35 protein-coding genes are annotated in these 56744 nt (G+C 66.1%); 10 read left to right on the top strand and 25 right to left on the bottom strand.

The window, feature by feature from the left end; genetic code table 11:
- Window positions 1–110: 110 nt before the first annotated feature.
- Window positions 111–2738, top strand: coding sequence for an ATP-binding protein (locus tag LQK81_RS25235; protein ID WP_230809176.1), 2628 nt, complete (start codon window positions 111–113; stop codon window positions 2736–2738).
- A 111-nt stretch (window positions 2739–2849) separates the two neighbouring features.
- On the opposite strand, the gene LQK81_RS25240 is transcribed toward LQK81_RS25235, so the two are convergent.
- Window positions 2850–4052: an MFS transporter gene (locus LQK81_RS25240; protein ID WP_230809177.1), complete on the bottom strand. Its 1203-nt coding sequence runs from the start codon at window positions 4050–4052 to the stop codon at window positions 2850–2852.
- A 152-nt stretch (window positions 4053–4204) separates the two neighbouring features.
- Here LQK81_RS25240 and LQK81_RS25245 point away from each other — a divergent pair, with 152 nt between their 5' ends.
- The 6 genes from LQK81_RS25245 to LQK81_RS25270 all read left to right on the top strand — a co-directional run bounded on the left by LQK81_RS25245 (window position 4205) and on the right by LQK81_RS25270 (window position 9836).
- Window positions 4205–5056 (top strand): VOC family protein, encoded by an 852-nt coding sequence (locus LQK81_RS25245; protein ID WP_230809178.1) that lies wholly within the window; start codon window positions 4205–4207, stop codon window positions 5054–5056.
- Window positions 5057–5170: 114 nt separating this feature from the next.
- Complete coding sequence (locus LQK81_RS25250; RefSeq protein WP_442967188.1) at window positions 5171–5602, top strand: putative quinol monooxygenase; 432 nt, start codon at window positions 5171–5173, stop codon at window positions 5600–5602.
- Window positions 5603–5661: 59 nt separating this feature from the next.
- Complete coding sequence (locus LQK81_RS25255) at window positions 5662–6381, top strand: SDR family NAD(P)-dependent oxidoreductase (RefSeq protein ID WP_230809180.1); 720 nt, start codon at window positions 5662–5664, stop codon at window positions 6379–6381.
- Between the two features lie 193 nt (window positions 6382–6574).
- Window positions 6575–7033 carry a (2Fe-2S)-binding protein gene (locus LQK81_RS25260; RefSeq protein WP_230809181.1) on the top strand — a complete coding sequence of 153 codons (459 nt, stop codon included), beginning with the start codon at window positions 6575–6577 and terminating at the stop codon, window positions 7031–7033.
- A 5-nt stretch (window positions 7034–7038) separates the two neighbouring features.
- Entirely contained in the window at window positions 7039–9192 is a 2154-nt protein-coding gene (locus tag LQK81_RS25265) for a xanthine dehydrogenase family protein molybdopterin-binding subunit (protein WP_230809182.1), read from the top strand.
- 2 nt (window positions 9193–9194) lie between these two features.
- Window positions 9195–9836 (top strand): Isoquinoline 1-oxidoreductase subunit, encoded by a 642-nt coding sequence (locus LQK81_RS25270; RefSeq protein WP_230809183.1) that lies wholly within the window; start codon window positions 9195–9197, stop codon window positions 9834–9836.
- Between the two features lie 117 nt (window positions 9837–9953).
- Here LQK81_RS25270 and LQK81_RS25275 read toward each other — a convergent pair whose 3' ends face one another.
- The 10 genes from LQK81_RS25275 to cyoA form a co-directional block, all read right to left on the bottom strand.
- Window positions 9954–11579: an HlyD family type I secretion periplasmic adaptor subunit gene (locus LQK81_RS25275; protein ID WP_230809184.1), complete on the bottom strand. Its 1626-nt coding sequence runs from the start codon at window positions 11577–11579 to the stop codon at window positions 9954–9956.
- Window positions 11576–13720, bottom strand: coding sequence for a peptidase domain-containing ABC transporter (locus tag LQK81_RS25280; RefSeq protein WP_230809185.1), 2145 nt, complete (start codon window positions 13718–13720; stop codon window positions 11576–11578). The genes LQK81_RS25275 and LQK81_RS25280 overlap by 4 nt, the downstream gene beginning before the upstream one ends.
- Window positions 13721–13742: 22 nt before the next feature.
- Entirely contained in the window at window positions 13743–14042 is a 300-nt protein-coding gene (locus LQK81_RS25285; protein ID WP_230809186.1) for a hypothetical protein, read from the bottom strand.
- 31 nt (window positions 14043–14073) lie between these two features.
- Window positions 14074–15297: a GTP-binding protein gene (locus LQK81_RS25290; RefSeq protein WP_230809187.1), complete on the bottom strand. Its 1224-nt coding sequence runs from the start codon at window positions 15295–15297 to the stop codon at window positions 14074–14076.
- Window positions 15298–15305: 8 nt separating this feature from the next.
- Window positions 15306–20807, bottom strand: a complete 5502-nt coding sequence (locus tag LQK81_RS25295) for a DUF4082 domain-containing protein (protein WP_230809188.1) — start codon at window positions 20805–20807, stop codon at window positions 15306–15308.
- A 221-nt stretch (window positions 20808–21028) separates the two neighbouring features.
- Window positions 21029–21706, bottom strand: a complete 678-nt coding sequence (locus tag LQK81_RS25300) for an SURF1 family protein (RefSeq protein ID WP_230809207.1) — start codon at window positions 21704–21706, stop codon at window positions 21029–21031.
- Between the two features lie 107 nt (window positions 21707–21813).
- The gene (gene cyoD / locus LQK81_RS25305) at window positions 21814–22221 is read right to left on the bottom strand and encodes a cytochrome o ubiquinol oxidase subunit IV (protein ID WP_230809189.1); all 408 of its coding nucleotides are present in this window, start codon (window positions 22219–22221) and stop codon (window positions 21814–21816) included.
- Window positions 22218–22838 (bottom strand): cytochrome o ubiquinol oxidase subunit III, encoded by a 621-nt coding sequence (gene cyoC / locus LQK81_RS25310; RefSeq protein ID WP_230809190.1) that lies wholly within the window; start codon window positions 22836–22838, stop codon window positions 22218–22220. Before cyoC ends, cyoD begins: the two co-directional genes overlap by 4 nt.
- Window position 22839: 1 nt before the next feature.
- A complete protein-coding gene (cyoB, locus tag LQK81_RS25315; protein ID WP_230809191.1) occupies window positions 22840–24843 on the bottom strand; it encodes a cytochrome o ubiquinol oxidase subunit I in 2004 nt (667 codons plus the stop codon).
- 31 nt (window positions 24844–24874) lie between these two features.
- Window positions 24875–26062 carry a ubiquinol oxidase subunit II gene (cyoA, locus tag LQK81_RS25320; RefSeq protein WP_230809192.1) on the bottom strand — a complete coding sequence of 396 codons (1188 nt, stop codon included), beginning with the start codon at window positions 26060–26062 and terminating at the stop codon, window positions 24875–24877.
- Between the two features lie 267 nt (window positions 26063–26329).
- Between cyoA and LQK81_RS25325 the strand changes: the two genes are divergently transcribed.
- A complete protein-coding gene (locus tag LQK81_RS25325) occupies window positions 26330–27679 on the top strand; it encodes an MFS transporter (RefSeq protein WP_230809193.1) in 1350 nt (449 codons plus the stop codon).
- Window positions 27680–27756: 77 nt separating this feature from the next.
- Here the strand turns inward: LQK81_RS25325 and aguB are convergent, their stop codons facing one another.
- The 14 genes from aguB to LQK81_RS25395 all read right to left on the bottom strand — a co-directional run bounded on the left by aguB (window position 27757) and on the right by LQK81_RS25395 (window position 50877).
- Window positions 27757–28629: an N-carbamoylputrescine amidase gene (aguB, locus tag LQK81_RS25330; RefSeq protein ID WP_230809194.1), complete on the bottom strand. Its 873-nt coding sequence runs from the start codon at window positions 28627–28629 to the stop codon at window positions 27757–27759.
- A 75-nt stretch (window positions 28630–28704) separates the two neighbouring features.
- Entirely contained in the window at window positions 28705–30375 is a 1671-nt protein-coding gene (locus LQK81_RS25335) for an amidohydrolase (protein ID WP_230809195.1), read from the bottom strand.
- Between the two features lie 16 nt (window positions 30376–30391).
- Window positions 30392–31573 (bottom strand): serine hydrolase domain-containing protein, encoded by a 1182-nt coding sequence (locus LQK81_RS25340; protein ID WP_230809196.1) that lies wholly within the window; start codon window positions 31571–31573, stop codon window positions 30392–30394.
- A gap of 73 nt (window positions 31574–31646) precedes the next feature.
- Window positions 31647–32681: an extracellular solute-binding protein gene (locus tag LQK81_RS25345; protein ID WP_230809197.1), complete on the bottom strand. Its 1035-nt coding sequence runs from the start codon at window positions 32679–32681 to the stop codon at window positions 31647–31649.
- A gap of 19 nt (window positions 32682–32700) precedes the next feature.
- On the bottom strand, window positions 32701–33525 hold the full coding sequence (locus tag LQK81_RS25350; protein ID WP_230809198.1) for an ABC transporter permease: 825 nt from the start codon (window positions 33523–33525) through the stop codon (window positions 32701–32703).
- The gene (locus tag LQK81_RS25355) at window positions 33518–34444 is read right to left on the bottom strand and encodes an ABC transporter permease (RefSeq protein WP_230809199.1); all 927 of its coding nucleotides are present in this window, start codon (window positions 34442–34444) and stop codon (window positions 33518–33520) included. Before LQK81_RS25355 ends, LQK81_RS25350 begins: the two co-directional genes overlap by 8 nt.
- A gap of 1 nt (window position 34445) precedes the next feature.
- Window positions 34446–35558, bottom strand: coding sequence for an ABC transporter ATP-binding protein (locus LQK81_RS25360; RefSeq protein WP_442967187.1), 1113 nt, complete (start codon window positions 35556–35558; stop codon window positions 34446–34448).
- A gap of 518 nt (window positions 35559–36076) precedes the next feature.
- A complete protein-coding gene (locus tag LQK81_RS25365; RefSeq protein ID WP_230809200.1) occupies window positions 36077–37519 on the bottom strand; it encodes an NAD-dependent succinate-semialdehyde dehydrogenase in 1443 nt (480 codons plus the stop codon).
- A gap of 249 nt (window positions 37520–37768) precedes the next feature.
- The gene (locus LQK81_RS25370; RefSeq protein ID WP_230809201.1) at window positions 37769–39634 is read right to left on the bottom strand and encodes a monovalent cation:proton antiporter-2 (CPA2) family protein; all 1866 of its coding nucleotides are present in this window, start codon (window positions 39632–39634) and stop codon (window positions 37769–37771) included.
- 183 nt (window positions 39635–39817) lie between these two features.
- Complete coding sequence (locus LQK81_RS25375) at window positions 39818–40303, bottom strand: (R)-mandelonitrile lyase (RefSeq protein ID WP_230809202.1); 486 nt, start codon at window positions 40301–40303, stop codon at window positions 39818–39820.
- A gap of 184 nt (window positions 40304–40487) precedes the next feature.
- Window positions 40488–43679 (bottom strand): efflux RND transporter permease subunit, encoded by a 3192-nt coding sequence (locus LQK81_RS25380; RefSeq protein ID WP_230809203.1) that lies wholly within the window; start codon window positions 43677–43679, stop codon window positions 40488–40490.
- Window positions 43676–44821, bottom strand: a complete 1146-nt coding sequence (locus LQK81_RS25385; protein ID WP_230809209.1) for an efflux RND transporter periplasmic adaptor subunit — start codon at window positions 44819–44821, stop codon at window positions 43676–43678. Before LQK81_RS25385 ends, LQK81_RS25380 begins: the two co-directional genes overlap by 4 nt.
- A gap of 518 nt (window positions 44822–45339) precedes the next feature.
- Window positions 45340–50055 (bottom strand): cadherin-like domain-containing protein, encoded by a 4716-nt coding sequence (locus LQK81_RS25390; RefSeq protein WP_230809204.1) that lies wholly within the window; start codon window positions 50053–50055, stop codon window positions 45340–45342.
- Between the two features lie 60 nt (window positions 50056–50115).
- Window positions 50116–50877, bottom strand: coding sequence for an outer membrane protein (locus LQK81_RS25395; RefSeq protein ID WP_230809205.1), 762 nt, complete (start codon window positions 50875–50877; stop codon window positions 50116–50118).
- A 634-nt stretch (window positions 50878–51511) separates the two neighbouring features.
- On the opposite strand from LQK81_RS25395, the gene LQK81_RS25400 reads away from it, so the two are divergent.
- On the top strand, window positions 51512–52435 hold the full coding sequence (locus tag LQK81_RS25400; RefSeq protein ID WP_230809206.1) for a calcium-binding protein: 924 nt from the start codon (window positions 51512–51514) through the stop codon (window positions 52433–52435).
- A 112-nt stretch (window positions 52436–52547) separates the two neighbouring features.
- Window positions 52548–56744 (top strand): cadherin domain-containing protein (locus tag LQK81_RS26405; protein ID WP_330166579.1); only part of this gene is annotated, 4197 nt, incomplete at its 3' end.

Below are 56744 nucleotides of genomic sequence, written 5' to 3' on the forward strand. Positions count from 1 at the left end.
ACAAGCATCCAAATAAAAAGCCTCCGATGAAACCGGAGGCTGTTGTAACCCCATCGCAGATGGGGGTCCCGTTTGGACGCCGATCACCCCATGTGCGGGGTCCTTATTCCATGCCGAAACACACCCACAACCTGCCGGTCTCGACAGGTCGCCTCGTCGGACGGGACGACGCGGTGGCGGCGGTCCTGCGCGCCCTTGAGGCATCGCGGCTGCTGACGATCGTCGGTCCCGGGGGGATCGGCAAGACCCGGCTGGCGCTTGCCGTCGCCGAGCGGCTGGCGGCAGGAGGCGGCACGGACGGTGTCGGCACGGAGGAGGCCGGTACTGAGGTTTCCAGTACCGAGGGCACCGCAGCCTATGAGCATGGTGTCTGGTTCGTCGATCTCGCGACCGTGAACGATGCGGCACTGGTACCGGCCTCGATTGCGGCTGCGATCGGGCTGCGGGTGCATTCGGCGAATATCGGCGCTGCGCTCGCAGCCTTTGCGGCCGACCGGGCGTTCCTGCTCGTGCTCGACAATTGCGAACATCTGGTCGAGGCGGTCGCGGCCTGCGCCGGCACGTTGCTTGCCGCGGCGGCCGGGGTGCGCATTCTCGCCACGAGCCGCGAGCCGACCGGGACCCCCGGAGAACAGGTCTATCGCCTGCCGCCGCTGGACACGCCGCCCGAGGCCTCCGGCCATTCGGCGGCCCGGGCACTGGCGTTCCCGGCGGTCGAGCTTTTCGTCGAGCGCGCCGGCGGCAGCTTCGGCGCGTTCGCGCTCGACGACGGCAATGCGCCGGACGTGGCGGAGATCTGCCGCAGGCTGGACGGCCTGGCGCTTGCGATCGAGCTCGCCGCACCGCGGCTGGATGCGTTCAGTCCCCGCGAACTCGTGGGGCTCCTTTCCGATCAGTCCCATGTGCTGGGCGGCAGGCGATCCGGCCACAGCCGCCATCATACCCTGGCTGCGACGCTGGACTGGAGCTACGGCCTTCTTGCCGAGCCCGAGCGCATGCTCCTGCGACGCCTTTCGGTCTTTGCCGGTGCCTTCAGCCTGGAATCGGCCTGCACGGTCGTGCTCGACAAGGGCCGCGCCCGCGCCGAATGCATTCACGGCGTCGCCAGCCTCGTTGCGAAATCGCTGGTTTCGACGGAGCGTGGAGAGTTCGGCACGCAGTACCGGCTGCTCGACACCACCCGGCGCTATGCGCTGCAGAAACTGGCCGAGAGCGGCGAGCTCGATTGGCTCCGCCAGCGCCATGCCGAGCATCTGCTGGCTCTTGGGGAGCGCGCCGGGGCGGAATGGAGGATCCGGCCGACCGCCCAGTGGCTTGCCGAATACGGGCGCAAGGTCGACGACATTCGCAGCGCCCTGAGCTGGGCGTTTTCCGGAAACCGCAGCATCGCCACCGGCATCGCGCTCACGGTCGCCGCGATCCCGTTCTGGGAGAACCTGTCGCTGGTGGAGGAGGGCCGCGCCGGCGTCGAGCGCGCGCTCGACCCTGCCTTTGCCAGGTTCCGCAGCGTCCGCGACGACATGAAACTGCACCTGGCGCTCGGCACCACGCTGCTTCATACGAGCGGCCCGCTTCCCGAGGTCAAGGTGGCCTGGACGACGGCGCTCGCCTGTGCCGAGACGCTGGGCGACGCCGAATGCGCGCTCGGCTGCCTCTGGGGACTGTGCGACTACCACACCTGGACGGGCGATCACCACGCGGCGCTGGCGATGGCCGAAAGGATCAGGAAGCTGGCGAGCGATCGCGGCGACCTCACCGCCTGCACGAACGTCGACAGGCAGGCGGGAACGGCCCTGCGCTACCTGGGAGAACTCGCCGGGGCGCGGCGTCACCTCGAACGCATGATCGCCCTCTACATACCCCCGGTCGCCCGTTCGGACATTGCGCGCTTCCAGCTCGATCCGCGGTCGGCGGCGCGGGGAACACTTGCGAACATCCTCTGGCTGCAGGGGCAGCCCGACAAGGCGGTCGCCATGGCGCAGTGCCAGCTGGAGGAGGCGCGGGCGGCAGAGCATGCGCTGGCGCTCTGCAACGCCCTCGTCCACACGACCTGCCCGATCGCGCTTCTGACGGGGGACCTTGCCGGTGCGGAGCGGATGCTCGCCGCCATCGAGGCGCATGTGGCCAGGCACGCCATGACGATCTGGAGCGCCATGGCGCGTTGCCTGCGCGCCGACTGGCTCCTTCAGGGGGGCGATGCTGCCGGGTTGGCCCTTCTGAGAGGCGCGCTCGACGAGCTTTTCGCGGTCGGTTTCCGCATGCGCGGTCCCTTCTACATCGGCGTCTACGCGGCGGGGCTGGGGGATCACGGAGAGATTGCGGCGGCGCAGGCGGCGATCGACGAGGCGATTGCGCTTTCGGCATCGACGGGCGAGATCTGGTGCATGCCGGAACTGCTGCGGATCAAGGCGGAACTGTCGCTCAAGGAAGGCTCCGGCCGGTCGGCGGAGGCCGGGGAGGCGCTCTTCGTGCAGGCCCTCGGCCTGGCGCGCGGGCAGGGTGCGCTGTCGTGGGAATTGCGCACGGCCACGGGGCTTGCCGGACATTGGCTTGCCGCGGACCGGGGCGAAAGGGCGGCCGGCCTTCTGGCGCCGATCCATCGGCGCTTCACGGAAGGATTTGCCACCCGTGACCTGCTTGCGGCGTGCGCGCTTCTCGATGCCGTCGGGGAGAGGCGCGGGAGAGGTTCGGGCGTCTCCGGGACCCGCCGCGGCCGGCATACGCATGCCCGTCCTTGAGCGCTGGATCCAAAGCGTGCCGCGATCTTTCGGGTTCGCTCCCGCGCTTTGCTCCGTTGTTTGACGCATGTCGCCGTCGCAAAGCCGCTGCGTACATTTGCGCGACATCCTCTATCGGGTCAGCGATCGCGTGCGCCTGTCCAGCATCAGCAGGATCGGGGCGATCGCGGCGATGGCGGCAAAGGTGGTGAAGGTCTCGACGTAGCGCGTGCCTTCGGCGGCCATGACGTGCAGCGAGGCCGGGCCGAGGCCGGCGCCGATGGTCAGGGCCATGTAGTTGATGCCGTAGAGCTTGCCGAAGCTTCGCATCCTGAAGCGTCTCGCCAGAAGAAAGCCGATCGCGTCGCCTTCCGCTCCCGTGGCCAGCCCGAAGATGACGGCGCTGACATAGACCGGGACCTGGCTGTCGGAGTTCGCCAGGATCAGGTGGCCGGCAAGCGGCGACAGAAAGGCGAGGCTCGTCAACGGAACCGGAGGGAACCGGTCGAGCAGGGCCCCGAAGCCGAGGCGCATGGCGATGAAGGCCAGGCCCACGAGGCTCATGACCAGGGCCGCCTCTGCCGGATCGGCGCCGCGGTCGGCCAGCACGACGGGCAGCGAAATGGATCCGGCGGCGGCGGCGAAGTAGTTGAGAAAGAACGCACCCAGCATCAGCCAGAAGCTTGCCGTCCCCACCGCTTGGCGAACGGTGTCGCCCTCGACCCCGGCACGGTCGGGCGACCTCGGCACGGGCGGGTCGCGAATGACGAAGAGCGCCACCGGAAGGGTGATCGCCATCGATACGAGGCCGGCCACTATAAAGGCGGAGCGCCAGCCCCATTGCGCGATCAGGAGCGCAAGGGCCGGCGGAACGGTGGCGATCCCGAGCCCGACGAAGGAGAGCATGACGCCCAGCGCGAGGCCCCGCCGGGCGCTGATCCAGCCGACGATCACATAGGTGTAGGGCACGCCGGTCTGTGCCGCGCCCAGCAGGCTCGCTGCGACGACCGCGGCGGTGAAGGCCGGCAGGCTGTGCGAGACGATCCCGATCGAGATCAGGCCGACCGCCATCGACACGGAGGAGAAGGTGAGCACCCGGCGCGGGCCGAAGCGATCCGTCAGCGCGCCCACAACCGGCGACATCAGGCCGTTGACGATGGCGATCGGCGCGACGACGGCAGCCACCAGCGTCCGGTCCCAGCCGGTGTCGTTCGCGATCGGCACGATGAAGACGCTGAAGCCGTAGATCAGCACGATGCCGATGCTGAGATACATCCCGGCGCCGGAACCCAGCACGATTGCAATCCGTCGGCCCCGCCCTGCGTCCGTATCCATGTCCCGACTGCCCTTGCCGTGTCGTTCGCAGAGGCCTTGGTCGTGCCGACCGGACCGCAGGCAGTTCACCAAATTTCACCGTTCTTAACAACCCTTGCGACAGCGGCTGCGCTAGCATCCGGACAGTTCCCCAAGACCGACAGGAGGCGACGATGTCTCAGCAGCCAGCAGCCGTCCAACCGGATGATCCGGAGCGCCGCGCCATCCTGTGCGCCGCCGGAGGTGCCGCGATCGGCGGAATTGCCGCCGCGCTTGCGGCCGGCACGACGGCGTCGGCCCAGGAAACGCCGGCCGCAACCCGCGATCCGAATTCGCTGGGCGGGAGGCTCCAGGGCGTGCAGCATTTCGGCCTGACCGTGCAGAACATGGAGCGCGCCTACGAGTTCTACACGGCGGTTCTCGGCGGGACGGAAGTCTTCCGCCACGGCGACTTCCAGGGCGACGCCGTCCAGAACACGCTGCTGGCCGACCAGGAGATCCTGGCGAACGAGCTCGGCGTCAACCCGCGGACGATCGGCGTGCCCGACCTGAGGGGCGGGGCCCAGCGGCTCGATGTCCGCTTCATCCAGTTCGACAACGTCGTGATCGAGCTTCTGCAGTATCGCGACGCCGACCAGCCGATGGGCGGACCCAAGGCTTTCGCCGAGCCGGTGGAACACATGAGCCCGGCATTCCCGCGGATGATGCACATCTGCTTCCACGTCGGCGACGATGTCGACTTCAACCAGTTCATCGCCGATCTCGAGGCGGAATCCGCACGGCGCGGCATGACGCAGGTGCGGGCCAATCGCATCATCCGCGTTTCCACCGAAGACGAGCGAAGGGCGGCACCCATGAGCGCCAACACCAACAAGGTGACGGTCGCGCCCTCTGACGGCTGGGAACTGATCTACTGCAAGGGCCCGGAGGGCGAGCAGCTCGAATTCGTCAAGGCGATCGGACCGGTGAAGAAGCGGTTCGCCGATGCGCTTCAGGCCCATCTGGGCCTCTCGGGCGCGCAATAGGCGTATCGGGCCTGTGGCGGTCCGGTCCGGATCGCCCTGCTGCCCTCGACGAGACACCAGACACGGGACACTGGACACGGAACAGGGAGAAACGAGATGACCACGACGCTGCGGCTGCACACTCCGGCCCGCCTGCTCGCGGGCGCCGTCCTGCTCGCCGGCCTGTTTTTCGCTGCGGGTGCGGCGACGGCACAGGACGGTTCCGGCCAGGGGCCCGGCGACGGCTATGCAAATGTCGCCGGCGGGGCCTATTCGATCGTTGCCGAGGTCCGGGCCAAGCCGGGCAAGGAGGCCGAATTGCGCGCGATCACGCTCCCGCTGATCGATCTCGTCCGCGGCGATCCGGCAAACCTCGTCTATTTCCTGCAGGAGAACCGCGAGAGCCCCGGGCACTTCATCTTCTACGAGATCTTCGCCAACGAGGCCGACTTCGAGGCGCACAACGCCATGCCCTATGTGCAGGACTGGTTTGCCCGGCTGCCCGAACTGGCCGATGGCGGCGTGAAGGTGATGCGCATGGAGGTCCTCGTGCCGGACGGCAACTAGGGTCAGGGCACCCGGCCCACAGTCGGCGCAGGGCGCGCCAAACCGAAGGGAGCTTCGAGATGAGACTCAAGGGCAAGGTTGCATTGGTCACGGGCTCTGCGGGCGGCATCGGCCACGCCGTCGCGGAACTGTTCGAAAGCGAAGGCGCCATCGTGGTTGCGGGCGATATCAAGCAGCCGGAAAAGCCCTACCCCAAGGCGACCGAGGCGATGAAGCTCGACGTCACCAGCGAGGAGCAGTGGGCTACGGTCGTTGCCGCGATCGTGCGGAAGCACGGACGGCTGGACGTGCTGATCAACAATGCCGGCATCATCGCCTACGAACCGCTGGACAAGCTGGAGATGAAGGACTGGCTGAAGATGATCGCGGTCGACCAGACCGGCGTGTTCCTCGGCATGCGGGAGGCGGTGCGCGTCATGCGCAAGCAGCAGTCCGGCTCGATCGTCAACGTCTCCTCGATCTGGGGCAGTGCTGCGGTCGCCGGCGCGCATTCCTACCATGCCGCCAAGGGGGCCGTCCGCAACATGTCGAAGAACGCGGCAATGACCTATGTTTCCGACGGGATCCGGGTCAACTCGGTGCATCCGGGCTTCATCCATACGCCGCTGACGGACGCGCAGGCGCAGGACCTCAACGATGCGGTCATCGCCGCGACGCCGATGAAGCGCGGCGGCACGCCGATGGAGATCGCCTATGGCTGCCTGTTCCTCGCCTCCGACGAGGCAAGCTACGTCACCGGCACCGAACTGGTGATCGACGGCGGCTACCTGGCGCAATAGCCGCCCGGCCGGCTTCAGGCGTCGCGGCGGCGGGCAAATTCCGGGCTGTCCGAAATATGGCCAAACGGTGACTTGCAAGCGCCAACGGGCATCCGGATTTCACAATATTGTTAGCGCTCCGTCGCGCCGGAGTTGTGCTATTTTGCCGGCGCGGCATGGATCCCCAGGGGGCGGCTATTTGCCGATATTCCACATGTCATACGATCTTCAAGTCAATGGTAAGTCCTATTCCATCGATGTAGACGGCGATATTCCGCTTCTGTGGGTCCTGCGCGACACCATGGGGCTCACCGGAACGAAATTCGGCTGCGGCATCGCCATGTGCGGGGCCTGCACGGTGCATGTCGACGGCATGCCCGTCCGCTCATGCGTGATGCCGGTGTCCGATGCCGTGTCCAAGGCGATCACGACGATCGAGGCGATCGGCGAGACCGCGGAGGGCGCGCGGGTGCAGAAGGCCTGGCTCGACATCGACGTCGTCCAGTGCGGTTACTGCCAGTCCGGGCAGATCATGTCGGCCACGGCGCTGATTGCCGCCAATCCCTCGCCGACCGACGACGATATCGACGCGGTCATGGCCGGGAACATCTGTCGATGCGGCACCTATCCGCGCATCCGGGCCGCGATCAAGCTGGCCGCAGCGGAGAGGTGAGCGCGATGTCCATCCACGACAAGGTCACCCTTCCCGTATCGCGCCGCCATTTCCTGATCGGCGCATCCCTGACCGCCGCAGGCCTCCTCATCGGCCTCAGGCCCACCCCTTCATCCGCCGCACCGGAGGCCTTCGAGGCCGGCGCCTTCATCCGCATCCCGCCCGAGGGCAAGATCGTGTTCGTCATGCCCTCGGTGGAAATGGGGCAGGGCATCTACACGGCCGTGGCGATGCTTCTGGCCGAGGAACTGGAAGTCTCCCTCGACCAGGTGGAACTGGAGCATGCGCCCGCCGATCCGGCGCGATATGCAAACCCCCTGCTCGGCGACCAGATCACCGGAGGCTCGCTGGCCATCCGCGGCGTCTACGAGCAGATGCGCAAGGCCGGCGCCACCGCGCGCGTCATGCTGGTGAATGCCGCCGCGCGCGGCTGGGACGTGGCGCCGGAGACCTGCACGGCCGAGGCCGGGCATGTCGTCCATGCCGCAAGCAACCGCCGCGCCGCCTATGGCAGCCTGGTCGAGGCGGCAGCGGCGCAGGCGGTCCCGCAGGAGGTGCCGCTGAAGCCTGCGACCAGTTTCAAGGTGATCGGCCAGTCCCTCCGGCGGCTCGACAGCCCGGAGAAGGTCAACGGTACGGCCAAATTCGGGATCGATGCCCGCCCAGACGGCGTCTCCTATGCGGCGATCGCGCTCTGTCCCCACTTCGGCGGCAAGCTGCGCGCGCTCGAGGATGCGCCCGCACTGGCGGTCAAGGGCGTCAGGCAGGTCGTGCGGGTCGAGGACGCCGTCGCCGTCGTGGCCGACAATACCGGCGCCGCCCGCAAGGGGCTCGCCGCTCTTTCCATCGAATGGGACCCGGGCCCGAACGGCACGCTTACGCTCGCCGATCTCGAAGGACGCATCGAGGATGCGATCGAGGGCAGCGCCCTGCCGCATATCAACGAGGGCGATGTCGAAAAGGCGGAGGCCGAGCACGGGCCGGCCCATGAATTCGTCTATCGCCTGCCGATCCTGACGCATACGGCGATGGAGCCGATGAACTGCACGCTCCATGTCCGCAGCGACGGCTGCGAGGTCTGGGTGGGCACGCAGGTCATGGGGCGGGCAAGGCAGGCGGTGGCCGATGTCACCGGGCTGCCGGTGGAGAAGGTCGTGGTGCACAACCACCTTTTGGGCGGTGGCTTCGGCCGCAGGCTCGACGTCGACGGCGTCATCGTGGCGGCGAAGATCGCGCAGCAGGTCGACGGCCCGGTCAAGGTGACCTGGAGCCGCGAGGAAGACATCCGCCACGACTGTTATCGCTACCTCAACTACAGCAAGGTCACCGCGACCCTGGGGGCCGACGGCCTGCCCGCGTCGTGGCGCCACCGCGTCATCGGCCCTGCCGTCATGGCGCGCTGGCTGCCCGCCTTCACGCGCGACGGTATCGACCTCGACATTATGGCGGGTGCGGAGACGCCTTACGCCATCGCCAACAAGCATACCGACTTCGTGCGGCACGAGGCGCCGGACGGCATGCTGACGGGCAACTGGCGCGGCGTCGGCGCCACGCGCAACATCCCGCCGGTCGAAGGCGGGATCGACGAACTGGCCCATCTTGCGGGCATCGATCCGCTCGAATACCGCCGCCGGCTGCTGCAGCACAAGCCGCGTCTCCTGGGTGCGCTCGATCTCGCGGCCGAGAAGGCGGGCTGGTCGAGCGCGCCGGCGCAAGGGATGGGTAGGGGCATCGCCGTCGCAGAGGATTTCGGCAGCTTTGCCGCGATGATCGCCGAAGCCGGGATCGCCGCGGACGGAGGCCTCAGGATCGACCGCATCGTCTGCGCCGTCGATTGCGGCCAGGTGATCAATCCGGACACGGTGGAGGCCCAGATCCAGAGCGGCGTCGTCTATGGCCTGTGCGCTGCCCTTTATGGGCGCATCACGGTCCAGAATGGCGCCGTCGTGGAGGGCAACTTCGACGATTCCCCCGTTCTCAGGATCTACGAGACGCCGAAGATCGAGGTGCACATCGTGCCGAGTTCGGAGGCGCCGGGCGGCATCGGGGAGATCGGAACCCCGGGTGTGGCGCCCGCACTCCTCAATGCGCTGTTCGTGGCGACCGGCAAGCGGCTGCGGACGCTCCCGATCGACCAGGGCGAACTGCGGAGGGTATGACCATGGCCAGCAAGGCAATTGCAATGCCGCTTCTTGCCGTTCTGGCCGCCGTCGGCGTCGCCGCCGGCATGGGTCCCCTGAGCAGCCACGCCGAGACGTCGGATGGCGGAACTCTCAAGGCGGCCTCCGACTTCGAGACCATTACCGACACCGGGGCGCGCTCGAAGGCGATCTTCGTGGAGGCCAGCCGGGTGTTGACGCATCCGCGCTGCATCAACTGCCATCCGGCGACGCGCAGTCCCACCCAGGGCGAGGACCTGCATCCGCATGTGCCCCTGATGATCGCGGCCGAAAGTTCCGTGGGGCCGGCCGGGCTTGCCTGCAGCGCCTGCCACGGCGACGAGAACCGTCCGATCGTCGGCAGCCGGCTGAAGTCCATTCCGGGCAATGCCCATTGGTCGCTGGCACCGGCCAGCATGGCCTGGCAGGGGCTGACGGTCGGCGAGATCTGCCGGCAGGTGAAGGATCCGGAGCGGAACGGCGATCGCACGCATGCCGACCTCGTGCGCCATATGGGCGAGGACCATCTGGTCGGCTGGGCCTGGCATCCGGGCGAGGGCAGGAGTACGCCTCCGGGTTCGCAGGAAGCCCTTGCCGCCCTGATCGACGCGTGGGTCGCGACAGGGGCCGAGTGTCCGGACTGAGGCAACCTCGCGTCTTCTGAACCGCTCTTGTCCTCGCGGCTTTCGATCTTGTGCGGGAACCGCTGCGCGATCGTGGGCGGCGTGCTTCTGTTGTTCATCCCCGGCGAAAGCCGATCGTCAGGGTTCGCGCAGGGCGGTGTCCAGGCCGCGGACGAGGGGATAGAGGAAATAGGAGATGACGGTGCGGCGGCCGACCTTGATTTCGGCCGATACGGTCATGCCCGGAAGCAGCCGGACCGGTTGGCCGGCATAGTGGAGTTCGGTGTCGGCCAGCGGGATGCGCGCCTTGAAGTAGGGGGTCGGCGGCTGGCCCGCGGCGGTTTCCTGCTGGCTCGGGCTGAACGCGTCGCGGCTCACCGTGCGGATTCTGCCGTTGACGGTGCCGTATTTCTGGAACGGATAGGCGTCGAACTTGATGCGGGCGTCCTTGTCGGCGGTGACCTGGCCGATGTCGCGGGAATTGATCGAGATTTCGGCTTCCAGCGGCGCGTCGAGCGGGACGAGCGTCACCATCGGCTCGGCCTCGCGCACGACCGATCCCACAGAGCGCTGCGCCATGTCGAGCACGACCGCATCGGCCGGCGCCCGCATCTCGACCATGTCGCGGCGGCGCTCCATCTTCTTCAATTCCTCGGCGGCGGCGTCGCGCTGGGTCTTCGTCTCGACCAGCTGCTCCATGGTGGTGCGACGGAAATCCTCGATGAAGGCCTGGCGGTCGGCCCTGAGCTTGGCCAGCGCATGGACGGCCTCCGCCGCCTGGCCCTGCAATTGCGACAGGTCGGATTCGACGTCGAGCCGCGCGTCGCGCGCGCCGAGGAAATTGATGCGCGAGCCGCTGTCGGTCCGCCACAGAAGCTCGCGCGCCGCCTCGATCTCGGCCAGGTTCTGCTTGCGGCTGGCGAGGATGTGCTGCTGGTTGGCGCTGGCGACGAGGGTGGCGTTCTGGCCGGCGATCTGGTGGTCGAAATTCTGCAACTGCGCGGTATGGAAGGCGAGGCGCTGGCCGAAGAGTTGCAGTTGCAGCCGCTCGTCGGGAGAGAAGCCGGCAGACTTCGCATAGTCCTCGCCGCTGAGCTCCGCGGCAAGCCGGTTCGCCTGCGCGTCGAGGGCGGCGAACTTGGTGCGCTGCAGGTCGACGTCGGCCTGGCTGAAGGTCGGGTCGAAGGTGGCGAGCACCTGGCCGGCGCGCACGGTATCGCCCTGGGCGACATCGATGGTGCGGACGATCGAGGTCTCGATCGGCTGGACGACGATCGTGGGCCGGGTGGTGATCAGCTTGCCGGGTGCCACCACCACCTCGTCGATCTCCGACAGGCTCGCCCAGGTGATGGCGGCGGCGATCAGCGCGGTGATGCCGTAGAGCGTCAGCCTTGCGATGCGCGGCGGCACGCGCTCCTCGAGTTCCACCGCGTCGCTCTGGAACTCGGCGATGACCGGCGGCAGCGTGCGCCGGATGACGAGTTCGGTGCCGGGCTGTCGGACCGGGACCGGCAGGTTGATCTTCTGGTCTGCCCGGTCGTCTCCGTCCGGCGTGCTCTCGTCGGCACTGGCTTCGCCGTCTTCGCCTTTTCCGGCCGCAGCTTCGATTGAACCGACTTCGACTGCGCTGACTTCAACCGGCCCGCCTTCGCCAGGCCCCTGTTCCTGCGGTCCGTCAGCATCCGGCTTGCCGACGCCCGGTCTGTCGTCCGGGGCAGCACCGTTCGAGGGGGGCTTCCCTTGAGGTCCGGTTCTCTTTCTCATGCGACCTGCCTCGTCTGCTGGCTCCACAGGTGCCGGTAGGTCATGCAGCGCGAGACGAGCTGGTCGTGCCGGCCGATGTCGGCGACCTTGCCGCGATCGACGACGAGGATGGCATCGGCGTCGACGAGCGTGGAAAGGCGGTGGGAGACGATGATGACGGTGCGGCCCGCGGCGATCCGGCTGAGGTTCTGGCGGATGATGGCCTCGCTGTCGGGATCGAGCGCGCTGGTCGCCTCGTCGAAGATCAAGAGCTTCGGATTGGTGAGCAGCGCGCGGGCGATGGCGAGGCGCTGCTTCTGGCCGCCGGACAGGTTCGAGCCGTTTTCCTCCAGCATCGTCTCGAAGCCGCGCGGCAGCCGCTCGATGAACTCCTCGGCGCCGGCCATGTGCGCGACCTCGACGATCTCCTCGATGCTGGCGTCGGGCCTTGCGGCGGCGATGTTGTCGCGGACGGTGCCGCGGAACAGGAAGTTGTCCTGCAGCACCACGCCGATGCTGGTGCGCAGGTGGACCAGGTCGATCTCACGGCTGTCGTAGCCGTCGATGCGCACGATCCCCTGCTGGTTCTGGTAGAGGCCCTGGATCAGCCGGGTGACGGTGGTCTTGCCCGAGCCGCTCTTGCCGACGATGCCGAAGACCGAGCCGGCCGGGACGGTGAAGGAGACGGCATCCAGCGCCGGCGGGCCGTCCGGGCCGTAGCGGAAGGTGACGTTGTCGAACTCGATGCGGCCGTGCAGTTCCGGCCGCATGCCGCGCCCGCGGCCATACTGCTCCGGCCGCTGGTTCATGATCTCGCCCAGCATGCGCACCGACAGCGCCACCTCCTGGTATTCGTGCACCATGGTGACGATCTGCACGAGCGGCCCGGAGACCCGGCCGGCGAGCATGTTGAAGGCGACGAGCGCGCCGATGGTCATGGCGCCGCCGAAGACGTCTAGCGCGCCGAGCCCGATGATGGCGACGCTCATCAGCTTTTCCACCAGCCCGATCAGCGACTGGGCGATCGCCGAGATCTGGTCGACGCGGAAGCGCACGGAGATGGACTGGGCGGAGCTGTCGTCCCAGACCTTGCGCTGGCGGGGCTCCAGTGCCAGCGACTTGACGGTGCGCATGCCGTGCACCGTCTCGACCAGCAGCGCCTGGCGCTCGCCCTCGGCCTGGTAGAGCGCCTGCAGGCGGCGGTTGAACGGGCCGACCAGGAGCATGACGACGAGGCCGACGAGGCCGGCGAAGGCGAGGACGACGAGGGTCAGCTTGACGCTGTAGAGGAAGAGGATCGGCACGAAGACGAAGAGCGAGAGCCCGTCCAGCAGCGTCAGGAACAGGCGGCCGGTGAGAAATTCGCGAATGCGGCCCGTCTGCTGCATGTGCTTGACGAGCACGCCGGCCGAGGTCTGCTCGAAGAGGGCGACGGGTAGGTTCAAGAGGTGGCCGAAGGTGCGGGTAGCGATCTTGATGTCGATCTTGTTCGTCGCGTAGAGCAGCAGGTATCGCCGGAGGAAGGTGAAGGCGGCGTCGAAGACGAGCGCGATCGCAATGCCGATCGTCAGCACCGTCAGCGTCGCATAGCTCTGGTGCACCAGCACCTTGTCGATCACGAGCTGGAAGAAGATCGGGGTCGCGAGCCCCAGCCCATAGAGCACCAGCGCCGCGAGCGCCACGTCGCGGAAGAGGCTGCGCTGGCGGATGATCTCGGGGATGAACCAGCGGAAGCCGAACGGCTGGTCGACGTCGGACATGCGGTAGCTGCGCTTGGCGAGGATGACCGAGCCGCGCCAGGACCGCAGGAACCGCTCCTTCTCCAGCAGCATGAACTCGGGACGCTCGGCGAGCGGGTCGAGGACCCGGATCATCCGGTTGTCGCCCTCGCCGCCGGCGCCGGCGATCAGGACCCAGTTGCCGTTTTCCAGCTCGGCGATGACGGGAAACGCCTCGCCGAGCCCGAACAGCCCGTCCCAGTCGAGGGTGACATGGCGCGCCCGCAGTCCCGCGTCCTTGGCCATGCGCAGCATCTGGCGCCGGGTGACGGGAGCGTCGCCCACGGCATAGTCGTGCATCAGCCGCTCGGGCGAAAGGTCGACGCCGTGATGGCGGGCCACCAGCACCAGGCACTGCAGGTTCGTATGCGGGTTCTTGGTCATGCCGTTGCGGCCCCGGACGGGTCTAGTTGAAGTTGGGCGATGCGTTCGACGCCGGCTGGCCCTTCTGCGCGGCCTCGACCGCCTGCACGTCGCCGACGCGGCGGACGGCGCCGGCCTCCACCAGTCCGCCCAGCGCCTTCTGCATCAGGTCCACGGCGTTGGCGAAGGCATCGACGGGCATGACGATGCGCTGGCGGAAGACGGGGACGGGGTTGTTGTTGGCGTCGCGCTCGGTGGCAGACAGCGACATCAGGTCGATGCGGACGATGGTGCCGGTGACGGTGATCTCGCCGATGCCGTCGGAATAGAGTTCGCTGGACATTTGGGTCTCCTTTGTTGCTGCGTCGCGTCGCTCAGGCGACATGATCGTGTCCCCACACGGGGAAGGGGTCGAAGAGCCCGCGCGCGAGGCGCGGGTCGTATCCGGTGTCCTCGCCGGTCAGGCAATCATCGAGCGATTGCCGGATGGCGTCCTCGGACATGCCGCTGCCGATGAAGACGAGTTCCTGGCGCCGGTCGCCCCAGGCGGGGGTCCAGTGCCGTTGCAGCATCTCCTGGAACTGCGGGTGGCGGGGCCAGTGCGCGCGCGGCACGCTCGCCCACCACATCCCCTTCGGCTCGGCGCGGACCTGCGTGCCGGCGATCGACAGGAGACCGATCCAGTCCGGGCGGCTGGCGAGCCAGAAGTGTCCCTTTGCGCGCAGGAGGCCGGGCCGCTCCAGCGCCAGGAAGGCGTGGAACCGGGCCGGGTCGAACGGGCGCCTTGCGCGGTAGACGAAACTCGCAATCCCGTATTCCTCGGTCTCCGGCACATGGTCGCCCCAGCCGAAGAGTTCCTTGTGCCAGAACGGATGCCGTGCCGACTTCGCCTCGCTGAAGAGGCCGGTATCGAAGATCGCCTGCAGCGGAATGCGGCCGTAGTCCGCCTCGACGACGCGGGCGTCGGGGTTGAGCGCGGCGATGACCCGGCGGATCTCGGCCCGCGTGCCGGCGGCGACCTCGGAGACCTTGTTGACGACGACGACGTCGGCGAACTCGATCTGCTCGACGAGCAGGTCGACAAGGGAGCGGGTGTCCGTGTCGTCGCGCGTCTCGCCGCGGTCGCGCAGGAAGTCGGTGCTGCGGTAGTCGGAGAGCAGGCTGGCCGCGTCGACGACGGTAACCATGGTGTCCAGCCGCGCCACGTCGCAGAGCGCCTGGCCCGCCTCGTCGCGGAAGGAGAAGGTCGCGGCGACCGGCAAGGGCTCGGCAATGCCGGTCCCCTCGATCAGCAGGTAGTCGAACCGGCCTTCGGCTGCGAGACGGCGGACCTCTTTCAGCAGATCGTCGCGCAGGGTGCAGCAGATGCAGCCGTTGGTCAGTTCGACCAGTGTCTCGTCGGTGCGCGACAGGCCGGCGCCGCCGTCGCGCACGAGGTCGGCGTCGATGTTGACCTCGCTCATGTCGTTGACGATGACTGCGACACGGCGCCCCTCGCGGTTGCGCAGGGCCTGGTTGAGGATCGTCGTCTTGCCGGCTCCCAGGAACCCCGAAAGCACGGTGACGGGGAGCCGATTGTCGCCCTTCGAGACCGCCATCGACCTCCTCATGCCGCCAACTGCGGCCGGAAGGCCACGTCGACGTAGTAGTTCGTGCTGTTGTAGGAACTGGCCGGCATCACGCCCGAAGACCCGTAGGCATAGACCCCGTTGCCGCCGCTCAGCGTGGAGGAGAGGGCGCGCAGGTTGCCGTTCGAGACCTCGGAGTTGAAGCCTCCGGCGGTCGCCGAGTAGTTGCCGTTGGTGCTGTAGGAGACGATGTAGGTGGTGTTGGCGTCGATCTCCACGTCCTGGGCGAGATCGGCCAACTGCCAGCCGCTCGCCGTCTCGTTGGTGAAGGTGGCGCTGGTGATCAGGTCGCCGTCCGCGCTCCAGAGGTAGCCTGTATGCGGGCCGGTGTTGTTGGCGGCCTTGTAGAAGCGGATGCCGGTGATCCAGCCATCCACGTCCGCCTGGAATTTCATCCCGAGATTGACCGGGGAGTTGTCGTTGACGGAGACGATCGTCGGGGTGGAATTCGCGAAGATCGTCTGGTCGGTGTTCGGCGCGTTGACGTTGAGCGAGACCTGGGCCGACGACACGCCGCCCTGGCCGTCCGAGATCTCATAGCGGAAGCTCGCGGATCCCTGGTGGCCGGCCGTCGGGGTGAAGGTGACCGTGTTCGCCTGGCTGTCGAACGAGACCTGGCCGTTGACGGCATTGGAGACGCCGGTGATCGTGAGCGGATCGCCGTCGGCGTCAGTATCGTTGCCGAGAAGGGCGGAGGCCTGGATCGTGATCGGCGTGCCGGTCTGCGTCTGGTAGCCGGGATCGTTCACGGCGACCGGTGCGGTGTTGACGGTGTTGCGCTCGTAGAGCACGTCGACCCAGTAGTTCGACGAATTCCAGCTCTGGTTGGGGAATTCGTTGCCGGAGCCGTAGGCGAAGACGCCGTTGCCGCCGATCGTGGCGCTCGACGGCGCGCTGAGGTCGCCATTGGTCCGGGTCGTGGTGAAGTAGTTCGGGGTCACCGCATAGCGGCCGTTCGACTGGTAGCTCGCGACGTAGGTGGTCCCGGCCGAAATGGTGACCGGCTGCGAGAACAGGACGGTCTGCCAGCCGCTCGCACTCTCGTTGACGAAGGTGGCCGAGGTGATCAGGTCGCCAGAGGCGGTCCAGAGCGAACCGACATGGGTGCCGTTGTCCTGTGCGCTCTTGTAGTAGCGCAGGCCGGTGATCTGGCCGCTCGAGGAGGCGACGAACTTCATGCCGAGTTCGACCGGCGTGGTGTCCGAACTCGACGTTACCGACGGGGTGTCGGAGGGCGAGAACAGGCTGGTGGCGTTCGATTGCGGTGCCACTGTCAGGCTGACGGTCGCCGTATCCGTGCCGCCGCGGCCGTCGGAGACGGTGTAGGAGAAGCTCGCCGCTCCGGTGTGCCCTGTCGTGGGGGTGAAGACGACCGAATTGGTCTGGCTGTTGTAGGCGACCGTTCCGTTCGTGGCGTTGCCGGCACCGGTGATGACAAGGGCGTCGCCATCCGGGTCGTTGTCGTTGGCCAGCAGCAGGGACGCGCCGATCGAGAGCGCGGTGTTGTAGGTCGCGACATAGCCATTGTCGTTTGCGGCGACGGGCGCGGCGTTGACCGTGCTCTGCTTGAAGACGACGTCGACCCAGTAGTTGGAGGCGTTGTAGCTCTGCGTCGGGACCAGCCCGCCGGTGCCGTAGCGGAAGACGCCGTTGCCGCCGTCCACAGAATCGGAGGAGGGGGCGGTCAGCGGCCCGTTCGTGCGCGACGAACTGAAGTAGCCGCCGGTGGCGTAATAGGTGCCGTTGCTGCTGTGGTAGGAGGCCGTGTAGGTCTGGCCCGCGGTGATCTGGATCGGGCTCGAGAACGTGGCCGTCTGCCAGCCGCTCAGCGATTCGTTGGTGAACGTCACAGAGGCGATCCGGGTTCCGTTCGCATCATAGAGCGCGCCGGTGTGCGTGCCGGTGTCGCCGGGGGCCTTGTAGAAGCGGATGCCGGTGATCTCGCCGGCCGAGGAGGCGACGAACTTCATGCCGAGTTCGACGCCGGTGCCTTCGACATAGACCGGTCCCACCGGCGTATCGCCGGGATTGAACAGGGAGACGCCGCTCGGGCCTTCATCGACCGTGAGGCTGACGCTGCCCTGGTCGGTGCCGTTGCGCCCGTCCGAGACGGTGTAGGTGAAGCTCGCCGGCCCGGAATAGTTCTCGTTCGGCTGGAAGACGACGGTGCCGTTCTGGGTGTTGAGAGTGACGGTGCCGTTGACCGCGCCGCCCACGGCGGTGATCGTCAGCTGATCGCCATTGGCATCCGTGTCGTTGGCGACCAGGGCTGCGATCGACAGCGTCAGCATGCCGTTGCGGCCGATGGTGAAGCCGTTGTCGTCCACGGCCACCGGTGCTGTGTTCGCGCCGGGGTTGAAGAGGACGTCGACCCAGTAGTTCCGGCCGTCCGCGATGCTGCCCGGGAAGGTGCCGGGCGTGTCGGTGTAGGAGTAGACGCTTGCATTTGCATTCGTCTTGAGGAAGCCGTTCTGATAGCCGGTGTCGAAATAGTCGAGCGTCGACGAATAGTAGCCCTTGGTATGGTAGGAGGCGGTGTAGGTGGTTCCCGCGGTGATCTGGACGGGGCTCGAGAACTTGACCGTCTGCCAGCCGGTGATCGATTCGTTGGTGGAGATGCCGGTGGCGATCCGGTTGCCGGCCTCGTCCCAGAGGCTGACCCGGTGGCTGCCGGTGTTGTAGAAGCCCTTGTAGAAGCGGATGCCCTCGATGGTGCCATTGGTCGTCGTCTCGAAGCGCAGGCCGACCTCGACGCCGTCGCGGTCGATCGTCGTTTCTATCGCGGGCTTCGATGCCTGCGTCCACAGGCTGACGGTGTTGGAGGGCAGGCTGACGGTGACCTGCTTGCCGGCCGACGGCGTCTCCAGGTTCAGGCTGTCGTCGACCGCGCGCGACATGATCGTGTAGGTGCCGCTCGCCTGGACCACCCAGTTGAAGCTCCAGTTCTCGCGGCCGGTGGCCTTGAACCAGCTCTGGCCGCCATCGGTGGAGATCTCCACGCCGGCGATGACGCCGCCGCCGAGATCGGCCGCGGTGCCGGTGACGGTCACGTGCTGGCCCTCGATGAAGGTCGCGCCGACCACCGGCGTGGTGATGGTCGAGGTCGGTCGAAGCGTATCGGTCGATTCCGATGCCAGGATCAGGCTGGACACCAGCGTCGTCGGCTGGATGCCCATGTCGGCGAACATGTTGACCATCGACTGCTGGACGTTCCTGTCCGTCTCCATGTAGGGGCCGGAATGCTGGTCGTTCAGACCCCAGGACCAGAACACCGTTCCGGCGCTGAAGACGAGCGCGCCGCTTTCGGCGCGGTACATGGTCAGGCTGTGCTCGACGACCGCATCGCCGACGGTCGTGCCGTAGTCGCGCAGGTAGGATTCCACCGAGACGGTCGACAGCGACAGGTTGACGAGGCCGGCCGGCCTGAAGCCGTTCTCGACGTCGGAATTCCACTCGTAGCCGAGGATGTTCTTCGGCATGGTGTAGGTCTGGCCGGGCTGCAGGTCGGCAATGTCGGTGTCGCGCCAGAAGCGCAGGTTGGAGAAATCGTAGCCGACGGTGATCTCGTCGCTGCGATAGCTGTCGACGGTGAACATCGTGCCGATTAGCGCGTTTTCCGGCGTCTGGCCGGGATCGGCGTAGCGCGGGTCGCGCCAGGTGCCGGTGCCGGTGTCGCTCGGGTCGGTGCTGGTGCCCCAGGTCTCCTTGTAGCAGACCATCGTGCGGTAGGGCGTGCCGTTGCCGTCGATGCTGTCTTCCCAGCGGATCTTCCAGTACATGTCGTTCCCGCCCCAGAAGGCGAGGTTGACGCCGGAATCGCGCGCCTGTTCGACAGCCGCGCGCTGCTCGGCGGACCAGTACTCGTCATGGCCGACCGAGAGGAAGGCATCATGGTTGAGGATCATCTGGCCGTTGCGGCTGGAATCGACGCCGGAGATGTAGGAGACGTCATAACCGTTCTGCTCCAGCCACTGGATGGCGGAGTGCTCGACGCCGAAGACGAAGTCGTGGGTGCCGCCGATCGGGCTCGTATTGGTGACGATCGGGCGGTTGTAGCTGACGGCGGATGCGCGGCCGATGGCGGTCACGCCGCAGCTACAGTTCGGCGGCAGGTAGCCGATCATGTCGGCGGGATCGACGGGGACCTCGCCGAAGTAGAGGCTGGCGCCGCCCCAGGCGTTGTAGGCCTGCCAAGTGGTGTCCGAGGTCTGGAAGACGATGTCGCTGGTCGAGGCGTCGTCGCGCACGACGAAGGGGATGTGGCTCGCGCCCTCGCTGCCGTCGAGGCGCACGAGCTTGGCGATGTAGACGCCGGAGACGGCGTCGTCGGGGATCTCCCAGCTCGCCGACACGTCCCAGTTGCCGGCATCGATGAGGCCGATCGACATGTCGACGATCGGGTGCGGCTGCACCTGGGCGGTGGTCAGCGACTTCTCGATGGAATCGACCAGGCGGGCGCCGTCGCCGCCATAGTAGCCGAGCCGGTAGATGTCGATGCGGTAGTTCGTGGAATCGGTCGCGATCTTGAAGTCGACCGTGCCGCCGATATTGGTGCTGATCTCGGTCGCAAACCCCTGGATGGTGGCATCGCCGTCGCCCTCGATGCTCCATTCCGAATAGGGGTTGCCCTCCTTCATGTTCTCGAGCGCGATCTTGTTCGGCACCGCGGCGGCGGCGGCAAGTGTTGCGGCGCCGCCCTCTTCGGCGGTCGTGGTGTCCGGTGCCGATCCGGGAGCCTGCGCATCCGTGGCCGACAACGCCGCAGTCTGTTGGCCCGGCATCTCTGCGCCGGTCGTGCCGACGGTCATTTCCGGTGCGATGGTCTCCTTGTCGCTGCCCTCCAGCGTGCTCCCCTGCGAGCCCTGCGTGGTCGGGGAGAGGGACTCGGTCGAGGCGGTAGAGCTATCCGTCCCCTCCGGATTGCCGGGCGTCTGTCCTGTCGGAACCTTCATGGCCGGTGTGGCGGAGGCCTGCGGGTTCGTTGCGCCGGTACCGGCCGGCGTGCTCGCGGGACCTGCCGTATCCGCCGGCTTCGAGGCCGCGCCGAAGGGGGAGAGGGCCGGCTTGCCGCCGGCCTCCGTAGCACCGGGCCGCCCCCCGGCATCGTCCGAGGGCTTCAGGGAGCTCCAGTCGCCCAAAGGCGCACTGAAGACGTAGGACCAGAGGGAGACCGGGCCTGCGATGGCCGGCCCGCCCGGCAAAGGCGCAGCCGGCGTTCCCGAGGAGAAGTCCAGGCTAGATGCGAAGGACAGGCCCGATGCGAAGGACAAGGCGGATGCGACCGGCTGCAGCGCGCGGCCCAGCGCGGGTCCGAAGCCCGCGTCGCCGGCCGTCTGCGCCCCGTGCGTGGCCGATTTACCGGCGGAAAGGTCGGTGTTCGTGCCTGTCGGCAGCGTGCCATTGGTGGTGCCGACATAGGTTCTTGCCGAACCGCCCGACATGCTCAGCAGGTCATGGTTCTTGATCTGAAACCTGAACATCGGTGCCCCCGCGCTTTGTCTTTGCCCGGAGATCATTCTGCCGACATTTGGGCGCCGACAAACTACCGCAATCGGTAGTACCTGGCGGCGCCGGGTCTCCCCCTATTTGACTAGGTGCATTCCCCCTGCCGCTGCAAAGCGCGCGCGAAGCGCGTCCAGGGAGTAGGCGGCGCAGCCTTGCGCATACGGTGCCTCAAGGCGGGAGATGCGCTGGCGGGGGGCTACCCCGCGCGGCGCGCGTGCCGCCCGAGGACGAGCATGGCGCCGATGCTCATCGCGGCCATGGCGTACCAGGTGAGCGCGTAGACGAGGTGACTGTTGCGGAAACGGACAATCGTGAGCCCGCCGGCCGGCAGGCCGCCGGGGTTGGGCGTGGCGTCGGCGTCGAGGAAATAGGGGGCGACGCCTTTGAGACCGGTGGCCGTCGCGATCGCGGCGACGTCGCGCGAGTACCAGCGCCCGTGCGCCGGATCGTTGGCACGCAGGAAGCCGCCGCCGGGTTCGCTCATCCGAACGAGCCCGGTCACCCGCACAGGCCCCGCGATGTCGCCTTCGCTGCGCGACGCCGTATCGCGCCGGTCGGGCGGCACGAAGCCGCGATTGACGAGGATGGTGGTTCCGTCCGCCTGGCGGAGCGGCGTCATGACCCAGAAGCCGGCGCCGCGTTCCGTCACCGCCTGCACCAGCACTGCCCGGGCGTGGTCGAACGTGCCTTCGGCCGTCACCCGAAGGTATTCATGGGTCGGCGCGGCGATGTCCGGCCATGCAGGCTGCGGGGGCGGCGGCATGGGCTGCGCATGAATGCGGGCTTCCACCCGGGCGATCAGGTCGAGCTTCCAGAAGAGCCGCTGCACCTGCCACGTGCCGAGCAGGATGAAGACTGTGGCCAGGAGCAGCATCGCGCCGGCAAAGACGAGGCGGGATCTGCCGGCGCGGGCGGCACCCGGTGCCGCCGCGCCGCCCTGGTCTCGATGGCCGGCGGCCATGGGTCTGCCCTCCGGGCCCGTCAGGGCATGTTCTTCATCATCTCGGGCGACATGGGCATCATGTTCGTGTTGAGATGATGCATGACCCAGAACGAGCCGGCCAGCATGATCGCGACGATGATCAGCGTGAAGATCAGCGCCATGATCGTCCAGCCGCCTTCCGAACGCGCGTTCATGTGCAGGAAGCAGACCATGTGCACGACGATCTGGACGGCTGCGAAGATCATGATCAGCACGGCCGTGACGAGCTTGTTCTCGAACACCTCGCCCATGACCAGCCAGAAGGGAATGGCGGTCAGGATGGCGGCGAGGACGAAGCCGATCAGGTAGGTCCTGAGCGAGCCGTGGCCGGCATCGTGCCCGTGGCTGTGGCCATGGTGGACGTTGTGGGCGTCTTCGTGGGCGGGTGCGTGGGCTTGCGGGCTCATCCGAGAACTCCCATCAGGTAGACGAAGGAAAAGACGCCGATCCAGACGACATCGAGGAAGTGCCAGAACATCGACAGGCACATCAGCCGGCGGCGGTTCTCCGGAATGAGACCGTGCATCCTCACCTGCACCATCAGCGTGACGAGCCAGATGATGCCGAAGGTGACGTGCAGGCCGTGGGTGCCGACGAGCACGAAGAACGACGACAGGAAGGCGCTGCGGCCGGGGCCGGCGCCCTCATGGATCAGGTGATAGAACTCGTAGAGCTCCAGCCCGAGGAAGGCCAGGCCGAAGAGTCCGGTCACGCCGAGCCAGAAGATCGTCTCCATCTTGGCGTTGCGCTCCATCTGGAGCATGGCGAAGCCGTAGGTGATCGACGAGAACAGCAGCATCGCCGTGTTGATGGCGACGAGCGACAGGTCGAAGAGATCGGCAGGCGAAGGGCCGGCCGCATAGTTGCGGCCGAGCACGCCGTGCGTGGCGAACAGCACGGCGAAGATGAGGCAGTCGCTCATCAGGTAGATCCAGAAGCCCAGCATGGTGCTGCCTTCGGGATGGTGGTCCTCTTCCAGGTAGAACTGGGGCGCTTCGGTTTCTTGGAGTGCTTCGTTGCTCATGTCAGGTCCGCTCCGCCAGCAGCTCGGAGCGCGCGTCCTCTGTTGCCGTTACCGTCTCGGCGGGGATGTAGAAGTCCCGGTTGTAGTTGAAGGTGTGGGCGATCGACACGCCGACGATGGCGACGAAGGAGGCGATCGCGAGCCACCACATGTACCAGATCAGGCCGAAGGCGAGCGCGATGCTGAGACCGGCCAGGATCACGCCCGTCCCGGTGTTCTTCGGCATGTGGATCGGCTTGAAGCCGCCGAGCGGGCGCTCGTAGCCGCGGTTCTTCATGTCGTACCAGCTGTCGTGATCGTGCACGACCGGGGTGAAGGCGAAGTTGTAGTCGGGCGGCGGCGAGGAGGTCGACCACTCGAGCGTGCGGCCGTTCCACGGGTCGCCGGTGAAGTCGCGCAACTGGTCGCGCCTGAGGTAGCTGACGACGAGCTGGACGATGAAGGAGGCGATGCCGAGCGCGATCAGGAAGGCGCCGAAGGCGGCGATGATGAACCAGATCCGCAGCGAGGGGTCCTCGAACTGCGAAACGCGGCGGGTGACGCCCATCAGGCCGAGTACGTAGAGCGGCATGAAGGCGAAGAAGAAGCCGATCTGCCAGAACCAGAAGCTCATCTTGCCCCAGAAGGGATCGAGCTTGTAGCCGAAGGCCTTGGGCCACCAGTAGACCACACCCGCCATCAGGCCGAACACGACGCCGCCGATGATGACGTTGTGGAAGTGCGCGATCAGGAACAGCGAGTTGTGCAGCACGAAGTCTGCCGGCGGGACGGCGAGGAGAACGCCGGTCATGCCGCCGATCACGAAGGTGAACATGAAGCCGACCGTCCAGTACATCGGCACTTCGTAGCGGATGCGGCCGCGATACATGGTGAAGAGCCAGTTGAACATCTTCGCCCCCGTCGGGATCGAGATGATCATGGTGGTGATGCCGAAGAAGGCATTCACCGACGCACCGGACCCCATGGTGAAGAAGTGGTGCAGCCAGACGAGGTAGGACAGGATCATGATCACGCAGGTCGCGTAGACCATCGAGGCATAGCCGAACAGGCGCTTGCCGCAGAAGGTGGCGACGACTTCGGAGAAGATGCCGAAGGCCGGCAGCACGAGGATGTAGACCTCCGGATGGCCCCAGATCCAGATGAGGTTGACGTACATCATCGGATTGCCACCAAGGTCGTTGGTGAAGAAGTTCGTGCCGGCGTAGCGGTCGAGCGAGAGCAAGGCGAGCGTCGCCGTCAGGATCGGGAAGGTGGCGACGATCAGGATGTTGGTGCAGAGCGACGTCCAGGTGAAGATCGGCATCTTCATGAAGGTCATGCCCGGTGCGCGCATCTTCACGATCGTGGCGATCAGGTTGATGCCCGACAGCGTCGTGCCCACGCCTGCGACCTGCAGGCCCCAGATGTAGTAGTCGACGCCGACGCCGGGACTGTAGTCGGCGCCCGACAGCGGCGGATAGGCGAGCCAGCCGGTGCGGGCGAACTCACCGACGAACAGCGACATCATGATGATGATGGCGCCGGCGGTCGTCATCCAGAACGAAAAGTTGTTCAGGAACGGGAAGGAGACGTCGCGGGCGCCGATCTGCAGCGGCACGACGTAGTTCATCAGGCCGGTCACGAAGGGCATGGCCATGAAGAAGATCATGATCACGCCGTGGGCGGTGAAGACCTGGTCGTAGTGATGCGGGTTGAGATAGCCCTCGCTGCCGTTGAAGGCCCAAGCCTGCTGGATGCGCATCATGATCGCATCGGCAAAGCCGCGCAGAAGCATGACCAGCGCCAGCACCACGTACATGATGCCGATCTTCTTGTGGTCGACGCTGGTGAACCATTCCTTCCAGAGGTAGCCCCAGAGCTTGAACTTGGTGACCAGTGCGAGCAGGGCGATGCCGCCGAGCGCGACCGCGATGAAGGTCACCACGAGGATGGGCTCGTGATAGGGGATGGCCTCCCAGGTAAGCCTCCCGAAGATGAATTGCGTCAGAGTAGTGTTGCCGAACATCGATCTGTCCAAATTCTCTAGAAATGCAGCCTCAGGGCTGCGCACTGTCGTTGGTGTTCAGTTGCGCCGGGGCCGGCCCGTCCTGGCCGTCCTGCGGCATGGAATGGCCCTGGTGCATGTCATGGTTCATGTTGTGGTTCATGTCGTGAGGCGCGGGCGCGCCGCTTTCGTCCATGCCTTCGGCCGGTTCCTCGCTGCGGGGAGCGTTGCCGGTGGCGGGATGGGTCGCACCGGGGGCTTCCTCGTTGGCGTGGCGATTGTCGTATTCCAGCTTCTGGCGGTTCTCGTGGCTTTCGACGCCGGCGCCGCCCATCATGTCGACATGCATCATCTCGCTCATGCACATCTGGCCGGGGCGAACGCACATGTTGAGAATGGCCTGGAAGAGCCCGTCATCGACGGTGGCGAAGTAGCGGACCGGGTCCTTGATGCTCGGCTTTTCGAGCTTGAGGTAGGTGTCGCGGTTCAGGGCGGTGCCGTTCTGCCTGACGCGGGCCACCCATTCGTCGAAGCCGCCCTGCTGCAGGCCGTGGAAGCGGAAGCGCATGTGCGAGAAGCCGTCGCCGCTGTAGTTGGCCGACAGGCCCTCGAAGTCGCCTTCCTTGTTGATGACGGCGTGAAGCTGGGTCTGCATGCCGGGCATCGCATAGATCATGCCGGCAAGGGCGGGGACGTAGAAGGAGTTCATCACCGAGGAGGCGGTGATCTTGAACTGGATCGGTACGTCGACCGGGGCCGCCATCTCGTTGACGGTGGCGATGCCGTATTCGGGGTAGAAGAACAGCCATTTCCAGTCCAGCGCCACCACTTCGACCACCAGCGGCTTGGTCTCGGCCGGAAGGGGGCGCTCGGCGTCGATCCGGTCGAGCGGGCGGTAGGGATCGAGCTTGTGGGTGCTGATCCAGGTGATCGCGCCGAGTGCGATGATGATCGCCAGCGGCGCCGACCAGATCACCACCTCGAGGCCGGTCGAGTGATGCCATTCGGGGTCGTACGTGGCGTCGGTATTGGAGTGGCGATAGCGCCAGGCGAAGAAGAAGATCAGGAAGACGACCGGAACGATGATCAGGAGCATCAGGAAGGTCGAGACGAGAATCAGGTCCTTCTGCTGCATGGCAATGTCGCCCGATGGCGACATGACGACCATGTTGCATCCGGAAAGTGCCAAAAGGGGCAGGAGGGCCAACAGGCCTGCCGCGGACTTGAACTTAATGGACATTTCGGACTCGAATTTGCGTTTGTCTAAGTTTTGACTACTCGCGCAGGAGCGCCGGGGGAAATGGGTTCATTTGTCGCAGTGCAGCAATCTGTCGCGTTGCACAAGGGGCGCCGAGGCACTTTAGCAGACGTATACGCATGCTCCCAGACGGGTCCGAAAAGGCGGCAAACGGGCACTGCGAAATTTTTGTTTGCGCATTTTCTTGATCTCGCCGGGGGTTTGATCAACATTCCCAAGAGGCGCATTATCGCCAGGAGGATGAACGACATGGCAACGGTTGCCAACCCCACATCGAGAGGCCTTGAAGCCGACGCCCGGCGCTTCCATGGAGACAAGCCCGTTTCGCCCGGCAGCGTCGCCATCGGTGTGATCATCGGCCGCATGTCGGAGTTCTTCGATTTCTTCGTCTACGGCATCGGCTCCGTGCTCGTCTTCCCCAAGCTCATCTTCCCCTTCGCGCCCAATGCGGTCGCAGCGACGATGATGTCGTTTGCGATCTTCCCGCTGGCCTTCATCGCCCGCCCGGTCGGCTCGTTCATCTTCATGTGGATCGACCGGAACTACGGACGCGGGACGAAGCTGACGGTGGCCCTCGTCATCCTCGGCGGATCGACGGCCTCGATCGCGTTCCTGCCGGGCTACGAATCGATCGGATACTGGGCGGTCGCGCTCCTGGCGCTGTTCCGGCTGGGGCAGGGGTTCGCGCTCGGCGGCGCCTGGGACGGTCTCGCCTCGCTCATGAACCTCAACGCCCCGCCCAACCATCGCGGCTGGTATGCGATGATCCCGCAGCTCGGCGCGCCGATCGGCTTTGCGCTGGCGAGCGTGCTGTTCGGCTATCTCATCTCCAACATGTCCGAACAGGACTTCCTCGACTGGGGCTGGCGCTATCCGTTCTTCGTGGCCTTCGCCATCAACGTGGTGGCGCTGTTCGCGCGCCTGCGCATCGTCGGCAGCAAGGAGTTCGGCACGGCGATGGAGGCCCAGGAGCTGGAGGCACGGCCGATCTTCGAAATGCTGAGCAAGCATGCGCGCGACGTCGTGCTCGGGGCCTTCGTGCCGCTCGCAAGCTTCGCGATGTTCCATCTGGTGACGATCTTCCCCTTGAGCTGGGTCACGCTGAACGGCGGGCAGTCGCCGGCGGAGTTCCTGTTCGTGCAGGTGATCGGAGCGGCGGTCGGCCTCATCGGCATCGTGCTTTCGGGCGTGATCGCCGACCGGATCGGGCGACGCAGCCAGCTGATGATCGGCGCGATCGTCATCGCCATCTTCTCGTTCTCCGCCCCGTTCCTGCTGGATGCCGGCGGCAAGGGGCAGGACGCCTTCATCATCATCGGCTTCGGTATCCTCGGCCTGTCCTTCGGCCAGGCTTCCGGCGTGATGTCCTCGCGCTTCGGCCAGTACTATCGCTACACCGGCGCCGCACTCACCTCCGATCTCGCCTGGCTGGTGGGCGCCGCCTTCGCGCCGCTGGTGGCGCTGGGGCTCGCCACCAATTTCGGCATCATCTTCATCGGCGGCTACCTGATCTCGGGCGCGATCTGCACGCTCGTCGTCCTCGCCGTCAGCCGGGTGCTGGACCAGAGCCGCGACGAACAGGAACCGGCGGGGCACTGAGGCGGGCCTCCGGCTGGAACATGCAAAAAGGCCCGCGCAACGGTCGTTGCGCGGGCCATTTTCTGTCGGTGCGGCGATCAGGAGATGCCGTCGAGCGTCGCAAGCGGGGTGTAGAGTTCCGGCCGCCGGTCGCGGAACAGCCCCCAGGCCCGACGCTGGCGTTCGATCGCGTCGAGGTCGAAGGTCGCCGTCAGCACGGTTTCGGTGTCCCGGTCGGCTTCGGCCACTTTCGCCCCGGTCTGGTCGGCGATGAAGGACGAGCCGTAGAAGGTGATCGAGGTTCCGTTACGCCCGGCCTCGGTGCCGATGCGGTTGGAGGCGACCACCGGCATCAGGTTTGCGGCGGCATGGCCCTGCATTACCCGCTGCCAGTGGGCGGCGCTGTCGATCGACGGATCCTGCGGCTCGCTGCCGATCGCGGTCGGATAAAGCAGGATCTCGGCGCCCAGAAGCGCCATGGCGCGGGCGGCTTCGGGAAACCACTGGTCCCAGCAGATGCCGCAGCCGATCGTGCCGAAGCGGGTCTTCCAGACCCTGAAGCCGGTATCGCCGGGGGAGAAGTAGAACTTCTCGGTATAGCCGGGGCCGTCGGGAATGTGGCTCTTGCGGTAGTTTCCGAGCACAGCGCCGTCGGCATCGACGACGGCCAGAGAGTTGAAATGGGCCTTGCCGGCCTTTTCGAAGTAGCTGACCGGCAGGACGACGCCGAGTTCGGCGGCCAGCCGGGCGAAATGCGCGATCAGCGGATTTTCCGCAAAGGGCTTCGCCAGGTCGAAGAACTGCGCGTCCTGGTCCTGGCAGAAATAGGGCGCCTCGAACAGTTCCTGGACGAGCACGATGTTTGCGCCCTGTGCGGCTGCCGTGCGAACGAGCCTTTCCGCCCGTTCGACGTTGGCCGGCCTGTCCCAGGTGCAGGCCATCTGCGTGGCGGCGACGGTGACGGTGCGCATGGTCTGTCCTTTGGCTTCCTGTTTCATCGCAGTGTCGTTGTCGCAAAACCGCTGCACGTTTTTGCGCGAAATGCTTCAGGCCTCGTGGGTGATGCGGCCGTCGCAGATGGTCGTCACCGGACGGATGGCGGCAAAATCCGCAGGGGCGGTCGCCTCGATGTCGCCCGACAGGACGACGATGTCGGCGAGGTAGCCTTCCTTCAGCAGGCCCTTGCGGTCCTCCATGAATTCCAGCCAGGCGCCGGTGCTCGTATAGGCGGCGAGCGTTTGTGCAAGCGACAGCCGCTGGTCAGGGTCGCCCTCCCGCCACGGTGTGCGGACCATGGCGTCGCGAATGCAGCTCATCGGGTCGAGCGGCGAGACCGGCCAGTCGGTGCCGAAGACGATCGCAGCACCCGCGTTCACCAGCGTCTTCCAGGCGAAGGCGAGCGGCCAGCGCGCCTCGCCGATGAAGCCGAGATAGGGCTCCAGCGGCAGGCCGGCGCTGCCGGGTGGATGGGTCGGCTGCATGGAGGCGACGGTGCCGAGTTCGGCGAAGCGGGGAATGTCGTCCGGGTGCACCACCTCGATATGCTCGATGCGGTTGCGGCTGTCGCGCCTGCCGTTCGCCCTGATCGCCGCCTCGTAGCCGTTCAGCACCATGCGCACCGCGCCGTCGCCGATCGCATGCACGGCGACCGGCAGGCGCAGCCGGTCGGCCTCGACGGCGATCGCGTCGAACTGCTCCTGGGAAAACAGCGGCTCGCCCTTCCAGCCCGGCTTGTGGGCATAGTCGTCGACGAAGACGGCGGTCTCGCCCTCGGTGACGCCGTCCATGAACATCTTGACGAAGTCGCAGCGCAGCCGGTCGCCGGAGAATTCCTCGCGCCATTGCGCCGCCTTTTCCCCAAGGTCGGAAAGCGGCATGAAGTTCTTCATGTGAAAGGGCATGCGAACGCGCACCGGCAGGCCGCCGGCCTTCTCGATCTCGGCGAGCAGTTCGAGCTGGTAGTGGTTGCCGTCCATGTTCTGCAAGGAGGTGATGCCGAGCGAGGCGACGTAGGCGAGGCCCTGCCTGAGCACGGCGATGTCGCTGGCCCGGTCTTCGGCGGTGACGTGCTCGGGCTCGCCGCCGGTGCCGATGCCGAGCATCTCGCGACCACCTGTTTCTCCAAGGGCCGCCACCGGGCGGATGGCATTGCTCTCGCGCAGCTCGCCGTTCGCAAGCCCGTCCTCGCCCATGACGATCTCGTTGCCGATCCCGACGTCGCGGCCCTCGATGATGCCGGCTTTTTCCAGCGCGATCGTGTTGGCCCAGGCGGTGTGGTGGTCGGGGGCGACGACCAGGAGCGGCCGATCGGGCAGGATGCGGTCGAGCACGTGGCGGGTCAGCCGCTCGTCGTCGGAGAGGACGGAGTAGTCGGCGTGCTGGGCGATCAGCAGGGGACGCTGCGGATACTCGCCAGCATAGGTGCGGACCGCCTTCTCCAGGGCGGCGTAGCCCTTGACCTTGTAGAGCGACAGTTCGCTGAGTTCGACGGAGCCCGGGAAGATGTGCATGTGGGATTCGTTTAAACCCGGCAGCACGGTTCCACCCTTCGCGTCGATCATGCGGGTGGCGGGGCCCGCATGGGCGAGCACGTCCGCTTCCGCGCCGACGGCGAGAATGCGGTTTCCGGCGACCGCGATCGCGGTTGCGCGGGGCCTCGCCTCGTCCATGGTGAGGACGCGCGCGTTGCGGATGATGAGATCAGCCTTCGTCTGCATGGGATCTCCTGCCCGGTCAGAGGTCCATCCGGCACAGCGTCCGGAAGAAGGTGAAGATGTCGTGGTTGTCCTCGTCGCCGAGCGGGTCGTCCTGCGAGGACAGCTTGACGATCACGGTCTCGGTGGAGGGATCGACATAGAGCCACTGGCCGTGGATGCCGATCGCGCAATATGCGCCGTCCGCCTCTCCCGACTGGTACCACTGGCTGCGGTAGCGCCCGTTCGGCAGGTCGACGTTGCGGCCCTCCTGCCATGCCTGGCGGTCGCCGTTCTGCGTCATGTCGGCGATCCAGGCCTCGGGCACGATCTGCCTGCCGCCGACCGCGCCGCCGGTGCGGATCAGTTCGCCGATGCGGGCGAGGTCGCGCGCGGTCACGCACATGCCGCCGGCGGTGCGGGGCGTGCCGATGGCGTCGACGGTGATGTAGCCGCCGTTCCTGGCGCCCAGCGGCTGCCAGACGAGCGCCTCGAACAGGTCGGAAAACCGTGCGCCGGTCACGCGCTCGATGATGGTGCCGAGCAGGTCGGAATTCGGCGAGGCATAGGAAAACGGGCCGCCATGCGGGCCGTCGCCCTTCTTCAGCGTCAGCAGGAAGGCGGCCAGCGTCTCCGGCGTCTCGCCCGGCATGGGCGGGTTCCAGAGCATGGCGCGACGATAGCGCGCGAAGGCGCTCTTCGGATCGAGATAGGCTTCCTCGAAATCGAGGCTGATGCGCATGTCCAGCACGTCGCGGTAGCGGCTGTCGCCATAGGCGCCGCCCTTGGCCTCCGGCAGGTAGTGGGAAACGGGACGGTCGGGATCGATGGCGCCCTCGGCCTCGAGGATGCCCGACAAAAGCGCCGTCAGCGACTTGGAGATCGAAAAGACGATGTGGCGGGCGTTGACGCCGGAATGGGGGGCGTAGTGTTCGAGGACGACGCGGCCGCCACGCATGACGAGGAAGCCGTCGGTCTGCGCCTTTTCCAGATAGGCGCGGATCGTGGCCGCCCCCTCGATCTCCGTCTTGAGCCGTGCGTCGAGCCGGTCGCAGCTGTCGAGCGCTTCTTCCGGTTCCGGCCGGCGGCTCTCGAAGGCGGCGGTCGGCACGAGGTCGCGCACGTTGTGGAAGGCCCAGCGGCTGAAGGGGGCGGTGCGCCAGTTCGCGAGCGTCACGTCGCTGCGGGCAAAGCCGTTCTCGTCCTTGAATGTCGGTATCATGGTGCATTGTCCGCAGACAGGCGCGGGAGCATTCACGCCCCCGCGTCCGCGGTCCTTTCGATTGTCCTGTCCGTTACTTCTGCAACTCGGTCCAGATCTTGGTGTAGAGCTCCTGGACTTCCGGCGGGCAGGCGAGGTTGAACTTGCCGGCGGCCTTGAGTTCTTCCGGGATGATGATCTCCGGCGCGGATTTCATGTCTTCCGGCATGAAGGCCTCGGATCCCTTGATGCCGTTGGCATAGCGGGCGAAGGCCGAGAGCATGGCGGCGTTTTCCGGATCCATGACGAAGTTCAGGAAGAGCTTGGCGTTGTCGACGTTCTTGGCGTCGGCCAGGATCGCGGCATTGTCCATCCAGATCGGATAGCCTTCCTTCGGATAGCCATAGAGGACGTCGGGGTTCTGCAGGCGCGAGCGGAAGGAGGCGCCGTTCCAGTTGGTGCCGGCCGCAAGATCGACCTTGGCGTATTTCTCGATGTTGCCGTAGTCCATCGAGATCCACTTCGGCTTGGCCGCGAGCAGGAGGTCGCGCGCCTTCTTCAGCACGGTCAGGTCGCCGGTGCAGGGCTCGCCGCCCGCATAGGTGACGACCATGTGCATGACGTCGGACATCTCGGGCAGGACGTTGACCTTGCCTGCGAGTTCGGGCGGCGGATCCAGGAAGATCGCCGACGTGTTGATGTCACCGGAATAGACGGACTTGTTGACGGTCACGCCGGTCGTGCCCCACTGCCAGGGAACGGAATATTTGCGGCCGGGATCGAAGGGCACGTCCACCCATTGCGGGTCGACGTTCTTGAAGTTCTCCATCTGGTCGGGGCGGGATTCCATGAGCAGACCTTCGGAGATGAAGGTCGGTATGGCGCTCGCCGAGGGAACGACGATGTCGAAGCCGTGGCCGCCCTGGCGGATCTTGGCAAGCGCCGTATCGTTGCTGTCGTAGTCGGTGATCGTCACCTTGACGTCGTAGGCTTCCTCGAACTTCTTGACCATCTCCGGGCTCGTGTAGTTGCCCCAGTTGAAGATGTTCAGTTCGCCGGCGGCAAAGGCGATGGCCGTCGAGGCCATGAGCCCTGTCGCGAAGGATGCTGCTCCCAGTATCGATTTCATGCTGCTCTCCTGTTGGACGTTATGGTTCGTCTTTCTGCGGTGTTCGGCTGATGAAGAAGAAGACGGTGACGATGGCGAACGACAGCATCAGGAACACCGTCGAGATCGCGTTCATCTCCGGGGTGACGACGCGGCGCAACTGGCCGAGCATGTAGGTCGGCAGCGTGTCCTGGCCGCCGGACTTGACGAATTCGGTGATGACAACGTCGTCCAGCGAGATGACGAAGGCGAGCATCAGGCCGGCGAGGATGCCGGGCCACAGGAGCGGCAGCGTCACGTAGCGGAAGGTCTTGTAGGGCGTGGCATAGAGATCGGCGGCCGCCCGCTCCAGCGACAGGTCCATGTTCTCCAGCCGCGCACGGATCGGCAGGTAGGCGAAGGGCACGCAGAAGGCGGCGTGCGCGGTGATGAGGTAGCCGAGGCCGGAATAGCCGGTCCAGACCTTGATCCGCGAGAACAGGATCAGGAGCGCCACGGCCGTGACGATCTCGGGCACCAGAAGGGGAATGTTCAGCATCGAATACTTGAAGGTCAGGCCGCGATAGGGCGCCGTCCGGGTGGTCGCAAGGGCTGCGAGCGTGGCGCAGGCGGTGGCGATGACGGCCGCGACCGAGGCGATCTGCAGCGAGCGGATCGAGGCGTCGATCACCTGCTGGTTCTGCCAGGCGCTCGCAAACCAGCGCAGCGACAAGCCTTCCCAGGTGGCGATCGAGGTGCCCTCGTTGAAGGCGTAGACCACCAGCGTGGCGATCGGCAGGTAGAGGATGAAGAAGCAGAGCATGGCGATCGTCGCAAAGCCCGGCTGCCGCTTGATCGAGAAGGTCCTCGCCGCATTCCTAGCCATGCGCGCCGCCTCCGGTCTTTCCGACGTTGCGGACGTAGAACAGGAGCGCGACCAGCACGATCGCGACCAACGTCACCGAGAGGGCCGCGCCGAGCGGCCAGTTGCGCCCCTGGCCGAACTGCAGTTCGATCAGGTTGCCGATCATCAGGTTCTTGCCGCCGCCGAGCACGCGCGGGATGACGTAGGACGACAGCGCCGGGATGAAGACGAGGATGGAGCCGGCGATCAGGCCGGGCTTCACCAGCGGCACGATCACCTTCGTCAGCACGTTCAGGCGCGAGGCATAGAGATCGTAGGCCGCCTCGACGAGGCGGAAATCCAGCTTCTCCAGGCTCGCATAGAGCGGCAGCACCATCAGCGGCAGGTGCACGTAGGTCATGCCGAGCAGGATGGCGAAATCGGTGAACAGCATCTGGATCGGGGCTGAGATGATGCCGAGCTTGATCAGCAGCGTGTTGACGAGGCCCTCGGTGCGGATCACCTCCTGGATCGCGAACGCCCGGATCAGCATGTTCGTCCAGAACGGGATGGTGATGACGAAGAGCCAGATCGAGCGGTTGTGCGGAGGGCGGGTCGCGATGAAATAGGCGGTCGGGAAGCCCAGGATCAGGCACAGCACGGTGGTGGCGAGCGCCACCCGGGTCGAGCGCCAGAAGATGCTGAAATGGGCCTCGGCCAGCGATACGGTGTCGTCGAAGATGTCACGGGAGAAGAAGACGTTGAACCAGCCGTCCGTGGAGAAGGCCCATTTCACGTCGCCGTAGCTGCCGGGCGCCAGGAAGGAATAGAGCACGACGATCAGGAGCGGCCCGGCGCTGGCGACCCCGATCAGGACGAGGGCAGGGGCGCTCAGGAACCAGCGGTCGCGGATATCCTTCCGGCGGAGCGTCTCGCTGACTTCTGCGGGGCTGACGCTCATCTCAATCCCTCAGGATCTGGGCGACGTCGTCGCTGAGTTCGATCCCCACCGGATCGCCGGCCGCAAAGCCGCAGGGGCCGCTGCGGGCGTTCTGCTGGCGGACCATGAAGTTCGTGCCGTCCGCAAGGCGCACGTGGAAGTGCGTGTCCGTACCGAGATAGACGACGTCGTGGACCGCGCCCGACAACGGGGGGGCGGGCGAGGGGCGGGCGGACGGGGAGACGGCGCGGGCGTGCTCCGGCCGGATGACGATCGTCACCCTGCCTTCCGGGCGGATGTCTGCGGGGAAGGTGGCAAGGATCTCGGCGCCGGAGGCGAGCCGCACCCGCGCCCGCTCGCCTTCGATCGCGACGACGTCGACGTCGAGGAAATTGGTGTCGCCGATGAAGTCGGCGACGAAGCGCTCGGCCGGGCGGTCGTAGATCTCCCAGGGCTCGCCGACCTGGCGCACCTTGCCCTGGCTCATCACCGCGATGCGGTCGGACATCGTCAGCGCCTCTTCCTGGTCGTGGGTGACGAAGACGAAGGTGATGCCGGTCTCGGCCTGCAGCCGCTTCAGTTCGATCTGCATCGATTTCCGGAGCTTCAGGTCGAGCGCGGAGAGCGGCTCGTCGAGCAGCAGCACCTTCGGCCGCGGTGCGAGCGCGCGGGCCAGCGCCACGCGCTGCTGTTGGCCGCCGGAAAGCTGGGTGACGGGATTGCCGCCGCGACCGTCGAGATGCACGAGCTTGAGCATCTCCGCCACGGTGGCGGCGATCTCCGCCTTCGGCTTGCCCAGCATCTTTAGGCCGAAGCCGATGTTCTCGGCGACCGTCAGATGCGGAAACAGCGCGTAGTTCTGGAAGACGGTGTTGACCGGCCGCTGGTTGGGCAGAAGGCTCGCGATCTCGGTGCCGTCGAGCCGGATGCTGCCCTCGGTCGGCATCTCGAAGCCGGCGATCATCCGCAGCAGCGTGGTCTTGCCGCAGCCGGAAGGGCCGAGCAGGGTGAAGAACTCGTTCGGGCGGATCTCCAGCGACACGTCATCGACGGCCTGGAAGTTCCCGAACCACTTCTTGATGCCATGCATTCCGATGGCGCCGCCATGGGCGGCCGTCGCTCGGGATTGCTCCATAAGTTCCCCATGTCTCGTCCGGAACTCGGTTTCCTCTTCCGAGATCCGGGGGTTGGGCGGCCGCTTCTGCGGCTCTTCTTCAGCTTTGTGATAGGCTTTTTGTAATTATGATCACAACAAATCACAGTTCGATGAAAACTGTAAAGGGCAAATTCTACGCATGTGTAATTGTCGAGCAGGGCGGCGCGATTGGCAAGGGGCCGCCATCTCCGCTTCATCCGGTCGAGCGATAAAAAGAGACCGCCCGGGGCGGAGCCGGGCGGTCAGACGGATCGCGCGATCCGCGGACCCGGAGGAGGGGAGGTCTCCGGAGCCGGTAGCGGGAGGGCCGCGCTACACGCCGATGGGGCGATGAAGAAAGAATAACGCCCGGCGCGCGGCGGCGACACTATACACTGGTATTACCAGAGCCATCTGGGGCGCGAAGAACCCCGCGCCGAGGAAGAAGCCGCGGACCTGGATCGGTCCACGGCTTCCTTGTGCGTTCGTGCGCCGGGTTCCTGTCCCGGCGTGGATCGTCAGGCCGCGGCGGTGACGTACTTGGTCACCAGGTAGGCTTCGATCGCGGCCGAGCCGCCCTCGTCGCCGTATCCGGAATCCTTGATGCCGCCGAAGGGGACTTCGGGCAGCGCCAGGCCCAGGTGGTTGATCGTCGTCATGCCCGATTCCACCCGCGTTCCGATCGCGTGCACGGCGGCCTGCGAGGCGGCGAAGGCGTAGGAGGCCAGGCCGAAGGGGAGACGGTTCGATTCCGTGATCGCCTCTTCGAGGCCGGCGACCGGGTTGATGATGGCGACCGGACCGAAGGGCTCCTCGTTCATGATGCGCGCCGATACCGGCACGTTGGTCAGCACCGTCGGCTCGAAGAAGTTGCCGCTGTTGCCGATCCGGCGGCCGCCGGTCTCGAGCTTGCCGCCGTGCTCGACGGCATCGGCGATCAGTTCCTCCAGCGCCGGGATGCGGCGCTCGTTGGCGAGCGGGCCCATGGTGGAGGATGCATCGAGGCCATTGCCGACCTTCACGCCCCTGGTTGCCGCGACGAAGCCGTCGACGAAACGGCCGAAGGCGGGCTTCTCGACGAGGAAGCGCGTCGGCGAGACGCAGACCTGGCCGGCGTTGCGGAACTTGGAGAAGGCCATCACCTTGGCGGCCTTGTCGATGTCGGCATCCGCCATGATGATCGCCGGTGCGTGGCCGCCGAGTTCCATCGTCGCCCGCTTCATGTGCTTGCCGGCGAGGGCCGCCAGATGCTTGCCGACCGGGGTCGAGCCGGTGAAGGTGACCTTGCGGATGACCGGGTGGGGGATAAGGTATTCCGAGATCTCCGCCGGGACGCCGTAGACGAGGCCGATGACGCCGGCCGGAACGCCGGCGTCGGCGAAGGCGCGGATCAGTTCGGCGGGCGAAGCCGGGGTCTCCTCCGGCGCCTTGATGATGATCGAGCAGCCGGCGGCAAGGGCAGCGGAGAGCTTGCGCACGACCTGGTTGATCGGGAAGTTCCACGGCGTGAAGGCCGCGACCGGGCCGACCGGCAGCTTGATGGTCTGCTGCGAGACGTTCGGCGCCCGCGACGGGATGACCTGGCCGTAGGTGCGGCGCGCCTCCTCGGCAAACCAGTCGATGAGGTCGGCCGCGGCGGCCACCTCGCCGGTGGCTTCGGCGAGCGGCTTGCCCTGCTCGCGGGTCATGATCCAGCCGATCCTGTCCTTGCGCTCGCGCAGGATGTCGGCGGCCTTGCGCATGATGCGGGCGCGCTCATAGGCCGAGGTGGTGCTCCAGGTCGCAAAGCCCGTCTGCGTCGCGGCAAGGGCTGCGTCGAGATCGGCAATGCCGGCCTTGGAGACCTGGCCGATCACCTCGCCGGTGGCCGGGTCGGTGACGGCGATCGTCTCACCGCCTGCCGCCGGCGTCCATTCGCCGTTCAGGAAGAGTTGCGTGTGCGGATAGGAATAGTCTGCCATGTGTGAGCTCCCGTTCCCGGCCGGTCCGCAGGGCTGCGGCCAGCCGGTGTCGATGTCATTTGCGGTGCCGCCCGGGGCGGGGCCGCATCCGTTCGCCGCAGTCGCGGCGGGGCTTGCGAGCCGTAACGTGCCGGGCGCGGCCGTGTCAAACCACGGCCGGCGAAGTCGAGGGAATGTGATAGCGCGTCGGCGAGCGATCCAGCCGTGCAAATCGCGCAGGCCTGGTGCGACCGTCGCCGTTGCCGGGCGTCAGGTCGCAGCCGTGCCGCTGGCGTCGGCGGAGCCCTTGAGCACGGCTTCGGCCTCGGCGTTGCCTGACCGGCCGGTCCGCTTCGGCGTGGTCAGCGGGGTCGGGGTCGGCCGGTTGCCCTGGAAATACTGCTTGCCGCCGTACAATCCCTCGACCTGCTGGATCGCGAGCCGCTGCTCGTCGCGGCGGCGGACCTCCTCCATGATCTCTTCGGCTTCCAGTTCCGGCACGCCGAGTTTTGTCAGGGCGTAGCAGCCGAAGACGAGCGCGGATTCCAGCGTCTCGCGAAGCTGGTAGTCGACACCGGCCGCGATCAGGGACAGCGCGGCGCCGCGGTCGTAGGCGCGGGCGAACACCTGCACCAGCGGGAACTCCGCCTTGGCCAGTTCGACGATGTGCAGCGCCACGTCGGCCTTGTCGACGCAGACGATGATCGCGCCTACGTTCTCGGCGCCGGCGGCATGGAGGATGTCCAGCCGGGTGCCGTCGCCGTAGTAGACCTTGAAGCCGAATTCGGCCGCGGCCTGGATCATTTCCACGTCGTTGTCGATGATCGAGACCTCCAGCCCGCGTGCGAGCAGCGGCTGGCTGACGATCTGGCCGAAGCGGCCGAAGCCGACGATGAGGACGTTGCCGGTCAACCCGTCGGGCGCGTCGATGCCATCGAGCGAGGTGGCGGCAGCAGCCGGCGTCAGCCGGTTGGTGGCCATGGTCACGGCGATGGTGACGAGGGGCGTCAGCACCATCGAGATGATGACGGTCGAGGTGAAGATGGCGTTGGTCTGCCCGTCGATGACGCCGAAGGTGGTTGCCGCGGCGTAGAGCACGAAGGCGAACTCCCCGCCCTGGGCCATCAGCGCCGCCCGCTCGATCGCCTCCTCGTGGTCCGACCTGAGCAGCCGGGCGACGGCGTAGATGCCGATGCCCTTCAGCAGCATGAAGGCCACGACGGCAAAGGAGATCAGCGGAAAGTTGGCTATGACCATGTCGACGTCCAGCGCCATGCCGACGCCGAGGAAGAACAGGCCGAGCAGGATGCCGCGAAAGGGTTCGATGTCGGCTTCAAGCTGATGGCGGAACGTGCTCTCCGACAGCATGACCCCGGCGAGGAACGCGCCCATCGCCATCGACAGCCCGCCGAGTTGCATGGCGAGCGCGGCGCCGAGCACGACGAGGAGGGCGGCGGCCGTCATCACCTCGCGCGCGCCCGCCTGCGCCAGCACCTTGAACAGCGGGTTCAGCAGATAGCGCCCGATCAGGATCAGCGCCGCCAGCGCGCCGAGGGCGATGGCCACGTGCATCAGGTCCGAGGACAGGTCGGAGGTCTCCGCGCCCGGTGCCATGAAGGCGACGGCGGCAAGGAGGGGAACGATCGCCAGGTCCTCCAGAAGCAGGATCGATACGATCCTCTGTCCCTTCGGCGTCGAGAGCTCGCCGCGGTCGTTCAGGATCTGGAAGACGATCGCGGTCGAGGTCAGTACGAAGCCCATGCCGAAGACGAAGGCGACCGACGGCGAATAGCCGAGCGCCATGCCGGCGAAGGTCAGAAGCGCGCTGCAGAGGACGACCTGCAGCAGGCCGAGGCCCATGATCTCGCTGCGCAGGCCCCAGAGGCGTGACGGCCGCATCTCCAGCCCGATGACGAAGAGGAACATGACGACGCCCAGTTCGGCGACGTGGATGATGCTCTGCGCGTCGGTGAAGAGGCCGAGGCCGAAGGGGCCGATGACGAGGCCGGCGGCGAGGTAGCCGAGGACGGAATCGAGCCCGAACCGCTTGAACAGCGGCACCGCGATGACGCCGGCTGCGAGAAGGGTCACGACCGGAATGAGATCGACACCGTGCGATGCTGTTTCGGCGGCCATCGTTCGTCAGTCTCCCGCTTCGTCGGCTGGGGCCTTGGCTTTTGTCAAGAATTGCCCGTAAGGCCCGGTAAAGCAACCACGCAGGATGCGCAAGCCTCCCGTCTCGCGGGACGATGGCGCCCGGGTCCCGGAACAAGCGCGCGTGACGCCGTCAGGGGCGGCACCGGCCGCCGCCGGGTAAAGTCAGCCGTCGTGCTGTTCGACCTTCTCCAGCCATTCCACCGACTTGCCGTCAAGGGATTCGGTGATCACGACGTGGCGCATGCGGGAGCCGTCGGTGGCGCCATGCCAGTGCTTCACGCCGGCCGGGATCCAGATGATGTCGCCTTCGCTGACCTCCTGGACCGGCTGTCCCCATTGCTGGACCAGGCCGGTGCCGGACGAAATGATCAGGACCTGGCCGAGCGGATGGACATGCCATGCGGTGCGCGCGCCGGGCTCGTAGGTCACGACGCCGCCGGCGACGCGCGAGGGATCCTCGGCATCGAAGAGCGCTTCCTTGCGAACGATGCCGGTGTAGTAGTCGGGGATGCCGATCTCGGGCGGCTGGGAGCCGCTGCGGGTGATCTTCACCAGCGCGTCCTCGGAGGCATCCTGGGGCACGTTCTGGGCGGAGCAGACCGAGGTCAGCAGAAGAAGAAAGATGCCTGTCGCATAAAACGGTTTCATGTCGATCCCTTCCGTCGGCTCTTGTTCACGCTCGCGTGGCGCGCCATTCGCCTCTCCTTGCCCCCTCCTGAAAAAGTGATGGTGGCATATCGGCCGGAAGTCCAGTCCGTCGGGGATCCGTGATCCCCAGGAAGCGGAGAATGGCGTTCATATATTCGTGATCGGGTGGCCGTCGCCACCGCGATCACAGGTCGGCGGCCTCCAGTGCCGCGTCCTTGCGGCGCTCGCTCACCCGTTCCGGGGTGTGCCGTCCGGCGGAGCGGAGCGCGACGAAGAAGACGGGCGTCAGGAACAGGCCGAAGAAGGTGACACCCAGCATGCCGGAGAAGACGGCGGTGCCGAGCGACTGGCGCATTTCGGCGCCGGGGCCGGTCGCGATCATCAGCGGCACCACGCCGAAGATGAAGGCGAAGGCCGTCATCAGGATCGGCCGCAGGCGCAGGCGCGTCGCCTCGACGGCGGCCTCGACCGCGGTCTTGCCTTCGCGCTGGGCCTGGCGGGCGAACTCGACGATCAGGATCGCGTTCTTCGCTGCCAGCCCGATCAGCACGATCAGGCCGATCTGGGTCAGGATGTTGTTGTCCATCCCGCGCAGATGCACGCCGATCAGTGCGGCGAGGACGGCGAGCGGCACGATCAGGATGATCGCCAGCGGCAACACCCAGCTCTCATACTGCGCGGCGAGCGCGAGGAAGACGAAGACCACCGACAGGGCGAAGATGAACAAGGCCGTGTTGCCGGTCGCCCGTTCCTGGAAGGCGAGCTCCGTCCATTCGAAGGAGGTGCCGGCCGGCAGCATCTCGCGGGCCAGCGCCTCCATCTTGTCGAGTGCTGTGCCGGTCGAGACGCGGGGCGCCGGATTGCCCTGCAGCGGCACGGAGACATACATGTTGTAGCGCTGGACGAGCGTCGGGCCGCTGGAGTCGCGGATGTCAACCAGCGTCCCGAGCGGCACGAGCGCGCCGGTGGCGGAGCGGACCTTCAGCGCCAGGATGTCGGCCCGGTCTAGGCGATACTGCTGGTCGGCCTGGGCGCGCACCTGGTAGACGCGGCCGAAGGCGTTGAAGTCGTTGACGTAGGAGGTGCCGAGGTTGATCGACAGCGTCTCGAAGATGTTGGGGATCGGCACGTTCAGGGCGCGCGCCTTGTCGCGGTCGATCTCCAGGTAGAATTGCGGGCTGGAGGCGGAGAAGGTGGTGAAGACGCCGGTCAGCCCCTCGGTCTGGTTGGCGGCCCCCATCATCTGGTAGGCGAGGCCCAGCACGCGATTCATGTCGGCGCTTTCCAGGTCGAGCAGTTGCATCTTGAAGCCGCCGGAGTTGCCGACACCGCGGATCGAGGGCGGCGGCACGGCGATGATGAAGGCCTCCTGGATGCTCTGCAGGCTGCCGAACAACTGCCCGATGATCTGGTCGGCGTTGTGACCGTGCTCCAGCCGCTCCTCGAAGCTTGCGAAGCTCGCGAAGATCACGCCGGCATTGGACGCATTGGTGAAGGTGGCGCCCGAGAAGCCGGAGAAGGCGACCGCATTCTTCACGCCCGGCGTGTTGCGGATGATCTCGGAGGCGCGCAGCACCACCTCGTCGGTGCGGGCGAGCGAGGCGCCGTCGGGCAGCTGCACGACGACGATCGCATAGCCCTGGTCCATGGTCGGGATGAAGCCGCGCGGCACGACCTCGCCCATGTGCCAGGTGGCGTAGAGCAGGCCGGCGAAGACGAGCAGGCTGGCTCCGATCGCCGTCCAGGTCGAGACGAGATGGCGCACGATCCAGGAATAGCCTTCGCTCAGCCGGTCGAAACCGTAGTTGAAGCCGTCCGAGAGCTTGCGGACGGTGCGGGTCAGGGGATTGCTGCTGTGCTTTTCCTGCGAGTGGGGCCTGAGCAGGATGCCGGCCAGCGCCGGCGACAGGGTCAGTGAATTCAACGCCGAGATCGCGGTCGCCACTGCGATCGTTACGGCGAACTGCTGGTAGAACTGGCCGGAGATGCCGGGGATGAAGGCGGTCGGCACGAAGACGGCGATCAGCACCAGCGAGATCGCGATGACGGCCGCGCCGACCTCGTCCATCGTCACGTGCGCCGCCTCCTTCGGCGTCATGCCGAGCGCGAGGTTGCGCTCGACGTTCTCCACCACCACGATGGCGTCGTCCACGACGATGCCGATCGCCAGCACGAGGCCGAACAGGGTCAGCATGTTCAGCGAGAAGCCGAAGGCCAGCAGGAAGGCGAAGGTGCCGATCAGCGAGACGGGGATGGCGATGATCGGGATCAGTGCCGTGCGCCAGGACTGGAGGAAGACGAGCACGACGATCGCCACCAGCAAGGCCGCCTCGATGATGGTCTTGTAGACCTCGTTGATCGATTCGGAGATGAATTCGGTCGGATTGTAGACGATGCGGTATTCGAGGCCCGGCGGCAGCAGCGGCGAGACCTCGTCCATCACGCCCTGGATGTCGGTTGCGGCATCCAGCGCGTTGGTGCCGGGCCGGGAAAAGATGCCGATCGCGACCGCGGGCTTGCCGTCGAGATAGCTGTTGGAGACGTAGTCCCTGGCGCCGAGCTCGATGCGGGCGACGTCCTGCAACTGCACCAGTCGACCCGCCTCGGTCGACTTGACGATGACGTAGCGGAACTGGCGGGGATCGGAGAAGCGCCCTTCCGTCGTCACCGTATACTGGAAGGCGTTGTCGCCGGAGGTCGGCGGGCCGCCGATCGAGCCGCCGGAGACCTGCACGTTCTGGTCGCGGAGCGCCTGCACGACGTCGCTCGCGGTCATGCCGTAGGCACTGAGCTTTTCGGGGTCGAGCCAGATGCGCAGCGCATATTCGCGCTCGCCGAACAGGGTGACGTCGCCGACGCCGTCCAGCCGCACCAGCCGGTCGCGGATGCGGGTCTTGGCGAAATTGGAGATGTAGAGCTGGTCGTAGCGGTCGTTCGGCGACAGGAGGTGCACGACCATCATCAGGTCGGGCGAACTCTTGACCGTGGTGATGCCGATGCGGCGGACCTCTTCGGGCAGCCGCGGCTCTGCGATGGCGACGCGGTTCTGGACGAGCACCTGGGCCTGGTCCAGGTCGGTGCCGAGCTTGAAGGTGATGGTCAGTGCCATGGAGCCGTCGGCGGTGGAATAGGAGGACATGTAGAGCATGTTCTCGACGCCGTTGATCTCCTGCTCGATCGGCGTCGCCACCGTGTCGGCAACCGTCTGGGCGTCGGCGCCGGGATAGCTGGTGCGCACCACGATGGTCGGCGGCGCGATCTCGGGATACTGCGCCACGGGCAGCTGGAAATAGGCGATGCAGCCAACGATCAGGAGCACGATGGAAAGGACCGAAGCGAAGATCGGTCGGTCGACGAAGAAATGGGCAAACCTCACTGCATCTGCTCCGCGCTGATCGTTTCGGGAACGGTCTCCGCGCGCTCGGCCGGCAGCTGCACCGTCTCGGCTGCGACCTTGATGCCCGGGCGGATGCGCATCAGCCCGTTGACAACGATCGTCTCGTTGCCGTCCAGCCCGTCGCGGATCACCCGGTAGCCGTAGATGCGCGGACCGGTCCGCACCGGCTTGGTGCTGACCGAGCCGTCTTCGGCGACGACATAGACGACGCGCTCGTTCTGGTCGGAGCCGATCGCCTCGTCGGGCACGAGGATCGCCTGGTAGGGCAGAGAGCCGCCGATCTGGATGCGGCCGAACAGACCGGGCTGCAGCACGTAGTCGGGGTTGGGCAGGCGGGCGCGGATGCGCATGGTGCCGGTCTGGTCGTCGACCCGGTTCTCGGCGAAGTTCAGGGTTCCGTCGAAGGTGGAGTGCTGGAAGTCGCCGATCGTCACCTTCACCGGCAGGCCGCTGCCGCCCTCCTGCAATTGCGTGCCGCTGGCGCGGGCGGTGTCGGCATAGGAGAGCAGCCGCCGCTCGTCCACGTCGAAGTAGAAGTCGATCGGGTCGAGGCTGACGATCGTGGTCAGCACGGTCTGGTCGGCCTGAACCAGGCTGCCAGTGGACAGCAGCCGCCGGTCGACGCGGCCGGCGATCGGCGCGGTGATGCTGGTATATTCCAGGTCGAGCCTGGCACGCTCGACGGAGGCCTCGGCGCCGCGCACGTTGGCCTCGGCGGAGGCGAGTTCGCGGCGGCGGTCGTCGAGCGTCTGGATCGCCTGGCTGCCGCTCTTGACCAGCGCGTCGGCGCGCTTGAACTGGGCATCGGCGAAGGTCAGCGTCGAGCGGGCGACCTCCAGCGTCGCCTCCGCCTCGTTGAGCGCGGTCCGGAAGGGCCGCTGGTCGATGACGAACAGGAGGTCGCCCTGCTTGACGATCGAGCCGTCCTTGAAATGGATCTCCTGGAGATAGCCGCCGACGCGGGAGCGCACGGAGACCTCGTCCACCGCCTGGAAGCGGCCGATGAACTCGTCGTTGTCGATGACCTCGCGGACGATCGGCTTCGCCGCGGTGACGCTCGGCGGAGCGTTCTGGGCAAGCGCTGTCGAGGGGAGGACCGCGGAGGCGAGAAAGGCGGACATTGCGACGAAGAGACTGGCAGGCACGAGGATCCTGGTCATGAGCTTTGCCTTCGGCTTCGAATAGATTCGATCGAAACGGAACCGGTCTCCGGCTAGGAAATAGCAGGCGCATCCGGCATTCAGAAAAAGTACTGTCTCAGAAATTCGCAGGCGTATTGCACAATCGGCCTGCCCGCGTGCGGCGGGCAGGAAGGCCATGTTCCGGTCGGCCGGCGTCCCCGGGGGCGGTCTGCGGTCCCCTGCCGTCTGCACGGGATACGGCCGCATGCCTCGAGCCTCCGGCATCGCAGGGTGGCTGCCCTACAGGTAGGGGTGATCGTTGCGGATCGTCAATACCGGCGCGGCTTTTCCGGCAAACTTTCGCAGGGCGCAGCCCCGGTATTCGCCCGGCGGTCCGATGTCAGGGCGCTCGAAAAACCGTTTCTTTCCAGTTGGTTGGATGAAAGACGGTTGCGGCTTCCGGTGAGGGGGCGAGGCAGGGCAATTCGTCGCTGCCGGATTGCCCCGCCAGTCCCGCCTCAGAGGATGAAATCGCCCTTGGTCAGGCCGATGATGCCGGTCAGTTCGATCTGGAAGTCGGCCTGCTGGTCGCGGTCGGTGTCGCCGTAGACGATGGTGCGGTCGTTCTTCGTGCCCTTTTCGTCGAAGATGCGGAAGATCACTTCGCCGGCCTTGCCGGTGAAGTCGTTCTTGCCGCGCCAGACGAAGTCCTGGTTGCCGGAGCGCGTGCTGTCGGCGTCGATCTTCGACAGGTCGAGCTTGTCCTGCGCGTGGACGAAGTCGGTGATGATGTCGCGCTTGTCGCTGCCCGAGAGCGGGTTGTAACCGCCGTTATTGACAAGGCCGGACTGGCCGGGGGCGGAATCCTTGGCCGAGGTGAAGACGAAGGTATCGTGGCCGGAGCCGCCGGTCATGATGTCGACGCCGGAGCCCCCGGTCAGCCGGTCATTGCCGGAGCCGCCCGAGAGGATGTCGTTGCCGCCCCGGCCCTCGAGCACATCGTTGCCGCCCTTGCCATTGAGCACGTCGCTGGCGGAGGTGCCGGTCAGCTTGTCCTTGCCGGAGGTTCCCGTCTTCGTCTCCGCCACGTCGGTCACGGCGACCTTGAAGGTCTGCCAGTCCTCGTGCTTCGTGCCGATCGAGGGATCGTCGAGGCGCACGGTGACGTTCAGCGAGGGGTTGGTCTCGTAGTCGAGCTTGGCCCCCTTCTTCAGCCACAGCGCGCCGTTCTTGATCTCGAACAGCTTCGCGTCGCTGCCGGCGAGCGACAGCTTGTTGTTGCCGCCGTCGGGGTCGGAGATCTCCAGCGTCGCCACCTTGCGCGCCGAAGCGGTCGAGGCGTCCTCGGCGATCTTCCGCAAGGTCTGCGTGGCGACGAGCTCCGGTGCGTCGTTGACCGGGGTGACGGCGAGGCTGAAGGTGCTTGCGACCGGTGTCGAGCCGTCCTCGTTGCCGTCCTCGACGGAGACCTTGAAGGACGCCCTGGTCGATTCGGCGCCGGAGTGGACGAAGGTGACCTTGCCGGCGGCCAATTCGGCACCGGTGAAGCTGGTCGCGGCCTTGCCGTTCACCTGGATCTTGCCGTTCGAGGCGGCGGAGACGGTGAAGCGGACGCCGGCGGCGCTGTCGTCGGGGTCGGAGAAGTTGAGGTCGGCGGTGGTGATCCTGTAGCTGCCGCCTTCCTTCACCGTCGCCTTCAGGTCGCCGGTAAGCGTCGGCGCGTCGTTGACCGGGGTGACGGCGAGGTTGAAGGTGCCGGCGACCGGGGTCGAACCGTCCTCGTTGCCGTCCTCGACGGAGACCTTGAAGGAGGCCCTGGTCGTTTCTGAGCCAGAGTGGACGAAGGTGACCTTGCCGGCGGCGAGCTCGGCGCCGGTGAAGCCGGTCGCGGCCTTGCCGTTCACCTGGACCGTGCCGTTCGAGGCGGCAGAGACGGTGAAGCGGACGCCGGCGGCGTTGTCATCGGGATCGGAGAAGTTGAGGTCGGCGGTGGTGATCGTGTAGCTGCCGCCTTCCTTCACCGTGGCCTTCAGGTCGCCGGTGAGCGTCGGCGCGTCGTTGACCGGGGTGACGGTGAGGTTGAAGGTGCCGGCGACCGGGGTCGAGCCGTCCTCGTTGCCGTCTTCGACGGAGACCTTGAAGGAGGCCTTGGTCGATTCTGAGCCGGAGTGAACGAAGGTGACCTTGCCGGCGGCCAATTCGGCGCCGGTGAAGCTGGTCGCGGCCTTGCCGTTCACCTGCACCGTGCCGTTCGAGGCGGCGGAGACGGTGAAGCGGATGCCCGCGGCGGCGTCGTCGGGGTCGGAGAAATTGAGGTCGGCGGTGGTGATCGTGTAGCTGCCGCCCTCCGCCACTGTCGCCTCGAGGTCGCCGGTGAGCGTCGGCGGGACATTCGGGGGCGGGCCGGCGTCGACGGCGTAGTTGGCCGAGACCGCCGTGCCGGACCCGGCATTGCCGGCGACGTCGACAACGCCGGTCATGTCGAGCGTGATGACGTTGGTGAGGTCCGTGACCCCGGGATTGGCGGTGAGCGTCGCCGTCCAGGTGATGCCGCCATCGGAGGTTGCCAGTCCCGACAGCATACCGTTCGGAACGGTGAAATCGGCGGTCGTCAGACCGGTGACGGCCTCGCTGAAGGTGATCGTGACGGTGGTGGTCTCGAGCGGTGCCAGCACCGCATCGGGGAAGGTGATGGCGGCCGTGGGACGGATGGTGTCGACCAGAACGCCGTTGGTGGCGCCGACCGAATTCAACGTCGGGACGATGCCGTTGCCGGCCGCGTCCTGCAGTGTCCCGCCGTTCTGATCGAGCGGGCCGACAAGAGCGATGCCGTCTGCGTCCCGCAGGCCTTCGGTCAGCGTCAGCCTGAACACCAGCGCCGACGTGCCGCTGCCGGAGAGATAGGACGCATAGACCGTGTCCGTGCCGATGGTCACGGCGAGCCGCGGCGTGCCGCCCGAGGTGTCGACGACAACGGCCTCGGAGAGGTTGACGGTGAAATCGAGGTTCTGGCCGGCCACATAGATGCCGTTGGCCGGGGTGGTCACGCTCGCCACCGTCGGTGCGAGGCCGTCGACGCCGATAGCCTTGTTGGCGCCGAGGGAATCGGCCGTTCCCGGTGCAGGCAGGGTGAGGATGGCATGTGTGCCGTCAGCATTGCTGACCGTGCCGCCGTTCAGGGTGAGAGCGGTGGTCGAGACATAGTCGAGGTCGGCCGACGTATCGCCTGCCTGAACGGTATAGGCGAACGTCAGCGTATTTGAGCCGGTGCCGGACACATAGTCGACGGCACGATCCACAAGGCCGGTCTCCAGCAGCAACTGCGGCGTGCCGGTGACGTTGACGGCCTGGTCGAAGGAAACGATGATCGTGATCGTATCGCCGATCTTGTAGGTGCCGTTGGCAGCCGTCGACGAAACGTCGGCGACGACGGGGGCAGGCGCGCCGATGTCGATCATGATCGTGTCGGTATCGATCCGAGCTCCGCCCGAGCCGGCGTTGCCAAGGTCGTCGGTTTCGATGCTGATCGAGGCCGCCCCCGTGTAACCGGCCAAAGGGACAAAGGTCAGGCCGTTCAGGGCCGCGTTGATATTGGCAAGCGTGCCTGTGAAGGTCATGACGCTGTCGGCTGCGCCGTCACCCGCCTCAAACGATAGCCCGCTCGTTCCGCTCAGCGACAGCGTGCCTTGCGTCGCCACGAGCGTGACCTTGACCGGGTTGCCGCCCGCGTCGACGTCGGCCACGGAAATCCTGTTGCCATTGCCGGTGCTGAAGACGAGCGGCTCGTTCCCTCCGATGCTGACGGCACCAGGCACCGTGTTGATGGGCGCATCGTTGACGGCCTCGACCACGATGGTGGTGATCGCCGTCGCGGTCAGGGCGCCGCCTCCGGAATGGCCGTTGTCATTGATCATGACAGCGAGAGGGACGCCGCTGGTTGCGTTTGGCGCCGTCGTGAACGTGACCGCACCGAGCGAGACGAAGGCGTTGATGTCGACGATCGTGCCCGTCAGCATCAGGGCGCCCGTGCCGGCGCCCGTAACGGCCACACCGCCGCCACTGGCGGCTGAAAGGGTACCGGAGGGGACCGACAACGTCACGGTCACGGCGCCGCTGCCCGCATCGGCATCCGAGAATGCAAAGCCGGTGAGGGCAGTCGCAACATCTTCCTGCGCGGTGATTACGACGGGCGCGACGATCGACGGCGCGTCGTTGACGCTGATAATGCTGACGCTCACGTCGGCAGCAGTGCTGACGCCGCCATCGCCGTCATCGACAGTGACACGCACGGTGCGGATTGCCATCGACGGGTTGCCGACGCTGCTGTTGGCATAGGTCAGATTGCACAGGAGCGCCTGGACCTCAACAGCTGTGGCGAATGCATTCAGCGTCACGACCAGATCGTTCGTCCCGGTGCCGCCCGCAAACGTGCCGATTTCCGTGCCGCCATAGCTTATGACGTTGCCGTCGAGACCGATCTGGCCCGCGCCGTTGCCCTCGTGTCGGATGGACAGCACGTCCTCCGCCGATACGCCGTTGGCGACGATAGAGACCGTGACCGTACCACCGGAAAAGTCGGCCGAGTCGGTGTCAGCGAGCGTGGCGTTGCCTCCTGCATCGATAACGACGGGGGCACCGGCCTCCGTGTAGGTGACGGCATCGCCGTTGAGATTGCCGATGACAGGCGGCGCATTGGAGGCGCTGACGACGATATCGTCGATGGAGAATGCGACGTCGGCCGTACCGTCGCGCTGGATGATGCGAAACTCGTCGATGGATTTCCAGGCAGCACCCGTCGTCGTGATCGTCGCCGTCGTGGAGTCGATCACGATATCCTGGGAGGCGACCACCATGCCGTCGCGATAGCCGACGATCCTGGCATTCGGAGCCATTCCGTACCCCTGGACAGCGAAGGACTGCAGCCAGAATTCCTCGCCGGTGACCGCCGAAAAGCGCGCCGCCGCGGCCACTCCGTAATAACCGTTGACCATGAGGGCATTGTCGCCGCCCCCATTGGTCAGATCGGTATCGGCAACATTTCCGGTAACGTCGAGATAGCTCGATTGCGAGGTGTCGTTCGGATCGGAAAAGGCGGGATTGCCAGAGGCATCGAGGATCTCGATCTTCCAGCCGTTGATCGTACGCTCGCTTCCGCCCAGGTTGCGCGTATTGTCGCTATCGCCGTCTGCGACGAGCGGGACTGCGTCGAATGTTTCCGTAACGGGCGCAACCATCGTCGCCATGCTCCTTATGATATTTGCTGCCGATAACCCGGATTCTACCGTGACCGGCGATCACATCCGCCATTTCAGCCCGATGCGGATCGTGTCGAAGCTGACGTCGTTGTCGAAGCGCGGATTGGCGTCGGCCGGAAAGGTCGCAGGTCCCGTCGCGGTCACCGTGCCGAAGTCGTAGTGCAGGTATTCGAGGCCGACCGACCAATCCGGCTTGAAGCGCCATTCGACGCCGCCGCCGGCGACCCAGCCGCTCTCCGTGCCGCCGCCTGTCACGTCCATCCGGGTCGCGCCGGTGCGGTCGTAGGCGCGCACGTCGACATCGGCGAGCGCATAGCCGCCGGTGACGTAGAAGAGCAGGTCGGAGGCGGCGATGCCGGCGCGCAGGCGGGCGCTCGCGGCCCAGTCGACATCGAAGCCGGTATGGGTGTCGGCGCTGATCGCCGAAGTGCCGGTGTCGCCGAGGTTCATCAGCGAGAAATCGGCGACACCGCCGAGCACGAAGGCCGTTCCGCCGAGATCGAACTGGTAGTCGCAGCCCGCCTCGAGGCCGCCGGAGAGGCCGCCGTCGTCCATGCCGATCGTCTCGTAGGGCGCGCCGGCGCTGTTCCAGGAAATGCCGCTGCCGCCGAAGGGACCGTCACGGAAGGGCGCGTCGGTCGCATCCACGTCGGCACGGGTGTAGCCGGCATTGGCGCCGACATAACAGCCGGTCCAGGAGCGGGCGGCGGACGAGGTTCCGGCATCGGCGGCCTGGGCGACGGTCGCTTCGAGCAGGGCTGCCACGATCGAACCGGCTGCAAATATGCTCAGCTTGGACACCTGGATACTCCGGATGAAGGCCTGTGAAAGGGCACGTGAAATGGCGAAGAGAAACGGCGGAAAAAGGTGGCAGCGTGCCGTCGATTCTGCTTTTGCGGGTTTTTTCCTTATCATCGGTTGTGGCGACGGGTAAACTCCAAGGTTCAATTTCCTGGAAATTTGCCGTTCGCGCTCGGGTCGCGCCAAACCTCCCCATCGGCCGCCAGAAATTCATACATAGCTCCATTTTGATACTTGACTCTAAAATTCATGATAACTAATGGTTGCTTCGGCTCGCCCGGTTGCCGGTCTCAGGACTGCAGCCCGACGGCCGACGGGGTGCGAACCGCTGTCGCGGAACGCCACAGGGCATGGATGCGGGACCGCCGAAGGGGCGAGCCGGCAATCAGAATTTTTTCATCGCTGGACAACTGACCGACGCGCCTTGGCGGGTCGGGCGGCGGAGCTTTGCCGTCGCTGATACGGGGCATAAATTGTTGCGTGAAATCAAATATGTGAGGCCCTTCGCCTTCTGTCGTCAGGTTGTCCCTCGTGCAGGGCGGCACCGGCAACAGTCACATTATGACTGGTCATCAAGCTAACTCCTTCAACGCCAGGGCGTGCCTTCCGTGCGCCTCTGAAAGGGATTATCGACATGGCTAATATTACGATCACCGTGGACTCTGCGAGCGGCGTCAACGTCAATTCCATTCTCGACAATTTCAACGGGGGGTTTAGCCCCAACCCGATCACCGGAACCGGCAATGCCGGCGTGTTCGTGCCCAACGCCGGAACGCCTGCGACCAACGACTATGTCGAATACGGGATCCAGCCGCCGAGCGGGACGAACAACGCGCTCGTGGCGCAGGGCGACTTCACCTATGCGACCGGCACCCTCAGCGGCACGCTCGACAGCCTGAGCATCGGCACCGATCTCCTGAACGGCGGTACTTCGGTCGCCTCTCCCTCGGCATCCTTCTCCGGCACCGACCTGAGCCTGGCCTCGTCGGCACTCAGCATCACCGGCCTCGGCCTTTCCGGCTCGGGCGCCGGCAACGCGCTGAACACGACCTTCTTCGGTCTGCTGCAGGGCAACGAGGCGGCGTTCGAGGACTATCTGTTCAACAACGCCTCCAACAGCATCACCTTCAACGGCGGCGCCGGCGCGGATTCGATCACCGGCAGCATCAATGCCGACACGCTGAACGGCAACGGCGGGGCGGACACGCTGGACGGCGGCGCGGGTGACGACACGATTACCGGCGGTGCGGGTGCCGATACGCTCACGGGCGGTGCGGGCGCGGATACGTTCGTGTTTGCGAATGTCGGCCACAGCAGCGTCAGCGCCTTCGACACCGTCACCGAATTCGTGGCCGGTGAGGACAGGCTCAACGTCAGCGCCCTTAACCTCGGCGGCGGCTATTCCGCCTCGGGCGCCGCGGCCGACAGCCTCTGGTACGACAGCAGCGCCGGGAAGTTCTTCGCCGACGTTGTCGGCAATGACGGGGTCGCCGAATTCGCGGTGGCGGTCGGCACGCTGAGCGGAACGCCGAGCGCCAGCGACTTCATCTTCGTCTAATCGCATAGGGACGGACGCGGCCGAGGCCGCGTCCGTCCGTCTTTTCGCAACTGCCAGGTTTGGCTGCGCGCCGATTGAAACGGACACGGGCGCGTATTTTGGGGATCAGGACATGCAGTACACGTTCGAAGGCTTCACCATCGAGATCGATGACACCATCTTCAAGCAACAGGTCACGTCGGGTGATGTCCTTGCGACCGTGATGTTCACGCCGGATCAGACGCTCGCCGAGTATTATCCGCTGGATGTTACCTACCTCGGTGAGGTGGCGGCATTTGCGGGCGATCTCGACTACGAATTTATCTACTCCGAGGATTTCATCTCGATAGTCGGTCTGCAGTTTTGGGCGCGCCAGGATATCGATTTCGGCGACGTGGACCAGTTCCAGATCGCTTTCCGAATCGAATACAGTGTCGACGGCGGCCCTTCGCAATCCACCGGACAGGCTACCATTGACGTCTCCGTCACCGAGACGGGTGAGTTCGAATATCTCTCCAACACGACCGTGTCGGAATCGGCCCGCTCCGGCTTCGCGTTCGCCACGCTCGCAGCGACCGACGCTGACGGCAATGAGCTGACCTATACGCTGCCCTCCGGCGAGGGCGACAACAGCATGTTCATGCTGAAGACCAACGCCGACGGCTCGATCGGCGTCGTCATCCGTTCGCCGCTCGACTTCGAGGGTGCGAACGCGGTCGACGGCGTCTACGACCTCGTCCTCGACGTCGACAACGGCAGCGGTCCCGTCCGCCAGATCATCGCCATCCAGTCGACCGACGATCCCTTCACGGTCAGTTCGGCGCCCACGGGCAAGACCTACATGAGCGTGGTCGAGAACGTCGAGGTGGGCACCGAGGTCGGCTACGTCAAGGAACTCCTGAACGACCTCAGCTTCGTGCCTGCGAGCGCGGTCCTGACTGACGACGCCGGCGGGCTGTTCTCACTGACCGAGCGCGTCGTCGATGGCATCACCCGCTACTACCTGACGGTCAACGGCGCCCTGGACTACGAGGCCGACGCCCTGCATTCGGTCACCATCGAGGCAACGGACGCCGGCGGCGTCGTGCACGAGAAGACCTTCGAGGTGCATGTGGTAGACGCGGCGGAAGCCGGCGACACCGCACGCGGCACCATCACGATCGACGCCAATACGGCACTTGCCGGCGCAAACGGCGGCTTCAACTGGAACACCTATCTCGACAGCGTCTATTCCAAGGTGACCGACAGCCTGCCCGATGGCGTCACCTTCGCCCCGAACGTCTCATCCGAATACACCTACACGTTCTCCGACGGCAGCAAGGTCTGGCTGACCGGCTCGGATCTCGCCTACTACTGGGCGGACACCAACAGCGCCGAGAATAGCGGCGAGGACGTGCATGTCGTCGGCGGCAAGGTCCAGGGCCTTGCCTTCGGCAACGGCACCGGCACCGAGGTCTCGATCACCGGCCTCGACCTCTCCAACGATTCGAGCCTGATGAACCGCCTCTACGGCGAGGCCAACGTTGTCGCTGCCACCTTCATGCACGGCCCGAATTCCAGCACGCCGGCCGAGATCGAGCACGTCAAGGCGCTGCTTTCCGCCTATGCGCAGAACTTCATCGGCTCCTCCGGCAACGACACCTATGCCGGCACGGTCTTTGCCGACACCATCGGCGGCAATGCCGGCGACGACGTGCTCGCCGGCGGTGGCGGCAACGACACGATCGACGGCGGCGCGGGCACCGATACCGCGATCTACAGCGGCAACCATGACGACTACACGATCGTCAAGAACAGCAACGGCACCGTGACGATCACCGACAACCGCACCGGCGAGGTGACGGATGGCGTCGATACGCTCAAGGGCATCGAGAAGCTGCAGTTCCTCGACGGCCTGATCGATGCACCCAACATGGACCCGACCGAGCTGAAGCTCACCTCCCATATCATTCCGGGCGTGGCGAACATCGCGGTCGCCGAGAACTCGGCAGCCGGCACCATCGTCGGCAACCTCTCGGCGACGGACCCGGAAGGCGGCGCGCTGACCTATTCGCTGACGGACGACGCCGACGGCCTGTTCATCATCGACGGCAACGTGCTGAAGCTCGCCAGGCCGCTTGGCGACTACGAGACGGCCTCGCAGAGGAGCTACGAGGTGACGGTCGCCGCCACCGACGATGCCGGCAACGTCATCTCCAAGACCTTCACGATCCAGCATGCCGACGCCTATGACGCGCCGGAAGGCACGCTGACGATCGACGCGTCCGGATCGACGGGCGGCGTGGATTTCGCGACCTTCATCAGCCAGTACTTCGCCGGCCTGACCAATGGCGCCTTCACCTTCTACGGCGGTGAATCCACCAACCAGTACAGGGACGTCGAGCAGATCGCCTTCAAGTACAAGGAAGGCGGCGTCGACGCGGCCGACCGTGTCGTCCTCGGCGGTACCGATCTCGCCTACGACATGCTCGGCCATGGCATGTCCTACGGGCACGGCATCTCCGGTTCGCTGGACAGCCTGACCTTCGGCCAATGGGCCGGCGGCACGACCGGCACGCCGGGCACCGGCGATGCCGGCCTCATCAAGGGGCTGGCCGAGCAGTTGAAGATCACCGGCCTCGACCTCGATGCCGCACCCGGCACCGGCCACGTGGCCCAGATCAACCTGCTCTACGCGCTCTACAGCGCCGTGCAGACCGGTAACGCGGCCAATATCTATTCGGCGCTGTCGAACTACGCCCAGAATTTCATCGGCTCCAAGGGCAACGACACCTTCACCGGTTCGGCCTACAACGACACGATCAAGGGCGGCGGGGGCAACGACAAGCTCACCGGCGGCGCGGGCGACGACACGATCGACGGCGGTGCGGGCATCGACACCGCGGTCTTCAGCGGCAACATGGCGAACTACACGATCGCCCAGAACGCCAACGGAAGCTGGACCATCACCGACAACCGCAGCGGCTCCAACGACGGCGTCGACACGGTGAAGAACATCGAGAAGGCGCAGTTCGCCGATCAGACGACGGAGCTCGTGACGGAACCGCCGCAGGGCACGATCACCATCGACGCCTCCGGCTCCGGCGGGATGGACCTCGAGACCTTCCTGCGCGGCGGCTTCCTGGAGGTATCGGGCGCCGGCGGCATGCCGACCTTCGACAATGTGGTCGGTCAGTTCGACGGCGAGGAAATGTTCCTGTCCTATGGCGAAGGCGCAGCGTCGAAGTACATCCTTGCCCATGGCGACCTCGGCTACAAGTTCGCCACCCACACCGTGGCCGGCGAGATCAACACGATCGAATACGGCACCCGCGGTTCGGGCAACTTCGACGGCAACGGCTACTTCACCGGCGGCAACGCGCTTCTGAGGATCACCGGCCTGACCTTCGAGAACCCCACCCCCGGCAATCCCGCCGAGGAGGCCGAGATCGAGCTGAACGGCGCGGTCCACAACTTCTCCGTCGCCCACATGTACGGCGAGACCGCGCCGCAGTCGCGCCTCGACCTCTACGCCAACCAGCTGGACGAATACGCCCAGCACTTCATCGGCTCGACCGGCAACGACATCTATGTCGGAACGCGCTTCGACGACACGATCGAGAGCAAGGGCGGCAACGACCTGTTCGACGGCGGCGCCGGCTCGGATACGGTCGTCTTCACCGGCTCGCGGACCGGCTATACGATCAGTGAGAACAGCAACGGCACGGTCTCGATCAAGAACACCGCCAGCGGTGCGACGACGGTGGTGAACGACGTCGAGTACGCCCGCTTCAACGGCAAGCTCGTCGACCTGGAGACCGGCGAGGAGACCGGGACGGGCGACGCGCCGACCAACATCGCGCTGTCGGCTTCGTCGGTGAAGGAGAGTGCGGCCGTCGGCGCGACGGTGGCCACGCTTTCGGCCACCGATGCCGACAGCACCGCGTTCACCTACAGCCTGGTGAATGACGCCGATGGCGCGTTCAAGATTTCGGGCAACAAGCTGGTCGTCGGCAAGAGCCTCGACTACGAAAGCGCCAAGAACCACGCGATCCGCCTCAAGGTCACGGACGAGGCCGGCAACAGCTTCGAGAAGGCCTTCACCATCGGCGTGCAGGACGTGAACGAGGCGCCGACCGCGCTTTCGCTGTCCAAGTCGTCGGTGGCGGAGAACGCCAAGGTCGGCACGGTCGTCGGCACATTGTCGGCAAAGGACCCGGAAGGCGGCGCGGTCTCCTACAGCCTGTCGTCCAACCCCGGCGGCATCTTCAAGGTCGTCGGCAACCAGCTGCAGCTGGCCAAGGCCGTGGACTACGAGACGGCCAGGAGCCACGCGGTCACCGTCGTCGCC

Origin of the sequence: Rhizobium sp. GN54, from assembly GCF_021026345.1 — a bacterium.
Classification (GTDB): domain Bacteria; phylum Pseudomonadota; class Alphaproteobacteria; order Rhizobiales; family Rhizobiaceae; genus Mycoplana.

Coding starts and splice junctions, on each gene's coding strand:
- LQK81_RS25390 (WP_230809204.1), bottom strand. CDS start 50,055: ATGGTTGCGCCCGTTACGGAAACATTCGACGCAGTCCCGCTCGTCGCA.
- cyoB (WP_230809191.1), bottom strand. CDS start 24,843: ATGTTCGGCAACACTACTCTGACGCAATTCATCTTCGGGAGGCTTACC.
- LQK81_RS25355 (WP_230809199.1), bottom strand. CDS start 34,444: ATGAGCGTCAGCCCCGCAGAAGTCAGCGAGACGCTCCGCCGGAAGGAT.
- LQK81_RS25375 (WP_230809202.1), bottom strand. CDS start 40,303: ATGAAACCGTTTTATGCGACAGGCATCTTTCTTCTTCTGCTGACCTCG.
- LQK81_RS25245 (WP_230809178.1), top strand. CDS start 4,205: ATGTCTCAGCAGCCAGCAGCCGTCCAACCGGATGATCCGGAGCGCCGC.
- LQK81_RS25400 (WP_230809206.1), top strand. CDS start 51,512: ATGGCTAATATTACGATCACCGTGGACTCTGCGAGCGGCGTCAACGTC.
- LQK81_RS25290 (WP_230809187.1), bottom strand. CDS start 15,297: ATGGCGGTCTCGAAGGGCGACAATCGGCTCCCCGTCACCGTGCTTTCG.
- LQK81_RS25360 (WP_442967187.1), bottom strand. CDS start 35,558: ATGGAGCAATCCCGAGCGACGGCCGCCCATGGCGGCGCCATCGGAATG.
- LQK81_RS25275 (WP_230809184.1), bottom strand. CDS start 11,579: ATGAGAAAGAGAACCGGACCTCAAGGGAAGCCCCCCTCGAACGGTGCT.
- cyoC (WP_230809190.1), bottom strand. CDS start 22,838: ATGAGCAACGAAGCACTCCAAGAAACCGAAGCGCCCCAGTTCTACCTG.
- LQK81_RS25340 (WP_230809196.1), bottom strand. CDS start 31,573: ATGATACCGACATTCAAGGACGAGAACGGCTTTGCCCGCAGCGACGTG.
- LQK81_RS25300 (WP_230809207.1), bottom strand. CDS start 21,706: ATGCTGCTCCTGGCCACAGTCTTCATCCTGCTCGGCACGTGGCAGGTG.
- cyoA (WP_230809192.1), bottom strand. CDS start 26,062: ATGTCCATTAAGTTCAAGTCCGCGGCAGGCCTGTTGGCCCTCCTGCCC.
- LQK81_RS25325 (WP_230809193.1), top strand. CDS start 26,330: ATGGCAACGGTTGCCAACCCCACATCGAGAGGCCTTGAAGCCGACGCC.
- LQK81_RS25385 (WP_230809209.1), bottom strand. CDS start 44,821: ATGTCCGCCTTTCTCGCCTCCGCGGTCCTCCCCTCGACAGCGCTTGCC.
- LQK81_RS25350 (WP_230809198.1), bottom strand. CDS start 33,525: ATGGCTAGGAATGCGGCGAGGACCTTCTCGATCAAGCGGCAGCCGGGC.
- LQK81_RS25270 (WP_230809183.1), top strand. CDS start 9,195: ATGGCCAGCAAGGCAATTGCAATGCCGCTTCTTGCCGTTCTGGCCGCC.
- LQK81_RS25235 (WP_230809176.1), top strand. CDS start 111: ATGCCGAAACACACCCACAACCTGCCGGTCTCGACAGGTCGCCTCGTC.
- LQK81_RS25260 (WP_230809181.1), top strand. CDS start 6,575: ATGTCATACGATCTTCAAGTCAATGGTAAGTCCTATTCCATCGATGTA.
- LQK81_RS25255 (WP_230809180.1), top strand. CDS start 5,662: ATGAGACTCAAGGGCAAGGTTGCATTGGTCACGGGCTCTGCGGGCGGC.
- LQK81_RS25265 (WP_230809182.1), top strand. CDS start 7,039: ATGTCCATCCACGACAAGGTCACCCTTCCCGTATCGCGCCGCCATTTC.
- LQK81_RS25285 (WP_230809186.1), bottom strand. CDS start 14,042: ATGTCCAGCGAACTCTATTCCGACGGCATCGGCGAGATCACCGTCACC.
- LQK81_RS25365 (WP_230809200.1), bottom strand. CDS start 37,519: ATGGCAGACTATTCCTATCCGCACACGCAACTCTTCCTGAACGGCGAA.
- LQK81_RS25345 (WP_230809197.1), bottom strand. CDS start 32,681: ATGAAATCGATACTGGGAGCAGCATCCTTCGCGACAGGGCTCATGGCC.
- cyoD (WP_230809189.1), bottom strand. CDS start 22,221: ATGAGCCCGCAAGCCCACGCACCCGCCCACGAAGACGCCCACAACGTC.
- aguB (WP_230809194.1), bottom strand. CDS start 28,629: ATGCGCACCGTCACCGTCGCCGCCACGCAGATGGCCTGCACCTGGGAC.
- LQK81_RS25335 (WP_230809195.1), bottom strand. CDS start 30,375: ATGCAGACGAAGGCTGATCTCATCATCCGCAACGCGCGCGTCCTCACC.
- LQK81_RS25240 (WP_230809177.1), bottom strand. CDS start 4,052: ATGGATACGGACGCAGGGCGGGGCCGACGGATTGCAATCGTGCTGGGT.
- LQK81_RS25280 (WP_230809185.1), bottom strand. CDS start 13,720: ATGACCAAGAACCCGCATACGAACCTGCAGTGCCTGGTGCTGGTGGCC.
- LQK81_RS25295 (WP_230809188.1), bottom strand. CDS start 20,807: ATGTTCAGGTTTCAGATCAAGAACCATGACCTGCTGAGCATGTCGGGC.
- LQK81_RS25370 (WP_230809201.1), bottom strand. CDS start 39,634: ATGGCCGCCGAAACAGCATCGCACGGTGTCGATCTCATTCCGGTCGTG.